This is a genomic window from Pseudomonas chlororaphis, from assembly GCF_001921865.1.
Taxonomy (GTDB): Bacteria; Pseudomonadota; Gammaproteobacteria; order Pseudomonadales; family Pseudomonadaceae; genus Aquipseudomonas; species Aquipseudomonas chlororaphis_D.
In genome coordinates, this window is sequence record NZ_MSCT01000025.1 from 1 (window position 1) to 56,564 (window position 56,564).

A 56,564-nucleotide genomic window follows, 5' to 3' on the forward strand; every position below is an offset into this window, starting at 1 on the left:
TCGTGCATCATGTCGGCTTCCAGGTGGTTGCGCAGCGCACTGGCGTTCAGCTGGCTGTCCGCCAGGGCGTTGGCCAGCTGCGTCTGACCCCACCAGCCGATACCCGCTACGAGGGCGATGGCCAGCACGCTGACTGCTCCAGAGACGATCATTTTCTGACGGATGTTCATGCCTGTTCCCTGCTTGCCTTGATCTGTGGCTAAGCGTAGTCCAGGGTCGCGCAACGTGGCTGGGAGGGAGGCTATCGCTGCTCGCTTTGTGGCGTGACGCGCAATATTTCCTCAAGCGTTGTCAACCCGGCCGCGACTTTCTGCGCGCCCGACAGACGCAAGCTGCGCATGCCTTCCGCAAAGGCCAGGCGGCGTATGGCGAGCAGGTCGGCATCGGCGGTTATCAGGTCTTTCAGGCGATCACTCAATGGCATGATTTCATACACTCCGGCGCGGCCCCGATAACCGGTATCGCGACATTCCGCGCAGCCGGTGGCCTGGTGGGCGTGGCCGGGCAACGGCGCCTGCCAGGGCCGGGTCAGGTTTTGCCAGTCACTTTCCACCAGCGTCATCGGGGTCTTGCAGTGCGAGCATAGGGTGCGCACCAGGCGTTGGGCCATGACCCCCAGCAGCGTGGCCTTGATCAGGTAGGGCGCGATGCCCAGTTCCAGCAGGCGGCTGATGGCGCCGGGCGCGTCGTTGGTGTGCAGGGTCGACAGCACGAGGTGGCCGGTAAGCGCGGCCTGGATCGCCATTTCCGCGGTTTCCAGGTCGCGGATCTCGCCGATCATGATGATGTCCGGGTCCTGGCGCATCAGGGCGCGCACGCCGCTGGCGAAGGTCAGCTCGATGTTGGGCTGGACCTGCATCTGGTTGAACGCCGGCTCGACCATCTCGATCGGGTCTTCGATGGTGCAGAGGTTGACCTGCGGCGTCGCCAGTCGTTTCAGGGTGGTGTACAGGGTGGTGGTCTTGCCCGAGCCGGTGGGGCCGGTGACCAGGATGATGCCGTTGGGCTGGCGGGTCATGTCCTGCCAGCGGCGCAGGTCGTCGCTGGAGAAGCCCAGCTGGTCGAAGTCCTTGAGCAGCACCTCGGGGTCGAAGATCCGCATGACCATTTTCTCGCCGAAGGCGGTGGGCAGGGTCGACAGGCGCAACTCCACTTCGCCGCCCTCGGGGGGCTTGGTCTTGACCCGGCCATCCTGGGGTTTGCGTTTTTCCGCGACGTTCATCCGACCCAGGCTTTTCAGGCGGCTGACGACGGCCATGGTGACCTGGGGCGGGAACTGGTAGACGTTGTGCAGCACCCCGTCGATGCGAAAACGCACGCTGCCGTGCTCGCGGCGCGGTTCGATGTGGATATCGCTGGCGCGCTGCTGGAAGGCGTACTGGAACAGCCAGTCGACGATGTTGACGATGTGTGCGTCGTTGGCGTCCGGCTCCTGGTCGCTGGCACCGAGGTTGAGCAGTTGTTCGAGGTTGCCCGGGGCGTGGCTCTTCTGCTCGGCGCTGGCGCCGGTGACCGATTTGGCCAGGCGGAAGAATTCCACGGTCAGGCGCTGGATCTCCAGCGGGTTGGCCACCACTCGCTTGATCGGCAGTTTCAGCACGTGGGTCAGGTCGGCTTCCCAAGCGCCGACATACGGCTGGGCGCTGGCCACGGTGACGGCCTCGCGATCGATCGATACCGCGAGGATCTTATGGCGCTGGGCGAAGGCGTAGGACATCAGCGGGGTGATGGCGGCGACGTCGATGTGCAGCGGGTCGATGCGCAGGTACGGCTGGCCGGCCTGGTGTGCCAGCCACTGGGTCAGGGTTTCCAGGTCCAGGCGCTTGCCGGGGCGGCTGAGGTCGTTCAGGTGCTGGCTGGCGAGAAATTCCAGCGGGTGCAGTTGGCTGTTGGCGGCGCTGCGACGCGTGCTCAGGGCCTGTTCGGCCGAGTCCTGGCCGATGAAACCCTGGGCGACCAGATCGCGCAGCAGATCGTTGAGATCCAGCCAGCGATCCTGGGTGACGAGGGGAACGGACATGCGGGCTCCTTGTGAACAATCCGGCGGCAGCGGCCTGGGTAGATGCGCCTCTGACCACGGATTGCCAAGAATAGTCCCGGGGCGGCGACCGCCAGTCGCTCAAGCGTTGCCGGATTTTGCCGGGAGCCCTCAGCCGACCGCCTGCAACGCCTCGTGCTCGGCACGTTGCAGTTGCACCGACGACACGCTGATCAGGTTGCGCAGTTTTTCTGCGATGACTTGCGCGCGGTGCCAGCTCAGGCCGTCGAGCACGATGTCCATCAGCAGCGAATCGTCCTGTTGCCGTACCTGGACTTGTTGCGGCAGCAGGGATTGCAGGGCGAAATGGTTGAGCACTCGGCACAACACGTCCGTCTCGGCATCGCTGACCAACTGGTAGTGCACCCGGCAATGGGTGTTGGCGACATTCCACACATCGGCGCGGGAACTGACAGCTTCAAGACGGGGCATGGGATTCTCCTGGGAAGTGGAGAAATTTTTACATTCGGTTTCGGGTATTTCTTATCTAAGATGAAGGAGTTTTCGCAATTTACGAATCATCTGATTCGTCTTGATAAGTTATTGGGGAATTTATATGCATAGCGAGCTGGACGCTTACGACCGGCGCATTCTGGCACTGCTGCAAGAGGACGCTTCGCTGTCCAGCGCGCAGATCGCCGAGCAGGTGGGGTTGTCGCAGTCGCCGTGCTGGCGGCGTATCCAGCGGCTCAAGGAAGAGGGAGTGATCCGCGGTCAGGTGACCTTGCTCGACCGCAAGAAAATCGGCCTCAACACGCAGATCTTCGCCGAGGTCAAACTCAACGCCCACGGCCGTTCCAACTTCACCGAGTTCACCGAGGCGATTCGCGGTTTTCCGGAAGTGCTGGAGTGTTATGTGCTGATGGGGGCGGTGGATTTCTTGCTGCGCATCGTGACGGCGGACATCGAGGCTTACGAGCGTTTCTTCTTCGAGAAACTGTCGATGGTGCCGGGGATCCAGGAGGTGAATTCGATCGTGGCGCTGTCGGAGATCAAGTCCACCACCAGCTTGCCAGTATTGCGCTAAGCGGGATGGTGTTGCGGCTGACGCTATCGCGAGCAAACTCGCTCCTACAGGGACTACGCAGGTCTTGTAGGAGCGAGCCTGCTCGCGATGAAGCCCTTACATGCGCAGCAAGGTTTTCCAGGCGCGGTTCTGGAACACCGTGATCGCCTGCTGCTTGCGGGCGTCCAGGGCTTCGTCGGTGATCGGTTCGTTGGCCAGTTGCGCCAGCTTGTTCAGCTCGCCGTACAGACGGTCCAGCTCGGGGATGTCCAGCGCGTTGCGCGCGTGGTGCAGCCAGGCCTGGATACGTTCGATACGCGGCAGTTGCTCGGCGAGGTCTTCCGGCTGCTGCTGGTAGCGCGGCAGTTGCAGGGAGCTGGCTTCCTCGGCCAGCAGGCGTGGCAACCAGCTGCCCAGTTGCGCCGCACCCTGGCGATTGCCGCGGGTATTGCGCTCGGCGGCCCAGCTGCGGGCCAGCAGCCAGCGCGAGGTGTTCAGCGAGAACAGACCCCAGCGCACGTCTTGCAGCTCTTCGACGAACTGTTCCGGCGCGGCCTTGCGCACGTCTTCGTCGTCCTGGCCGGCTTGGACCAGCGGGCGCCAGTCTTCCAGCAGGCCGTCCAGCGCGGCGCGCAGTTCGGCGGTTGCCTGGCGCGGCGCGGCCTGGCCCAGGCTGCTGGCCAGGGCGCGCAGTTCCGCCAGGTTGTCGACCCAGTCCTGCAGCAGGCGCCAGTGACCGTTGAAGCGATATTGCTCGGCCAGGCGCTGGCTGCTGCCCAGCAGGTGCCAGGCCAGTGCCGCGAAGGCATCGTCCAGCGGCATCTCGGCACTCAGCTCCGGCGCGGGCAGGCTCAGGGAATAGCTGTTGGCATCGAACAGGCGGTAGCCGCGCTCGGCCTTGCTGATGTCGCAGGGCATCAGCGGCAGGCTGGCCGCGAGTTCTGCCGCCAGTTCCAGCAGGGCGGCCGGTTCGCCTTCGCGCAGTTCCAGCTCCAGTTCGCAGATTTCTTCTTTCTGCTTGCCGGCAATGACCTGGCCCAGGTCCAGCGCGGCTTCGATCACTACCTTGGCTTTGCCGCGGCCCCAGGCGATTTCCGCGCGTTCGCGGACGAAATCGGTGGTGAAGATCGGCTTGAGGGTTTTCTTGTCCAGCTCGGCCAGCTGTTCCGGCCAGCATTCGCCGTCGAGTTTCTTCAGGTCGAGCTTGGCTTTGGCCAGGTGCCAGTCGTACTCGTTGCGCTCCGACAGGCCGGCGATGCTCTGGCCGCGGGTCTTGAGGGTCTGGATCACTTCTTCGCCGTCGCGGCGCAGGCGCAGGGCGACCTTGGCGCGGGCCAGGTCGCGCTCGGGCGTGTCGAAGTACTGGTTCATCAGCTCACGGTGTTCCCAGCCACTTTTGTTGCGTTTTTTCAGGAGCGGGTGCTCACGCAGGGCGGCGAGGGTTTCGCGGCTGACGCGGAGTTTGATTTCGGTTTCTTTCTGCATGGCCGGAAAATCCAGGATCGGGGATGCAGCCGGGGGAATGTGTGGCTGCCAAGGCCGTGCAGTGTACAGGACTCGCCGCATCGAGGCGCCGTGACGGTTTATTCCTGTTGCAGGATGGCTCTATGATGGGCCTCGTCTTGCAACCAGGGAGCCAGCGCATGCCATTGCCGTCCATGAAAGAGCAGTTCGCTGCGCTGATTGCCGCACCTTCGGTCAGTTGTACCCAGCCGGCGCTGGACCAATCCAACCGCACGGTCATCGACCTGCTGGCGACCTGGCTCGGCGACCTGGGTTTTGCCTGTGATATCCAGCAAGTCAGCCCCGGCAAATTCAACCTGCTCGCGAGTTTCGGCAGCGGCCCCGGCGGCCTGGTGCTGGCCGGGCACAGCGACACCGTACCCTTCGACGGCGCGCTGTGGCAGACCGATCCGCTGAAACTCACCGAGGTCGACGGGCGTTGGGTCGGCCTGGGCAGCTGCGACATGAAGGGCTTTTTCGCCCTGATCATCGAGGCCGTCCGGCCGTTGCTGGACCAGCCGTTCAAGCAACCGCTGCTGGTGCTTGCCACCTGCGACGAAGAAAGCTCCATGGCCGGCGCCCGGGCCCTGGCCGAAGCCGGCCGGCCCCTGGGACGCGCCGCGGTGATCGGCGAGCCGACCGGGCTCAAGCCGATCCGCATGCACAAAGGCGTGATGATGGAGCGCATCGATATTCTCGGGCGCAGCGGCCATTCCTCCGACCCGAGCCTGGGCCGCAGCGCCCTGGAAGCCATGCACGACGCCATCGGCGAACTGCGGGGCCTGCGCCTGTCGTGGCAGCGCGAGTTCCGCAATCCGCAATTCAGCGTGCCGCAGCCGACCCTGAACCTGGGTTGCATCCACGGCGGCGACAACCCGAACCGCATCTGCGGCCAATGTTCGCTGGAGTTCGACCTGCGGCCTCTGCCGGGCATGGACCCGCAAGCGCTACGGGCGGCGATCCGGCAGAAGCTGGTGTCCGTGGCCGAGCGGCACCAGGTGCAGATCGACTACGCGCCGCTGTTTCCCGAGGCGCCGTCGTTCGAGCAGGTCGAAGATGCCGAACTGGTGCGGATCGCGGAGCGCCTGACCGGCCATCGCGCCGAAGCAGTAGCGTTCGGCACCGAAGCGCCTTATCTTCAGCGCCTTGGCTGCGAGACGCTGGTGCTGGGCCCGGGCGACATCGCCTGCGCGCACCAGCCGGGGGAATACCTCGAAATGTCACGCTTGCAGCCTACCGTGCATCTATTACGTGAACTGATTAACCATTACTGCCTGACGCCGGGCTGATTTTTCGCTAAATCACCGACGATCGAGCCCGTACCTAAAGGAGAGCGAGCGTGTCGCCAAGCCTGTTCCGACGATAACCACCAGCCCGCTGTGCGTTTTTCCGTTTCGTCCTTTTATAGGCTGCTCTTATTTACAGGCTCAGGTTATGCCCGAATACGTCAATTGGCTGCGTCACGCTTCTCCCTATATCAATGCCCACCGCGACTGCACCTTCGTCGTCATGCTGCCCGGCGACGGCGTCGAGCACCCGAACTTCGGCAATATCGTCCACGACCTGGTGCTGCTGCACAGCATGGGTGTACGCCTGGTGCTGGTGCACGGCTCGCGTCCCCAGATCGAAACCCGCCTGGCCGCGCGTGGCCTGACCCCGCACTACCATCACGGCATGCGGATCACCGATGCGGCGACCCTGGAATGCGTGATCGACGCCGTCGGCCAGTTGCGTATCGCCATCGAGGCGCGGCTGTCCATGGACATGGCGTCCTCGCCGATGCAGGGCTCGCGGCTGCGGGTAGCCAGCGGCAACCTGGTCACCGCCCGGCCGATCGGCGTGCTCGAAGGCGTCGACTATCACCACACTGGCGAAGTGCGTCGGGTCGACCGCAAAGGTATCAACCGTCTGCTGGACGAGCGTTCGATCGTCTTGCTGTCGCCGTTGGGCTACTCGCCGACCGGGGAAATCTTCAACCTCGCCTGCGAAGACGTCGCCACCCGCGCCGCCATCGACCTGGGAGCAGACAAGCTGCTGCTGTTCGGCGCCGAGCAAGGCTTGCTGGATGCCAGCGGCCATCTGGTGCGCGAGTTGCGCCCGCAACAGGTACCGGCGCATTTACAGCGCCTGGGCGGCAACTATCAGGCGGAATTGCTCGACGCGGCGGCCGAAGCCTGCCGAGGCGGAGTGGGGCGCAGCCATATTGTCAGTTACGCCGAAGACGGCGCGCTGCTGACCGAACTGTTCACCCGCGACGGTGGCGGTACGTTGGTGGCCCAGGAGCAGTTCGAGCTGGTGCGCGAAGCGGCCATCGAAGACGTCGGCGGTTTGCTGGATCTGATCAGCCCGCTGGAAGAGCAAGGGATCCTGGTGCGGCGCTCGCGCGAGGTGCTCGAGCGTGAAATCGAACAGTTCAGCGTGGTCGAGCGCGAGGGCATGATCATTGCCTGCGCGGCGCTCTACCAGATTGCCGACTCCGATGCCGGCGAGTTGGCCTGTCTGGCGGTGAACCCCGAATACCGCCACGGCGGTCGTGGCGACGAATTGTTGGAAAGGATCGAGACCCGGGCCCGGGCCCAGGGCCTGAAAACCCTGTTTGTCCTCACCACCCGTACCGCCCACTGGTTCCGCGAGCGCGGTTTTGCGCCGAGCAGCGTCGAGCGCCTGCCTTCTGCGCGGGCCTCGCTGTACAACTACCAGCGCAATTCGAAAATCTTCGAAAAAGCCCTCTGAACGATCGTTAGCCCAGAAACCCGCTCTTGACAGGAGCGGGTTTTTTGCTGTGTTTGCCGGGCACGGTTTTTATTTCAGAAAAATAAATGTCGGCGATACAAAAACTGTAACAAATTGACGAGAGCATTCACGTTTAGCCATTATTGCGTCGCCTTTTTGATACTGGTTGACGTATCTGGCTTATGTTGTAACTGATCGATCTAAGGCTTAGCAGGGAAATACCATTCAGGAATCAGATAGGGCGCCGATACCTTGTGCCACGGCTCAAGACGTGCACCTTGGCATATTTCCGAATGGCATGAAAAAGAACGAAATAATTCTTTTTGGGTTTATGAGAAATTCATTACCCTGCAAGGACCCAATCAATGCGATTAGACCTTGGTCGTAGACACAGATAGTTACGATTGACTTATCGGTCACGGTCTGGCGCTAATCGCCCACCGATGGACCCGGGGCATAAGACCCTGGGCCTGAGTACACAAGAATTAGAAACGAGAGGAGCGAAACATGAACAAGTCCACCTTGGCCCTGGCTGTGGCCGTTGGGGTTCTGGCGCAGCAGGCAGGCGCCGCCGGTTTCATCGAAGACAGCAAGGCCACTCTGGGTCTGCGTAACTTCTATATCAACACGGATAACCGCGACAGCGACACCAAAGCGTCCGGTGCGCAGAGCAAGCAAGAAGAGTGGGGCCAAGGCTTCCAGCTCAACTTCACTTCCGGCTACACCGAAGGCACCGTGGGCTTCGGTCTCGACGCCATCGGCCTGCTGGGCATCAAGCTGGATTCGGGCGGCGGCACCAACGGCGCTACCGCTACTTCCTATGGCGGCACCGTATTCCCAAGCAAGTCCAACGGCGAAGCGGTAGACAACTACTCCAGCCTGGGCCTGACTGCCAAGGCCAAGATCTCGCAAACCGAACTGAAGCTGGGCACCCTGCAGCCAAAACTGCCGGTCATCGTGACCAACGACGGTCGTATGCTGCCGCAGACCTTCCAGGGTGGTCAGATCACCTCGAACGACATCAAGGACCTGACACTGGTCGGTGGTCAGATCGAGCACGCCAAGGGCCGTAACTCGAGCAACAACGAAGAACTGTCGATCGCTGGCGCCAACGCGCACACCGCTGCCGGCCGCGATAGCAACAAGTTCATCTACGGTGGTGGCGACTACAAGATCACCAAGGATCTGACGGCTCAGTACTACTACGGCAACCTGCAAGACTTCTACAAGCAGCACTTCGTTGGCCTGCTGCACAACTGGGCGATCGGCCCGGGCGTATTGAAGTCTGACTTGCGCTACTTCAACAGCCGCAACGACGGTGCCAACGGCCACGATCCGGCCTACTACACCACTGGCGACTACGGCACCGGCATCACCAAGGGCAAGGTCGACAACAACCTGATCAGCGGCCTGTTCCTGTACTCGGTCAACGGCCACACCTTCGGTGGCGGTTACCAGGTGAGTAACGGCGACAGCGACTTCCCTTGGCTGAACCAGGGTGACGGCTCGTCGGCGTACCTGACCACCGACATGCAGATCGCCAAGTTCGCCCGTGCCGGCGAACGTACCTGGCAAGCTCGCTACTCCTACGATTTCGCCAAGGTCGGCGTACCTGGCCTGACCGCCGGTGTGATCTACCTGCGTGGCGACAACATCGACACCACCGGCAAAGAAGGCTCGGTCCTGCCTCAGCGTACCGTTTCGGCGACCAACGCCAGCGAATGGGAACGCGACCTGACCGTGGCCTACGTGATTCCGGAAGGCCCGCTGAAAAACCTCGGCCTGACCTGGAAGAACGCCATGTGGCGTAACGACATCCCGGGCCAGCGTTCCCAGGATGAAAACCGTCTGATCGTCAGCTACTCGATTCCGCTGTTGTAATCCGACGTTAAAACCTCGCCCGGCGCAATGCCGGGCGAGGTGTTGTCATCCAGGTCGGACCCACCCCCGCAGGTCCTCCCTGAAACCCCTCTTTACAGCTACTCAAGGCCTTCTCGAACCTTGTCGAAGATGGTGTGCCCTGAGCGCGCGCGAATCCAGTGAAGAGATTTTTAATATTCACTTTCGATCTAGATAAATCGACATTTATTCTTTTTAAATATCCTTCGGCGCAGGCAGAGTAGAGCTCATAACGCACTCACAGGAGCAGCAACATGAGCCTCAGACTGGGCGATATCGCCCCCGACTTCGAACAGGATTCCAGTGCCGGCAAGATTCGTTTCCATGAGTGGCTCGGCGACAGCTGGGGCGTGCTGTTTTCCCATCCGGCGGACTTCACCCCGGTGTGCACCACGGAGTTGGGGTTCACCGCCAAGCTCAAGGAGCAGTTCACCCAGCGCGGGGTGAAAGCCATTGCCCTGTCGGTGGACCCGGTGGACTCGCACCACCGCTGGATCGAGGACATCAACGAAACCCAGGACACCGTCGTCAATTTCCCGATCCTGGCCGACGCCGACCGCAAGGTCTCGGACCTGTACGACCTGATCCACCCGAACGCCAGCGACACCCTGACCGTGCGTTCGCTGTTCGTCATCGACCCGAACAAGAAGGTGCGCCTGACCATTACCTATCCGGCCAGTACCGGGCGCAACTTCCACGAGATCCTGCGGGTGATCGACTCGCTGCAACTGACCGACAACTACAAGGTGGCCACGCCGGCCAACTGGCAGGACGGCGACGAGGTGGTGATCGTGCCGTCGCTCAAGGACGAAGACGAAATCAAGCAGCGTTTCCCCAAGGGCTATCGCGCGGTCAAACCCTACCTGCGCCTGACGCCGCAGCCCAACCGTTAACACCACGGACCGCAGGAGCGAGGCTTGCCCATGGCGCGATATCGCGGATGACGCTGTCGCAGGCCGGCCTCGCCTCTACAGGTCGTGTATCGCATCCACAAAGCAGGGGTTTTAAGGCCGTTTCGACGGCCTATTTTTTTGTCTGGAAAATTTGAATTTTTATATTCATTTGTGGAATAAACAAATGAATAAATAAGATTTATGGATATATAAATAGGCTGTTAAGGTCTGCTCAGCTCAGCGAGATCGCAAACCGCGAATCGCCCATCACCGTAAAGGATATCCCTGCATGCTGGTCGTCTCACTCGGTGGCAGTCCTAGCCAACGCTCCCGTTCCGGGGTGCTGCTGGAACACGCCAAACGCTGGTTGCAGCAACAAGGTGTGGAAGTGGTCGATTACCAGGTACGGGATTTTCCGGCCGAAGACCTGCTCCACGCACGCTTCGACAGCCCGATGGTGATCGACCTGTTGCAACAGATCGAACAGGCCGATGGCCTGCTGATCGCCACTCCGGTCTACAAGGCATCGTTTTCCGGCGCGCTGAAAACCCTGCTCGACCTGCTGCCGGAGCGCGCCCTGAATCACAAGGTAGTGCTGCCGATGGCCACGGGCGGTAGCATCGCCCACATGTTGGCGGTGGACTACGCGCTCAAGCCGGTGCTGTCGGCCTTGAAGGCCCAGGAGATGCTCCAGGGCATCTTCGCCGAGGACAGCCAGATCGCCTACGGCGAAGGCAGCGCCCAGGCACAGTTGGCACCCGCCTTGGAACAGCGTTTGCGCGAGGCGCTGGAGCAGTTCCACAGCGCCATGGCGCGACGTCCCAAGCCGCTGGACCCGAATCTGTTGAACGACCGTTTGTTGAGTGCTCGCTGGAGCATTTGAGCCCTACCCGGAATTTGCATCACTCACCTTACTCAGCCGCTAACGGCTTAGCAGGTGCAGCCAAAACCCAACAGCAAAAAGGAGAGCGCCATGCGCCCTGTGATTTTGCGTCGTGGTCTGGTCGCTCTGCTTGCTGCGGCTGTGTCCTTCGGCGCCATCGTTCAAGCCCACGCGGCCGAGACCCTGCGTATCGGTTATCAGAAGTACGGCACCCTGGTGCTGCTCAAGGCCAAGGGTTCGCTGGAGAAGCGCCTGGCGGAGCAGGGCGTGCAGGTGCAATGGACGGAATTCCCCGGCGGCCCGCAGTTGCTGGAAGGCCTGAACGTCGGCTCGATCGACTTCGGCGTCACCGGCGAAACCCCGCCCGTGTTTGCCCAGGCCGCCGGCGCCGACCTGCTGTACGTGGCCTACGAGCCGCCGGCGCCGACCAGCGAAGCGATCCTGGTGCCCAAGGGCTCGCCGATCGAATCGGTGGCGCAGCTCAAGGGCAAGAAAGTCGTCCTCAACAAAGGCTCCAACGTCCACTACCTGTTGGTCCGCGCCCTTGAAGACGCCGGCCTCAAGTACAGCGACATCCAGACCGTGTTCCTGCCGCCGGCCGATGCCCGCGCCGCTTTCGAGCGTGGCAGCGTCGATGCCTGGGTGATCTGGGACCCTTACCAGGCGGCGGCCGAGCAACAGCTGCAAGCCCGCACCCTGCGCGACGGCAGCGGCATCGTCGACAACCACCAGTTCTACCTGGCGACCAAACCCTATGCGCAGCAGCACCCCGAGGTGATCAAGACCCTGGTGGAAGAAGTGCGCGCGGTGGGTGAATGGTCCAAGGCCAACCCGAATGAGGTGACCCAGCAGGTGGCGCCGCTGCTCGGCCTGCCCGCGGACATCACCCTGACCTCGGTGAAACGCCAGGGTTATGGCGCGCAGTTCCTGACCCCGGAGGTGGTGGCGGCCCAACAGAAAATCGCCGACAGCTTCCACCAGCTCAAGCTGATCCCCAAAGCCCTGAGCATCAAAGACGTGATCTGGACGCCGCCAGCCGCCGTTGCCAAAGCGCCGTAATTCGATTCCCTTAGGAGACAACTCCATGAGCCTCAATATTTTCTGGTTCCTGCCTACCCACGGCGACGGCCATTACCTTGGCACCGCCGAAGGCGCTCGCGCCGTCGACCACGGTTACCTGCAACAGATCGCCCAGGCGGCCGACCGTCTCGGTTTCGGCGGCGTGCTGATCCCCACCGGGCGTTCCTGCGAGGACTCCTGGCTGGTGGCGGCCTCGCTGATTCCGGTGACCCAGCGCCTGAAGTTCCTGGTGGCGCTGCGCCCGGGGATCATTTCCCCGACGGTGGCGGCGCGTCAGGCGGCGACCCTGGATCGCTTGTCCGGCGGCCGGGCGCTGTTCAACCTGGTGACCGGCGGCGATCCGGACGAACTGGCCGGCGACGGCCTGTTCCTCAGTCACGAAGAGCGCTACCAGGCGTCGGTGGAGTTCACCCGCATCTGGCGTCGTGTGCTGGAAGGCGAAACCGTCGACTACGACGGCCAGCACATCAGCGTGAAGGGCGCCAAGCTGCTCTATCCGCCGATCCAGCAACCGCGTCCGCCGCTGTATTTCGGCGGCTCTTCGGAGGCCGCGCAGGACCTGGCCGCCGAGCAGGTGGAGATGGTCCTGACCTGGGGCGAACCGCCGGCCGCGGTGGCCGAGAAGATCGAGCAGGTCCGGGCCAAGGCCGCCAAGCAGGGGCGCAGCGTGCGCTTCGGCATTCGCCTGCACGTGATCGTGCGCGAAACCAACGCCGAAGCCTGGCAAGCGGCCGAACGCCTGATTTCCCATCTGGACGATGACACCATCGCCCGGGCCCAGGCGTCCCTGGCGCGTTTCGACTCGGTCGGCCAGCAACGCATGGCGGCCTTGCATGGCGGGCGCCGCGACAAATTGGAAGTCAGCCCCAACCTCTGGGCCGGCGTCGGCCTGGTACGCGGCGGCGCGGGCACCGCGCTGGTCGGCGATGGTCCGACCGTGGCGGCGCGGATGAAGGAGTACGCGGACCTCGGTATCGACACCTTTATCTTCTCCGGTTATCCGCACCTGGAAGAGTCGTATCGAGTGGCCGAGTTGCTGTTCCCGCACCTGGATATCGAACGTCCCGAGCTGCCCAAGGGGGCCGGGTACGTCAGCCCGTTCGGCGAAATGGTCGCCAACGACATCCTCCCCAAAGCTGCGTCCCAGAGCTGAGGCGTGGCCATGAATAGACAAACCTTGCTGCATCGCCTGGCGCCCTGGGCCCTGCCGCTGCTACTGCTGGCGGTGTGGCAGCTGTCGGTCTCGGCCGGCTGGCTGTCGACGCGCATCCTGCCGGCACCCAGCGCGGTGATCGCCGCTGGGGTCGAACTGGTCCGCAGCGGCGAAATCTGGACTCACCTGGCCATCAGCGGCTGGCGCGCGGCGATCGGTTTCCTGATCGGCGGCGGCATCGGCCTGGCCCTGGGTTTCGTCACCGGCCTGTCGAAGTGGGGCGAACGCCTGCTGGACAGCTCGGTGCAGATGATCCGTAACGTGCCGCACCTGGCGCTGATTCCCCTGGTGATCCTGTGGTTCGGCATCGACGAGTCGGCGAAGATTTTCCTGGTGGCCCTGGGCACGCTGTTCCCGATCTACCTGAACACCTATCACGGCATCCGCAACGTCGATCCGGCGCTGGTGGAGATGGCGCGCAGTTATGGCCTGAGCGGTTTTGCCCTGTTCCGCCAGGTGATCCTGCCCGGCGCCTTGCCGTCGATCCTGGTGGGCGTGCGGTTCGCCCTGGGCTTCATGTGGCTGACGCTGATCGTCGCGGAAACCATTTCGGCCAGCTCCGGCATCGGTTACCTGGCGATGAACGCCCGGGAATTCCTGCAGACCGACGTGGTGGTGCTGGCCATCGTCATGTACGCCGTACTCGGCAAACTGGCTGACCTCGCCGCACGGGGCCTGGAACGCGCCTGGCTGCGCTGGCATCCGGCCTATCAAGTGGCCAAGGGCGGTGCGCAATGACGGCTCAACAACCTCCACGCCTGCTGCGCGGTATTCCGCTGGCGGTGCGCAAACTGCAAAAGACCTTTGGTTCGCGCCAGGTGCTGCGCGAGATCGACCTGCATATCCCGGCCGGGCAATTCGTTGCGGTGGTCGGCCGTAGCGGCTGCGGCAAGAGTACCTTGCTGCGCTTGCTGGCAGGCCTCGACAAGCCCACTGGTGGGGAGCTGCTGGCCGGCGCCGCGCCGCTGAGCGAGGCCATCGAGGACACTCGCCTGATGTTCCAGGAGGCGCGCCTGCTGCCCTGGAAGAAAGTCATCGACAACGTTGGCCTGGGCCTCAAGGGCAACTGGCGCGCGCAGGCCCTGGAAGCCCTGGAAGCGGTCGGCCTGGCCGATCGCGCCAACGAGTGGCCAGCGGCTTTGTCCGGCGGCCAGAAGCAGCGGGTGGCCCTGGCCCGAGCGCTGATTCACCAGCCGCGCCTGTTGCTGCTGGACGAGCCGCTGGGCGCGCTGGATGCCCTGACCCGGATCGAGATGCAGCAGTTGATCGAGCGCCTGTGGCAGCAGCATGGCTTCACCGTCCTGCTGGTCACCCACGATGTCAGCGAAGCGGTGGCGGTGGCCGATCGGGTGATCCTGATCGAAGAAGGCGAGGTCGGTCTCGACTTGCTGGTGGAGCTGCCGCGTCCGCGGGTGCGGGGCTCCCATCGCCTGGCCGCGCTGGAAGCCGAAGTCCTCAACCGCGTGTTGTCGCTGCCCGGGTCGCCACCCGAGCCGGAACCCGTTTCACCCTTGCCCACGCAATTGCGTTGGGCGCAGTAACAACCTCACACCCTCTACCACGACAGGAATCAACACCATGACTATCAAGGCCATCAACGTTCGCAACCAGTTCAAAGGCACCATCAAGGAAATCGTCGAAGGCGACGTGCTGTCGGAAATCGATGTACAGACCGCCTCTGGCATTGTCACGTCGGTGATCACCACCCGTTCGGTCCGCGAGCTGGAGCTGGCGATCGGCAGCGAAGTGATCGCGTTCGTGAAGTCCACCGAGGTGTCGATCGCCAAGTTGTGATCGGTGCGCGACAACCGGCCCCGGACGGCGCGAGCCCTTCGGGGCTTTTTGTTGGGGTGGGATGGCGTTTGGAGTGAGTGGCGTGGAGAGGTCGAGGCCGTTATCGCGAGCAAGCTCGCGATGGGGTATCAGCCCGCCCGCGGCAGCTCGCGCTTGGGCAGGTAGGGCGGCAGGTACAGCCCCAGGTAGGCGTCGAACACGCGCATGCCTTCCTCGGCCATGCGCCCGGTGATCTGCCCGTGCTGCTGCACCGAGCGTGCGTAGACACGGTCGCCCAGCTCCATGGCCAGGGCGAACACATCGACATCCTCGGGCAGCGCCGGCAGTTGGAAGTGCTGGTCGAACAGCTTGTGCATCAGGTCGCCCAGTTCGATGTCGTGCTGGCGGTCGGCCTGGGTGACCTCGGTGAGGCCGTGCTGGGCGAGGATCAGTTGGCGAGCTGCGGCGTCGTCGCTGTAGATCTCCAGCATGCGCTGTTCGACCAGGCGCGACAGGTCGCGCCAGTCGCGCAGCGAGGCGTGCTCGATGGGCTCTTGCAGGCAGGCGCGGAACGCCGCGTGAACGTCGGCGGTCAGGGCCTCGAGCAGGGCAGGAACGCTGGCGAAGAAGTGATAGACCGAGGAGGGCGGGATGTCCGCGCGTTCGGCCACGCTGTAGATCGACAGGCTGGCCACGCCCTCGGCGGCGAGCAGGGTGCGGGCGGCGTCGAGTATCGAGTCGATCCGGGCCTGGCTGCGCGCGCGGGGTTTGCGAAGGGGGGCGGGGCGGGTCATTACGGTCTCCTCACAGGGCAGCGGGCATTGTACGAGGCGTGTTGTGCGTTGTCTGCCAGGACGCCTTCGCGGGCAAGCCTCGCTCCTACAAGGTTTGCGTTGCTTCTGTAGGAGCGAGGCTTGCCCGCGATCCGCCGGAAGGCGGCCATAAAAAAACGCCACAGGCTTGTGCGGCCCGTGGCGTTTTTTTAGTGGCAACCGCTTACACGGTATGCAGGTACCAGTTGTACTCGAGGTCGGAGATGGAGTGTTCGAACTCTTCCAGCTCGCTCTCTTTACAGGCCACGAAGATATCGATGTATTTCGGGTCGATGTACTTGGCCATGACTTCGCTGTCGTCCAGCTCGCGCAACGCGTCGCGCAGGTTGTTCGGCAGGCTTTGCTCGTTCTGCTCGTAGCTGTTGCCTTCGGTCGGGGCCGGTGGCTCGATCTTGTTGGTCAGGCCGTGGTGCACGCCCGCCAGGACCGAAGCCATCAACAGGTACGGGTTGGCGTCGGCGCCGGCCACGCGGTGCTCCAGGCGGACTGCATCGGCCGACCCGGTCGGCACGCGCAGGGCCACGGTGCGGTTGTCCAGGCCCCAGCTCGGCGAGTTCGGTACGTAGAACTGCGCGCCGAAACGACGGTAGGAGTTGACGTTCGGGCAGAGGAAGGCCATCTGCGCCGGTAGGGTCTCGAGCACACCGCCGATCGCGTGACGCAGTGCGGCGTTCTGCTCGGGATCCTCGCTGGCAAAAATATTCTTGCCGTCTTTGTCCAGGACCGAAATATGGACGTGCAGGCCATTGCCCGCCTGGCCTGGGTAAGGCTTGGCCATGAAGGTGGTGTCCATCTCATGGTCGTAGGCGATGTTCTTGATCAGGCGCTTGAGCAGTACCGCGTAGTCGCAGGCTTTGATCGGGTCGGCAACGTGGTGCAGGTTCACTTCGAACTGCGCCGGGGCGCTTTCCTTGACGATGGCGTCGGCGGGGATGCCTTGTTCTTTCGCGCCTTCGAGAATGTCCTGCAGGCAGTCGACGTATTCGTCGAGGTCGTCGATCAGGTAGACCTGGGTCGAATGCGGGCGCTTGCCGGAGATCGGCGAGCGTGGCGGCTGTGGCCGGCCGTTCACGTTCTCCTGGTCGATCAGGTAGAACTCCAGCTCGAACGCGGCGCAGATGGTCAGGCCGAGTTCGTCGAACTTGGTCACGACCTGGCGCAGTACTTCGCGAGGGTCGGCGAAGAAAGGATCGCCTTCGAGTTCGTGCATGGTCATCAGCAGTTGCGCGGTCGGGCGCTTTTGCCAGGGTTCATTGCACAGGGTGTCGGGGATTGGATAGCAGATCCGGTCGGCATCGCCGATGTCCAGACCCAGGCCGGTGCTTTCCACCGTCGAGCCGTTGATATCCAGGGCAAATAAAGAGGCAGGCAGGTTAATGCCCTTCTCGTAAACCTTGTGGAGGCTGGTGCGTTCGATGCGCTTGCCGCGCACCACACCATTCATATCCGCAATTAGAAGGTCTACGTACAGAACCTCAGGATGATCCTTAAGGAACGCGTTCGCTTCGTTAAGCTGAACGGCACGCGGGGGTACCGACATGATGCAACACCTTTGTTATTAAAAATAACCGTTGTTAAAAATATCAATCATTGATCTTTTCAGGTTTCAGTCAACCCGAACGGCATGCCGAAGTCAAGCGAGGCCTTTTTTGCCCTAAAAAAGCGCTCGCAGGGCATTTTTGGGGCGCTTTTAAGGCTGTGCAGGCCTTGGTTGCCGCAGGCTTGAGCGGGCCGTGTTGTATTTTTTACGGGGGTGTTGTGTAAAAAAATGAACAAGGCTAAGCTCGAATCAAACCCATAACAGCAATAATACCGGGGTGTTTCATGTCTCGCCTGCCGTTAATCGGCATCACCGCCTGCTCCAGGCAGATCGGTCTGCATGCTTGTCCCATCGTTGCCGACAAGTCCGCTCGCGCAGTGGCAACAGCAGCCAGGGGCGTGTCCATGATCCACCCGTTCCCGTCCGATATTCTGGACGGTCTGGACGACATCTTCTTTACCGCCTCGCCCTCCAGAACCGCATTTTTGCTCTGCCACGGTCCCGTCGGCGCACGGGGGATTGCCGCCGCTTCTGCGCATGCAGCAGGAATGCGACGGCGCTCGCCAGGGCAGGTAAGCTCTTACGCTCCCGGTCTTGTCGCTTTCCAGGCATCTGGCGATGCTTTTCGCGAGCGGGCACTACCACGCGGCGCCAACGCGTCAAACATCCCTGGCTTATAAGAGCCAGGAAACTCACGCCTAGAGGCATTTATGAGTAACAACCTCGACCAGCTCACCGATTGGTTGAAAGACCACAAGATCACAGAAGTCGAATGCATGATTGGCGACCTGACCGGGATCACCCGGGGCAAGATCTCGCCGACCAACAAGTTCATCGCCGAGAAAGGCATGCGGCTGCCCGAGAGCGTGCTGCTGCAGACGGTTACCGGCGACTATGTCGAAGACGACATCTATTACGAACTGCTGGACCCGGCCGACATCGACATGGTCTGCCGCCCGGACCAGAACGCGGTGTTCATGGTGCCGTGGGCCATCGAGCCGACCGCCCAGGTGATCCACGACACCTACGACAAGCAGGGCAACCCGATCGAGCTGTCGCCGCGCAACGTGCTCAAGAAGGTCCTGAAACTCTACGCCGACCACGGCTGGCAGCCGATCGTGGCGCCGGAAATGGAGTTCTACCTGACCAAGCGCAGCGACGACCCGGACTACCCGCTGCAGCCGCCGGTCGGCCGCTCCGGTCGCCCGGAAACCGGTCGCCAGTCGTTCTCCATCGAAGCCGCCAACGAATTCGACCCGCTGTTCGAGGACGTCTACGACTGGTGCGAGTTGCAGGAGCTGGACCTCGACACGCTGATCCACGAAGACGGCACGGCGCAGATGGAAATCAACTTCCGTCATGGTGACGCACTGTCCCTGGCCGACCAGATCCTGGTGTTCAAGCGCACCATGCGTGAAGCCGCGCTCAAGCACGACGTGGCCGCTACCTTCATGGCCAAGCCGATGACCGGCGAGCCGGGCAGCGCCATGCACCTGCACCAGAGCATCATCGACATCGAGACCGGCAAGAACGTCTTCTCCAATGACGACGGGACCATGAGCCAACTGTTCCTCAACCACATCGGCGGCCTGCAGAAGTTCATCCCCGAGCTGCTGCCGCTGTTCGCGCCGAACGTCAACTCGTTCCGCCGCTTCCTGCCGGACACCTCGGCGCCGGTGAACGTGGAGTGGGGCGAGGAGAACCGTACCGTGGGCCTGCGCGTACCGGATGCCGGGCCGCAGAACCGTCGGGTGGAAAACCGCCTGCCGGGCGCCGACGCCAACCCATACCTGGCCATCGCCGCGAGCCTGCTATGCGGCTTCATCGGCATGGTCGAAGGCCATAACCCGAGTGCTCCGGTGGTTGGTCGTGGTTACGAGCGACGCAACCTGCGCTTGCCGTTGACCATCGAGGACGCCCTGGAGCGCATGGAAAACAGCAAGACCATCGAGAAATACCTGGGCAAGAAATTCATCACTGGCTACGTCGCGGTCAAGCGGGCCGAGCATGAAAACTTCAAGCGCGTCATCAGTTCGTGGGAGCGCGAGTTCCTGCTCTTCGCCGTCTGATGCGCGGGGCGCCGCCCTGACCGGCGGCGCTCTCACCGGAAAACTAGGAGAGTTCCAATGACCAGCAACAACCCGCAAACCCGTGAGTGGCAAACCCTCAGCAACGAGCATCACCTGGCGCCGTTCAGCGACTTCAAGCAATTGAAGGAGAAGGGCCCGCGAATCATCACCAACGCCGAGGGCGTTTATCTCTGGGACAGCGAGGGCAACAAGATCCTCGACGGCATGGCCGGCCTGTGGTGCGTGGCTGTCGGCTACGGTCGCGAGGAGCTGGCCGAGGCCGCCAGCAAGCAGATGCGCGAGCTGCCTTATTACAACCTGTTCTTCCAGACCGCCCACCCGCCGGCGCTGGAGCTGGCCAAGGCGATCGCCGATGTCGCGCCGAAGGGCATGAACCATGTGTTCTTCACCGGTTCCGGTTCCGAAGGTAACGACACCATGCTGCGCATGGTCCGCCACTACTGGGCGGTCAAGGGCCAGCCGAAGAAGAAAACCATCATCAGCCGCGTCAACGGTTACCACGGCTCCACCGTGGCCGGCGCGAGCCTGGGCGGCATGACCTACATGCACGAACAGGGCGACCTGCCGATCCCGGGCATCGTGCATATCCCGCAGCCTTACTGGTTTGGCGAAGGCGGCGACATGACCCCGGAAGAGTTCGGTATCTGGGCGGCCAACCAGCTGGAAGAGAAGATTCTCGAAGTCGGCGTCGATAACGTCGGTGCCTTTATCGCCGAGCCGATCCAGGGCGCGGGCGGGGTGATCGTGCCGCCGCAAAGCTACTGGCCGCGGATCAAGGAGATCCTCGCCAAGTACGACATTCTGTTCGTCGCCGACGAGGTGATCTGCGGTTTCGGGCGCACGGGTGAGTGGTTCGGTAGCGATTTCTACGACCTCAAGCCGGACATGATGACCATCGCCAAGGGCCTGACCTCCGGCTACATCCCCATGGGTGGCCTGGTCGTGCGCGACGAAGTGGTGGCGGTGCTCAACGAGGGCGGCGACTTCAACCACGGTTTCACCTATTCCGGGCATCCGGTGGCCGCCGCCGTGGCCCTGGAAAACATCCGCATCCTGCGCGAAGAGAAAATTATCGAGCGCGTCCAGGCAGAAACGGCACCCTATTTGCAGAAGCGTCTGCGGGAACTGAACGATCACCCGTTGGTGGGCGAGGTTCGCGGAGTCGGCCTGTTGGGCGCCATCGAGCTGGTTCAGGACAAGGCTACCCGGGCGCGTTATGTCGGAAAAGGCGTGGGCATGATCTGCCGGCAGTTCTGCTTCGACAATGGCCTGATCATGCGTGCCGTGGGCGACACCATGATCATCGCGCCGCCGCTGGTCATCAGTAAGGAAGAGATCGACGAGCTGGTGAGCAAGGCGCGCAAGTGCCTGGACCTGACCCTGAGTGCGCTGCAAGGCTAAGTGCTAGGCTCTGAGCGGAGTACCCTGCGGTACTTCGCTCGGGGCGGTCATGAAGGATGGGTCTTTTCTTGAAAGCCTGCCTTGGAACTTGCCAGACTACCGCCTGTTTTTAGTTGCCCGGCAACCGGTCGCTGAACACAAGGTTAAAAAGAATAATTGGAGCATTACGCATGAAGGCATTAGGTATGAAGATAGCTGGCAAGACCCTCCTCGCCATGTCCCTGATGGGCGTGATGGCGGCGGCAGCGCAGGCGGACGATAAGGTGCTGCACGTTTACAACTGGTCCGACTACATTGCGCCGGACACCATCAAGAAGTTTGAAGCGGAGTCGGGCATCAAGGTCGTCTACGACGTGTTCGACAGTAACGAAACGCTTGAAGCCAAGTTGCTGGCGGGCAAGTCCGGTTACGACATCGTCGTACCGTCGAACAACTTCCTGGCCAAACAGATCAAGGCCGGCGTCTATCAGGAGCTGGACAAGTCCAAGCTGCCTAACTGGAAAAACCTCAATGAATCGCTGCTCAAGGCCGTGTCGGTCAGCGACCCGGGTAACCAGCATGCCTTCCCTTATATGTGGGGTTCGATCGGTATCGGCTTCAACGCCGAGAAAGTCAAAGCCGCACTGGGCGCCGATGCGCCGACCAACTCCTGGGACCTGCTGTTCAAGCCGGAGAACGCAGCCAAGTTGAAGTCGTGCGGTATCAGCTTCCTCGATTCGCCAACCGAAATGATTCCGGTGGCCCTGCATTACCTCGGCTACCCGACCGACAGCCAGGATAAGAAGCAACTGGCCGAGGCCGAAGCGCTGTTCCTGAAGATCCGTCCTTCGATCGGCTACTTCCACTCCTCCAAGTACATCTCTGACCTGGCCAACGGCAACATCTGCGTAGCCGTCGGTTACTCGGGCGACGTCTACCAGGCCAAGGCGCGCGCCGCCGAAGCCGGCGACAAGGTCAAGGTCAGCTACAACATTCCGAAAGAAGGCGCCGGCAGCTTCTACGACATGGTCGCGATCCCCAAGGATGCGGAAAACGTCGAAGGCGCCTACAAGTTCATGACCTTCCTGCAGAAGCCGGAAATCATGGCGGAAATCACCAACGCCGTGCGTTTCCCGAACGGTAACGCGGCTGCAACAGCGCTGGTCGATAAAGACATCACCGCCGACCCGGGCATCTACCCACCTGCCGACGTGCAGGCCAAGCTGTACGCCATTGCCGACTTGCCGGCGGCGACCCAGCGGATCCTGACTCGCAGCTGGACCAAGATCAAATCCGGTAAGTAAGGCAAACCTGTAGCCGCTGTTCCTGGCGGCGATGGCCCTGAAAAGGGCCAGGCACTGTTCGAGGCAGCGGTGTCGATTGCAGCCTCACGGCGGCGGCTACAGGTCCTTGCAGCAATTAAATGACAGAAAGTTTTGCCGGATCGGTTTATCGAGGGTAAGTTGCGCGCCGGTTTTGTTGCCGGGCGGCCAGTGGCTGTCATGTAACGCGAGCAACTCAGGCCCAATTATTGAGAGGACCTCCACTTGCCTATTTCTTTATTTCGCAAAGCCATGCTGGTGGGTGCCGGACTGACGCTGGCCGTCAGCGCCTATGCCGCGCCGACCGTGCATATTTATAACTGGTCTGACTACATCGGTCAGAGCACATTGGCCGACTTTGAAAAAGCCACGGGCATCAAGCCGCTGTACGACGTGTTCGACTCCAACGAAACCCTGGAAGGCAAGTTGCTCGCCGGGCGTACCGGTTACGACGTGGTGGTGCCGTCCAACCACTTCCTGGGCAAGCAGATCAAGGCCGGGGCGTTCCAGAAGCTCGACAAGTCTTTGCTGACCAACTATTCAAACCTTGACCCGGCGTTGCTCAAGCGCCTGGAAAAGAACGACCCGGGCAACCAGTACGCCGTGCCGTACCTGTGGGGCACCAACGGCATCGGTTACAACGTCGATAAAGTGAAGGAAGTGCTGGGCGTCGACCATATTGATTCCTGGGCGGTGTTGTTCGAGCCGGAAAACATGAAGAAACTCGCCACCTGCGGCGTGTCGTTCATGGACTCGGCGGACGAAATGCTGCCGGCAGTGCTCAACTACATGGGGCTGAACCCCAATAGTACCGACCCGGCCGACTACAAGAAGGCCGAAGAGAAGCTGCTCAAAGTGCGGCCCTACGTGACCTACTTCCATTCCTCCAAATACATCTCGGACCTGGCCAACGGCAATATCTGCGTGGCCGCCGGCTTCTCCGGCGATGTGTTCCAGGCCAAGGCCCGCGCGGCCGAGGCGGGCAAGGGCGTAAACATCGCCTACGCGATTCCGAAAGAAGGCGGCAACCTGTGGTTTGACGTGCTGGCGATCCCCAAGGATGCCACCAACGTCAAGGAAGCCCATGCCTTCATCAACTATTTGCTGCAACCTGAGGTGATCGCCCAGGTCAGCGATTACGTCGGCTACGCCAACCCTAACCCGGGGTCGGACAAACTGATGGAGCAATCGATACGCACCGACGAAGCGGTTTACCCACCGCAGGCGGTTCTCGACAGGACATTCGTCAACTTCGAGCTACCCCCGAAAGTGCAACGTTTGATGACCCGTAGCTGGACCAAGGTCAAGACGGGCAAGTAAGGCTTAAAGCTCTAGCTATCCTGGGTTCGCCCGCCTCGGGCGAACCGCACTCTTTTTTTCTGGGAGTTTCGTAAATGGCAGTTGCCTCCGGCGCCTACAAGAAAGCCCTCGAGGGCGACCAGACACCGAAGCAGGTGCTGGTCAAAATCGACCGGGTCACGAAGAAGTTCGACGAGACGATTGCCGTGGACGACGTGTCCCTGGAAATCAAGAAAGGCGAGATTTTCGCCCTGCTCGGCGGCTCGGGTTCGGGCAAGTCCACCCTGCTGCGCATGCTCGCAGGCTTCGAGCGGCCCACGGAGGGGCGTATCTACCTGGACGGTGTGGACATCACCGACATGCCGCCCTACGAGCGGCCGATCAACATGATGTTCCAGTCCTATGCGCTGTTCCCGCACATGACCGTGGCGCAGAACATTGCTTTCGGTTTGCAGCAGGACAAGATCCCCAAGGCCGAGATCGATGCCCGGGTGACCGAGATGCTCAAGCTGGTGCAGATGAGCCAGTACGCCAAGCGCAAGCCGCACCAGCTGTCCGGCGGCCAGCGCCAGCGCGTGGCCCTGGCCCGCTCCCTGGCCAAGCGCCCGAAGTTGCTGCTGCTCGACGAACCCATGGGCGCCCTGGATAAAAAGCTGCGCTCGCAGATGCAGTTGGAACTGGTGGAGATCATCGAGCGCGTCGGCGTGACCTGCGTGATGGTGACCCACGACCAGGAAGAGGCCATGACCATGGCCGAACGCATCGCCATCATGCACCTGGGCTGGATCGCCCAGATCGGCAGCCCGATCGACATCTACGAAACCCCGACCAGCCGCCTGGTCTGCGAGTTCATCGGCAACGTCAACATCTTCGAGGGCGAAGTGATCGACGATGCCGAAGGCCACGCGACCATCACCTGCAAGGATCTGGACCGTAATATCTACGTCGGTCACGGCATCAGCACCTCGGTGCAGGACAAGTCGGTGACCTACGCCATCCGCCCGGAAAAACTCCTGGTGACCCCGGACATGCCGACGTGCGAGTACAACTGGTCGAGCGGCAAGGTGCACGACATCGCCTATCTGGGCGGGCATTCGGTGTTCTATGTCGAACTGCCGAGCGGCAAGCTGGTGCAGTCGTTCGTGGCCAACGCCGAGCGTCGCGGCGCGCGTCCGACCTGGGGCGACCAGGTGTACGTGTGGTGGGAAGATGACAGCGGCGTGGTACTGCGCTCATGAACATGCGAAAGCTCAAGCGCCGCCTCAATCGAATAATTCCCGGTGGCCGTCAGTTGGTCATCGGGGTCCCGTTCATCTGGCTGTTCCTGTTCTTCATGCTGCCGTTCTTCATCGTCCTGAAGATCAGCTTCGCCGAAGCCGACGTGGCCATTCCGCCGTACACCGAGATCTACAGCTTCGTCGACCAGAAGCTGCAAGTGCTGCTCAACCTGGGCAACTACGCGATGCTCGGCGACGACGAGCTGTACATCGCCGCCTACCTCGGCTCGCTGAAAATGGCCTTCTTCAGCACGCTGCTGTGCCTGTTGATCGGCTACCCGATGGCCTATGCCATCGCCAGCGCCCGTAAAGAGATGCAGACCGTGCTGGTGCTGCTGATCATGATGCCGACCTGGACCGCGATCCTGATCCGCGTCTACGCCTGGATGGGCATCCTCAGCAACAACGGCCTGCTCAACGGCTTCCTCATGAGCATGGGCTGGATCAGCGAACCGCTGCAGATCCTCAATACCAACCTGGCGGTCTATATCGGCGTGGTCTATTCCTACCTGCCGTTCATGGTCCTGCCGCTCTACGCCAACCTGGTGAAGCACGATACCAGCCTGCTGGAAGCCGCCTCGGACCTGGGTTCGAGCACCTTCAACAGCTTCTGGAAAATCACCGTGCCGCTGTCCAAGAACGGCATCATCGCCGGCTGCATGCTGGTGTTCATCCCGGTGGTGGGCGAGTTCGTGATTCCTGAACTGCTCGGCGGTCCGGAAACCCTGATGATCGGTAAAGTGCTCTGGCAAGAGTTCTTCAACAACCGTGACTGGCCGGTGGCTTCGGCCCTGGCAGTGGTGATGCTGGCGATCCTGATTGTGCCGATCATCCTCTTCAACCGCAGTCAGGCCAAAGAAATGGAGGGCAAGGAATGAAGCGCTTCAGTTTCTCCAACCTGATGCTGGTGCTCGGGCTGACGTTCATCTACCTGCCGATGCTGATCCTGGTGATCTACTCGTTCAACGCCTCCAAGCTGGTGACAGTCTGGGGCGGTTGGTCGGTGAAGTGGTACGTCGGCCTGCTCGACAACTCGCAATTGATGGGCTCGGTGGTGCGTTCCCTGGAGATCGCCTGCTACACGGCGATTGCCGCGGTGGCCCTGGGCACCCTGGCGGCCTTCGTACTGACCCGTATCACCCGTTTCAAGGGTCGCACCCTGTTCGGCGGTTTGGTCACTGCGCCGCTGGTGATGCCTGAGGTGATCACCGGTCTGTCGCTGTTGCTGCTGTTCGTGGCCATGGCGCAGATGATCGGCTGGCCCCAGGAGCGTGGCATCGTCACCATCTGGATCGCCCACACCACGTTCTGCGCGGCCTATGTGGCGGTGGTGGTGTCGGCGCGCCTGCGCGAGCTGGACCTGTCCATCGAAGAGGCGGCCATGGACCTGGGCGCGCGGCCGTGGAAGGTGTTCTTCCTGATCACCATCCCGATGATCGCGCCGTCGCTGGCGGCGGGCGGCATGATGTCGTTCGCCTTGTCGCTGGACGACCTGGTGCTGGCGAGCTTCGTTTCCGGCCCGGGTTCCACCACCTTGCCAATGGAAGTGTTCTCGGCGGTGCGCCTCGGGGTGAAACCCGAGATCAACGCCGTGGCCAGTCTGATTCTGCTGGCGGTGTCGCTGGTGACCTTCCTGGTCTGGTACTTCAGCCGCCAGGCCGAAGAGCGCCGCAGACGTGCGATCCAGCTGGCCATCGAAGAGGCTGCGGCCGATTCCTGGAAACAGCCGGACGTGCGCCGTGCCCAGGCCCCGGAAGCGGCCTGACAGCCGACAGTAACAACGAACATCGCCCCGACTCCGGGGCGATGTCGTTTCTGGGGAGCGCCTCAGCTTTTCAGCGTGTCGTAGGCCTCCAGGGTGCGCAGCGAATAGATATAGGCCGCGCCGGCATTCAGCGAAATGGCGGTGGCCAGGGTCGCCGCCACCTCTTCGCGGGTGGCCCCGGCCTTGATCGCGGCATCGGTGTGCACGCCGATGCAGCCGTCGCAGCGGGTGGTGATGGCCACGGCGATGGAAATCAGCTCGCGGGTCTTGGCATCGAGCACGTCGTTCTCGGCTGCCGCTTCGCCCAGGGCCATATAGGCCTGGACCATTTTCGGGTTGCTCTTGCCCAGGGAGCCGAAGGCTTTCTTGACGGTGGGCAACAGCTCGGACCAATTGTTGAACATGGCATTCACTCCAGAAGGGGATGGGGGTGTACTGTCGCGACACCTACAGTCTTGACCATCCTGGAGCTCCGGGTTTGTCCGATCCGCTCACTTACCGACGCGATGCGCTCAAATGAATTCGATCGATACCCTCATCGCCCTGGCCAATGTCCGCGGCAGCCTCGACCTGCGCTGCCAGTTTCAGGGCGACTGGGCCCTGGAGCATCCTCAGGAGGCGCTGGGCATGGCGCCGTACCACATCGTCCTGGCGGGGCATTGCCGGGTTGCGCTGCCCGACGGCCAGTACCTGCGGCTGCAAGCCGGGGACATCCTGCTGCTGCCGGAGGGTGCGCCCCATGTCTTCCTGAGCCCGGGCCAACGGGTGGCGGCCGGCACGCCGAGGGTGGAGGAGCGCGGGTTGCTGCCGGTGCATCGGCTGGGCGGCCCGCAGGTCGAGCTGGACATGCTCTGCGGGCGTTTTTTCTACAACCGCGCCTCGCTGCTGTTCGGCGCCTTGCCGCCGTACCTGCTGATTCCAGGCTCGGCCCTGCCCGATCAAGGGCCGCTGGCGGCGCTGGTGGGCCTGTTGCGTGGCGAGGCCGATGGCGACCAGGCCGGTGCCCGATTCTTGCTGGATGCGCTGTCGTCGGCGCTCTTCACCCTGATGCTGCGGGCATACCTGGCCAGCGCGGCGCCGGGCAGCGGCGCCTTGGCCTTACTCGGCGACAAACGCCTGGGGCGTGCCTGGCAGGCAATGCTCGCCGACCCCGCCCACGAGTGGACCATCGACAGCCTGGCCCAGGCCGCGGCGATGTCCCGGGCGACCTTCATGCGGGCGTTCGTGCGGGTGGCCGGGGTGTCGCCCTGGGCGCTGCTGACCCAGGTCCGCATGGAGCGGGCATTCGGTTTGCTCAGGCATTCGCACTTGAGTTTGAGCGAGATCGCCGACCAGGTTGGCTACCAGTCCCTGGCGGCCTTCAGCAAGAAGTTCAAGCAGGCCTACGGCGAAGCCCCGGGCAAGCTCAGGCGCCAGCTCTGACGGCATATGCGAGCCCCTGTAGGAGCGAGCTTGCTCGCGATAGCGTTGTACCTGATACAACGCGGTGCCCGCATCGCCAGCAAGCTGGCTCCTACAGATGCGAGGCGTTTATTGCGCCGCCCGCGCCGGCAGCAGCTTCAGGGTGCTGTGGGTATTGGCCGTGACTTCTTCCTCGCTGAAGTGCGCCTGCTGGTACACCCCTTCGATGTAGGCCTCGGCCTGGTCCTGGTAATGCTTGTCGAACGGTACGCCGCTTTGCCCGACCGGGTTGATGGTCAGGCTGTGGGCCGGGTCGGCGAAGTCGATCAGGCGCCGGGTCGAAGGGCCGTAGGTCACCGGCCAGGGCGCTGGGCCGATCTTCGCCGACTGGTTGTTCGGTACTTCGTGGGTACCCGGCGCGGCGAACGGGCCGACGTTGAACACCCGGTCCAGGGGCTTTTGCAGGCCCAGCGGGTGGCCGTGGGTCAGGGTATGCGCCTGGCCCCAGAGCCATCTTGTCGAATCGTCGCCGAAGGTCGCCTTGAGGTGGGCGAGGCTGGCGCACCAGGCGGCCTTGACCGTGTCGGCGCGGGTTTCCTTGCCCAGGGTGTTGCGGTTGTCCCACCACGGCGAGTCGGCGGAAGCGGCCAGCCGCGGCAGGGCGGCGTCGATCACCCGGGTGGTCAGCAGGGTGTCGAAGAAGGCGTCGCCCAGCTCGTCGTGGAAAGCCGCGTCGGTGAGGTCGAAGAGGAACTGGTTGAACAGGGTGGCGCTGGTCGAATCCAGCGGATAGTCGCCTTTCCACTGCGCCAGTTGTTCCACCAGCTTGAGCTCCTGCGGGTCGCTGACCACCTCGCGCAGCACCGGCAGCAAGGGTGCCAGCAGGCGCGGGCCGTAGGCGGTGACGGTGCCCAGCTGGAGTTTCTGGCTGGTTTCGAGATCCCATTTCACGCTCTTGTCGCTGAGCTGGCGGTCCAGTTGCTGGCCGCGGTCGGCGAGGTTGTAGTAGCCGGGGATCTCCATGCCGGTGGGCGAGAGCGGCTGGAAGTTGGCCGAGACGATATAGCCGCGCGCCGGGTTTTCTTCCTGCGGGTTGGCGCTGAACGGGTAGAAGCCGTCCTTGTCCGCCAGCGAGGTGCTGCCGTCGAGGATGAACGCGGCCTTGGCTCCGGTCGGGCGTTTGGGCAGCAGCGCCGCGGCCCACCAGCCGATGTCGCCCTTGGCGTTGGCCCAGACGATGTTCAAGCCCGGCGCCTGGACCTTGGCCGCGGCGCTGCGGGCCTTGGCCAGGGTGTCGGCGCGGTTGAGCTGGTAGAAGCCGTCGAGGATCGGGTTCGGCGTCTCCAGGAACGCCCACCACATGGCGATCGGCGTCTTGCCGGCGTTGGCCCCGAGCACGTCGTTGACGATCGGCCCGTGGGGCGACTGGCGCAGGATCTGGGTGACCGGCGGCTGGCCCTTGACCGCGATCTGCTGCTCGCTGGTGACCAGGTCGACCCACTTGCCGCGGTACCAGACCTGGTTGGAGTTGTTCGGGTTGACCTTCTCGGCGATCAGGTCGAGGTCGTCGTTCTGGAACATCGTCAGGCTCCAGCCGAAGTCCAGGTTGTGACCGAGAAAGGCGAAGGGCACCAGCGCCTGGTGATGGCCGTAGAGTTCGAAGCCCGGCGCCGACAGTTGCGCCTCGTACCAGACCGACGGCACCGCGAAGCGGATGTGCGGGTCGCCGGCCAGCAGCGGCTTGCCGCTCTTGGTGCGGCTGCCGGAGACCGCCCAGGCGTTGCTGCCCTCGAATTGCGGCAGGCCGGCGTCGGCCAGGGCCTCTTCGCTCAGCCGGGCGATGGCACCCAGGTCCTGCCAGTCGCTGGCAGCAAGGCTGGGTGCCTGCGGGGTGCGGCCCTTGGCCAGGACGCCCTTGGGTTGCCAGTCGAGGTCGAAGACTTTCAGGTAGTCGCTGCCGAGCTGGTCGCGCACATAGGTCAGCAGCGGCTCGGTACGGAAGGCCGCGGCGAAGCTGTAGGCCATGTAGCCGGCGACGCTGATGCTGTCTTCGGCGGTGAAGGAGCGCTTGGGAATGCCCAGGACGTCGAATTCGATCGGTTGCGGGTGCGTGTTCTGATATTGGTTGATCCCGTCCAGATAGGCTTGCAGGCCCTTCCAGGCCGGGGACTGGCGGTCGAGCCCGGCGACGTAGCTTTCGGCGCGCTCGCGGATGCGCAGGCTACGGAACAGTTTGTCGGTATCGAGCAGCTTCGGCCCCAGCACTTCGGCCAGCTCGCCGCGGGCCAGGCGCCGCATGATCTCCATCTGGAACAGCCGGTCCTGGGCATGGACGTAGCCCAGCGCGCGGTACAGGTCGGCTTCGTTTTCCGCGCGGATATGCGGCACGCCGCGTTCGTCGTACCGCACCGTGACCGAGCCCTGCAGGCGCTCCAGCTCGACCTGGCCCTGGCGCGACGGCTGCTTGCTGTACAGGTACCAGCCCCCTCCCGCGGCAAGGGCGAGGATCAGGACGGCGAGTACGGTCAGGGCGCGTTTCATGGTGACTCCTTGTTCTTTTTGCGATTGCCTACCGCGGGGAAGGCAAACATTTAGCACAGGCCTTCTGTGCCGGGCATCCATCGTCTTGGAAAAGTCAGGAATGCCTCAATCCGTCGAGTTCGGCCATGGACAATAACAGCCCACCGCCAGGGTGTGGGTGGCGTCGACCGTGCGGCCTTCGTGCAGGGCCTGGAGAATCGGTTCGATGAAGCTGTTGCTGGAGTTGCAGGTCAGGCCCTCGCTGTAGGGGCCGAAGTAGGCCAGCTTGCCGCTGCGGTCCCAGATCGCCACGGCCGGGCTGGCGGGGATCTGTTCCGAGCCGGGCAGGCCGTCGAGGATGTTCAGGCGGCTCAGGGTGGCGGGCAACTGACCATGGCTGCCGGCCTTTTGCACCGAGTAGAACTCCACGCCCTGTGGGCCATAGTGTTCGATCAGTTCGGCCAGGTGCTGCTGGTTGCCGACGTTGCACGGGCAAGCCGGGTCCCAGAAGTGCACCAGGCGGATGGCGCCTTCGCCGGCCAGCTCCGCCGGCAATTGCAGCGGGTCGCCGGAGAACACCGCGGTGTGCTCGCTGAAGGCCCGCAGAAAACGTCCCTGGAACCAGTCGTAGGCACTCCACAGCACCCCGGCGCACAGGAGGGCGAGCAGGCTGGCAAGCAGGGTCGTGCGGTAGGGCAGACGCATACGGATCATTCCTCGAAGGTCGCGTAGCTTGCCATGCTTGCCCCGACAGATGAATATCGCAGGCCGATAAAGCCTGTTTCGCGTTCCGCGCCACCCTTGGAAAATCCTTATGTCCGCGACCTTCGACCCCGATCTTCTGCGTGCCAGCCTGCGGCCCTTGGCCGAGGCGCAGCCGCTCTCGGCACAGGCGCAGGCCTATCAGCGCTTCTACGGGCTGGATTTGCCGGCCAGGCGCGGGCTCGGGCGTTTCACGGTCGGCGGCTACGAGGTGGTCGGCCAGGTCTGGTGGCCCGAACAACCGGTGGCCACGCTGTTTCTGTTGCACGGTTTCTACGACCATATGGGCCTGTACCGGCATGTGATCGAGTGGGCGCTGCGGCGGCAGTGGGTGGTGATCGCCTGCGACTTGCCGGGCCACGGCCTGTCCAGCGGCGAGCGCGCCAGCATCGATGACTTCGCGGTCTACCAGGCGGTGCTGCAAGGCTTGTTCGACGAGGCCCGCGCCCTCGATCTGCCCCAGCCCTGGCACCTGTGTGGGCAAAGCACGGGCGGCGCGATCGTCATCGACCATCTGCTCAACCAGGGCGCGCAGAGCCCGGCCCAGGGCCAGGTGATTCTGCTCTCGCCCCTGGTGCGGCCGCGTGCCTGGGGTTGGTCGAAGCTCAGCTATTACCTGCTGCGGCCCTTCGTCAACGGCATTGCCCGACGCTTCAGCGAGAACTCCACCGACCCCGGTTTCCTGCCGTTCCTGCAGAGCGACCCGTTGCAGCCCCTGCGCCTGCCGACCGCCTGGGTCGGAGCGCTGGCGCGGTGGATCAAGCGCATCGAGTTGGCCCCGCGCAGCAACCGGCAGTTGCTGATCGTGCAGGGGCAGGCGGACATGACGGTGGATTGGCAGCACAACCTGCAAGTGATCCGGGAGAAATTCCAGCAGCCCCAGGTGCTGATGCTGCCCGAGGCGCGGCATCACCTGGCGAATGAGGCGGCAAGCATTCGCCAGGAGTACTTCGCGTTCCTCGATCAGCGCCTCTGAGCGGCCCCGAGCAGCCTCAAGAGCGCGACCGCTGCGCGCTCGATCGCAGGCTTCGCCAGCGGCTACAAAGGCATGCAGAGGCTGCGGTAGGTCCGCAGGACCTCGGCGGTGGCAGGTTTTAAGGGGCGAGGCTGGAAGCGCTCTGGCCGACGGCCAGCCCGGCGCGGATCGCGGCGAGGGCGGCCTGGTAGTAGGCCTTGCCTTCGGCGGATTCGGCGAAGTTGGCGAACTCTTCCAGCTCAGGGTCGGACAGGTCGCGATAGACGTACAGCAGGGTGTTGTTCAGGTCGTTGCCGATCTGCGCCATCAGCCGCTGGCGCTGGCCGTTGAGCATGTTCTGCGCCTGGCCCGCGCCCAGCAGGCCGGGAATCATCTGGCTCAGGCTGTCGGCCGCGACCCCGGCGATCGCCAGGCTGACCTCGGCGCCGGCTTCGCGTGCCGGCAGCGCCTGGGCCAGGTGGCCGATGATCAGTTGGCGGGTATCGCTGGCCTGCATCTTCGGCAAGCCCTGGGCATTTTTCGCCAGCTGGTCGCGGCGGGTCGCCAACAGTTCGGCGGCGATGATCTTGCGCCCCAGCGGCGACTGGAAAAACGCCAGCGCCGGCTTCGGGTCGGCGAGGTTCTGCCGCAGTTGCGTCTGGGCGCGTTGGTCCATGGCCTGCGGGGCGAAGCGCTGGTTGCTGTTGTTGACCAGCGCCTGATAGACCGCTGGTGGCAGGCTATTCTGGTAACGCTGTTGGGCGGCGGTGAGGGCATCGTTGAAATGCGCGCGTTGTTCCGGCCAGCCGGCGACCTTGTACAACTGGTCGTGGCCGTCTGCCCAGGCGGGCAACACACAGAACATCAACAGTGAAAAAAGCAAACGGCGCATAAGGACTCCTGTCGGCAGCCCACTATTCTCCGGGGCCAGGCGATGGTTGTCGAGAATTCGTATCAGGTTCAGTACGCAAACTGTCCGATCAAACGATGAGTGTCGCGGTCATCGAGGTGTTGGTCAGAATTTTCTTTGGCATCTGTTGGATTTATCTAGCTGTGGATACTATGCGCGCCATGCAAATACCCTCTGATCACCCACTGCTGTTACGCATCGTCGATGACCTGGCCGCCAGTGGCTGGTCGCAGCAGAATATCTTCCTGCCAGAAGCTCTGACCCTGGAGCTGGCGGCCGAGTGCCGTAAACGCGCGGCTGAAGGCGAACTGGCGCCGGCGGCGGTGGGCCGGGGTTTGGCGCAGGAGATTCGCGAGGGTATCCGCGGCGATCATATCCAGTGGCTCGAGCCCGGCCAGGCCGACTGTTGCGACGTCTACATGGGCTTGATGGACAGCCTGCGCGAAGCGCTGAACCGGGGCCTGTTCCTCGGCCTGGAGGACTTCGAAAGCCACTTCGCCCTGTACCCGCCGGGGGCGTTCTACCTCAAGCATGTCGACCGCTTCCGCGATGACGACCGGCGCATGGTCTCGGCGGTGATCTACCTCAACCAGGACTGGTTGCCCGAGCAGGGCGGGCAGTTGCGCATGTACCTGGGCGACGGGGCCGAGCACGATGTGGATCCCGCCGCCGGCCGGCTGGTGGTGTTCCTGTCCGGCGAAGTGCCCCATGAAGTCCTGCCCGCGACCCGCGAACGCCTGTCCCTGACAGGCTGGTTCCGCCGGCGCGGCAACGAGCCGTTCTGAACATGCACAAGATCCTTGTCAGCCGTTGCTTGCTGGGCCACCGCGTGCGCTACGACGGTGGGGCCAGCGGGCCGTTTGACGTATTGGCGCGTTGGCAGGCCGAGGGGCGGGTGGTCGCGTTGTGCCCGGAGGTCGCCGGCGGCTTGCCGACGCCGCGGGCCGCCGCGGAAATTCCCGGTGGGCAGGGCGGCGAAGTGCTCGATGGCCTGGCGCAGGTCATCACCACCGAGGGTGAGGATGTCAGCGCCGAGTTTCTCAGCGGTGCGCGGCAGGCGCTGGAGTTGGTGCGCGCGAACGGCATCCGCGTCGCGGTGCTCAAGGCCAACAGCCCGTCCTGCGGCAACCTGCTGACCTACGACGGTACCTTCAGCGGGACCAAGGTCAGCGGCGAGGGCGTGACGGCGGCGTTATTGAAACGCGCCGGAGTGCTGGTGTTCAGCGAGCTGGAACTGGCCGAAGCGGCCGCCGCCCTGGCGGCTCTCTAAACCCTGCGAACTCAAGGCTTGGGCGGCTTGCTCGCATCCATGCCGAACCATTTTTCCGACAATGCCATCAGCCGGCCATCGGCCTTGATGCGCTGCAACGCGCCGTCGAGGCTGGCCTGGAACGCCGGGTTTCCTTTCTGGAACGGGATCGCCAGGCTCAGCGTCGGCCCGACCTTGGCGCCTTCTTTTACCGGCAGGCGGCTGTCGCGGATGGCGTAGGGGATCAGCAGGCGGTCGCTGATGGCGGCGTCGAGCTGCTTGTCCGCCACATCCTTGATCGGCTGCTGGGCGTTCGGGTAACTGCGCAGGTCGATACCTTCCACGGTACGCGCCTGCTCGACGAACTGGCTGCCCTGGGCTACGCCCAGCGCCTGGCCCTGGAGCGCTTGCAGGCTGCCGAGCGGGCGCTGTTCTTCCTTGCGCACGATCAATTGCGCGCTGGAATAGCTATAAGGTTCGCTGAAGTCGAAACGATCCTTGAGTTCCGGGGTCATTGCTATGTGATTGATGGCGACGTCGTAGCGGCCGCTTTCGACGCCGGGCAGCAAGTCGGCGGCGTCGGTGACCACGAAGTCCGCGCGTACATCCAGCTCGCGGGCCAGCAGTTGGCCCAACTCGACCTCGAAGCCGGCGAGCTTGCCGTCGTCCTTGAAGTTGAAAGGCGGGGTATTGGCTTCCAGGGCGATCCGCAGCTCCCCGCGGTCATTCACGTCGTCGATCAGTTCGGCTTGAGCGTAAGTGCTCACAAGAGGCAGCAAAAGTATCAGGCCAGGCAGAAAACGCATGGTCACTCCTTGAATTTATATGGGCGATGCGCTGTTCAGGCTCGCTTTGCTATGGTGTTGATTGCCCTTCGACAACGATATGCCACGAAGTTGTCATAACCGTACCGATTTTGCGGAAAAACTGGAGAAGAGAATGAAAACCTTTATGTCTCGTGCTGCATTGGCCGGCCTGCTGCTGGGGGCTTCGATGCTGGCTTCTGCGGCGGATATTCCTCGTACCAAGGCGCCGGAAGGGGCGTCTGTATTCATCGTCACCCCGGTCAATGGCGACACCGTGGCCAAGACCTTCAAGGTCAAGTTCGGCGTCAGCGACATCGCCCTGGCGCCCGCCGGCGACCAGACTCCGCACACCGGGCACCACCACTTGCTGATCGACGTCGACAAGCTACCGGCCGAGAACCTGCCGATCCCGGCCGACGCCCAGCACATCCACTTTGGCAAGGCGCAGACCGAGACCGAAGTGACCCTGGCCCCGGGCAAGCACACCCTGCAACTGGAGCTGGGCGACAAGAACCACATGCCGTTCGACCCGCCGATCGTTTCGGAAAAGATCACCATCACCGTCAAGTAAAGGCGGGCGGCAGAAGAATCCGCGCAATAAAAAAAGGGAGGCCCGAAGGCCTCCCTTTTTTATCGCAGGCGACTGCTTAGAACAGTACGCGGCTGCGGATGGTGCCGTTGACGTGTTGCAGCTTCTCTTGCGCCAGCTCCGAGTATTCGGCGTCGACGTCGATCACCACGTAGCCGACTTTCTCGTTGGTCTGCAGGAACTGACCGGAGATGTTGATGCCGTTTTCGGCGAAGACCTTGTTGATCTCGCTCATCACGCCCGGGATGTTCTCGTGGATGTGCAGCAGGCGGTGTTTGCCAGGGTGCGCCGGCAGGGCCACTTCCGGGAAGTTCACCGACGATACCGACGTACCGTTGTCGCTGTACTTGACCAGTTTCTCCGCCACTTCCAGGCCGATGTTGGCCTGGGCTTCGGCGGTCGAGCCGCCGATGTGCGGGGTCAGGATCACGTTGTCCAGGCCGCGCAGTGGGCTGGCGAACTCTTCGTCGTTGGAGCGTGGCTCCACCGGGAACACGTCGATGGCCGCGCCGATCAGGTGCTTGTCCTTGATCGCTGCAGCCAGATGGTCCAGCTCGACCACGGTGCCGCGCGCGGCGTTGATCAGGATGCCGCCTTTCTTGATGGCGCGGATTTCCTTCTCGCCGATCATCCACTGGGTGGCAGCGGTTTCCGGAACGTGCAGGGTGACGATGTCGGACATGCCCAGCAGCTCGTGCAGGTTGCCGACCTGGGTGGCGTTGCCCAGCGGCAACTTGGTCACGGTGTCGTAGAAGAACACCTGCATCCCCAAGCCTTCGGCCAGGACCGACAGTTGGGTGCCGATCGAGCCGTAGCCGACGATGCCCAGCTTCTTGCCGCGGATCTCGAAGGAGTTGGCCGCGCTCTTGATCCAGCCGCCACGGTGGCAGGAGGCATTCTTCTCAGGGATACCGCGCAGCAACAGGATCGCTTCGGCCAGCACCAGTTCGGCTACGGAACGGGTGTTGGAGTACGGGGCGTTGAACACGGCGATGCCGCGCTCGCGAGCCGCGTCGAGGTCGACCTGGTTGGTGCCGATGCAGAAACAGCCAACAGCCACGAGCTTCTTCGCGTGATCGAAGATCTCTTCAGTCAGCTGGGTGCGGGAGCGAATGCCGATGAAGTGCGCGTCGGCGATCTTTTCCTTCAGTTGGGCTTCCGGCAGAGAACCGGTGAGGTACTCGATACTGGTGTAGCCCGCGGCCTTGAGGACGTCGACAGCCGATTGGTGGACGCCTTCGAGAAGAAGGAACTTGATCTTGCTCTTATCGAGAGAAGTCTTGCTCATCTGCGTAAACCTGTGTCCCGGAGAAAAATGGCAGGAAATGGTCAACAGATGCTGACCCGGACGGCAGGAAAGCCGTCGCCGCAGAACGCCCTTCGGCACTATTCTGCGGGGGGTCGTATGCTAGCATACGGGCCCCGCTAAACACTCATTCCTGCGACGTGAAGCGTTCTCAGGATGACCATGAATTGTTCGAGAGTTCTGTCGATGACCAATCCCGCGCTGATTGATGAGCTGAAGACCCTGGTTGAGGCTGGCAAGGTCCTGACCGATGCCGACTCCCTCACTGCTTACGGCAAGGATTGGACCAAACATTTCGCCCCGGCGCCGAGCGCCATTGTCTTTCCCAAGACCATCGAGCAGGTCCAGGCCATCGTGCGCTGGGCCAACCGGCATCGGGTCGCGCTGGTGCCGTCCGGCGGCCGTACCGGCCTGTCGGCCGCGGCGGTCGCGGCCAATGGCGAGGTGGTGGTGTCCTTCGACTACATGAACCAGGTCCTCGACCTGAACCTGACCGACCGCACCGCGGTTTGCCAGCCGGGCGTGGTGACCCAGCAATTGCAGAACCTCGCCGAAGAAAACGGCCTGTATTACCCGGTGGATTTTGCTTCCGCCGGTTCCAGCCAGATTGGCGGCAATATCGGCACCAATGCCGGCGGGATCAAGGTGATTCGCTACGGCATGACCCGCAACTGGGTGGCCGGCATGAAAGTGGTCACCGGCAAGGGCGACCTGCTGGAATTGAACAAGGACCTGATCAAGAACGCCACCGGCTACGACCTGCGCCAACTGTTCATCGGCGCCGAGGGCACCCTGGGCTTTGTGGTCGAGGCCACCATGCGTCTGGACCGGGCGCCGAAGAACCTCACGGCGATGGTGCTTGGCACCGCCGATTTCGACTCGATCATGCCGGTGCTGCATGCCTTCCAGGGCAAGCTCGACCTGACCGCCTTCGAATTCTTCTCCGACAAGGCCCTGGCCAAAGTCCTGGGCCGTGGCGACGTGCCGGCGCCGTTCGAGTCCGAGTGCCCCTTCTACGCGCTGCTGGAGTTCGAGGCGACCACCGAAGAAGTGGCCAACCAGGCCCTGGAGACCTTCGAGCATTGCGTGGAGCAGGGCTGGGTCCTGGACGGCGTGATGAGCCAGAGCGAAACCCAACTGCACAACCTGTGGAAGTTGCGCGAGTACATCTCCGAAACCATCTCCCACTGGACGCCGTACAAGAACGACATTTCGGTGACGGTGTCGAAAGTCCCGGCTTTCCTGCGGGAAATCGACGAGATCGTCGGCAAGCACTACCCGGACTTCGAGATCGTCTGGTTCGGCCACATCGGCGACGGCAACCTGCACCTGAATATTCTCAAGCCGGATAACCTCGACAAGGACCAGTTCTTCGCCAAGTGCGCCACCGTGAACAAGTGGGTGTTCGAAACCGTCGAGAAGTACAACGGTTCGATTTCCGCCGAGCACGGCGTGGGCATGACCAAGCGCGATTACCTGACTTACAGCCGGTCGCCGGTGGAAATCGAATACATGAAGGCGGTCAAGGCCGCGTTCGACCCGAACGGCATCATGAATCCGGGCAAGATCTTCGCTGTCTGACCCACGGGGTGTTCCAGCAGCGGTACCTGATGAACCAAACGAGCAGGAGTCGGTAATGAGCTATCAGCACCAGTATGTCGACGGTACCCGTATTCATTTCCCGGTCGGCAAGATCGTGTGCATCGGTCGCAACTACGCCGAGCACGCCAAGGAACTGGACAACCCAGTGCCGACCGAGCCGCTGCTATTCATCAAGCCAGGCAGTTGCGTGGTGCCGCTGGAAGGCGGCTTTGCCATCCCCACTGAACGTGGCTCCGTGCATTACGAGGCGGAAATCGCGGTCTTGATCGGCAAGCCGTTGTCGACCAAGCCAAGCCGCGAAGAAGTGCTGGATGCCATCTCCGGCTTCGCCCCGGCCCTGGACCTGACCCTGCGCGACAAGCAGGCCGAGCTCAAGGCCAAGGGCCTGCCCTGGGAAATTTCCAAGTGCTTCGACGGCGCCTGCGTGCTGGCGCCCTTTGTCGTTGGCAGCACTTTTCCTGACCTTACCGACATCAACATTCGCCTGACGATCAACGGCGAGGTCCGCCAGGACGGCAACAGCAGCATCATGCTCAACCCGATCGTGCCGATGATCCAGTACATGGCCGGCTGCTTCTCCCTGCAGGCGGGCGACGTGATCATGACCGGTACGCCAGTGGGCGTCGGCCCGTTGAACGTGGGCGACGAACTGGTGCTGGAATTGCCGGGCGTGAGCCGCTTCGACAGCCGCGTGCGCTGATCTCCTGCAGGCGTTCGACACGAGGCTCGCCCGCAATGGGCGGGCCTCGCTTGCGAAAGAGCCGATGATTTTTAAGGTATTTCTGCCCATTTTTCGTTTTTTTCACATCCTGTCTGGATAATTTTCCGGTTCCAGGCGTCTGAGCCTGCCCCGATGTGCTATTACCCTTAGCCGACTATCTGGAATACGTTCCCATGGCCACGTCCCACACCCCCGAGCTTCATACCGTTCGCCGTCGCGGTTTGCGTGCCATGCGCTGGTACTCCTGGCTGCTGCTAGTGGGCGTGGTGACGTATGGCATTGCGATTGCCATGCACTGGGACGACCGGGGCCTGCTCTGGGTGCTGGAGCGTTTCGAAACGCCGGCCGAGCGTCAGGAAAGCGTCTGGCTGCCGGACTACCGCGCGGTCATCGACGCCAAGGCGCTGCCAGGCATGGAGAAGGACGAGGCCTCCGACCTGAGCTACAACCCGCAGACCAAGACCCTGTTTTCGGTGATGGGCAAGAACCCGTTCCTGGCCGAGCTGACCTTGCAGGGCGACGTGCTGCGCAAGATCCCGCTGGTGGGCTGGAGCAACCCGGAAGGGGTGGCGGTGATGGAAAACGGCCTGCTGGGGATTGTCGACGAACGCAATCACCTGCTGACCATCGTCAAGGTGGATGCCACGACTCGCGAGTTGAATGTGGCCGACTTCCCGCAGTACGACCTGGGGCCGTCGAAAGATCAGAACAAGGCCTTCGAAGCCATCGCCTGGGACCCGCGCAAGCAGCAGCTGTTGCTCGGCGAGGAGCGTCCTCCGGCGCTGTTCACCTGGAGCAGCGACGGTAGCCAGGTGCTCAAGGGCGACAAGCGGAAGCTGGACAGCGATGAGTTGGACTTGCGCAACCTGTCTGCCCTGGGCATCGACCCGCGCACTGGCCACACCCTGGTGCTGTCCGCCGATTCGCACATGCTGCTGGAGCTGGACGAAACCGGCGAGCAGGTCAGCTTCATGACCTTGCTGGGCGGTTTCAACGGCTTGAAGAAAACCATCCCGCGGGCCGAGGGCGTGGCCATGGACGACCAGGGCGTGCTGTACATCGTCAGCGAGCCCAACCTGTTCTATCGCTTTGAAAGGGATTCAGACGTTTCCGCACAGAAAAAGCCGTAATCCGGCATACGCCTGCTGCGATTAAGCTTAAATTCATCCGGCCGTGATATTTCATCCGCCTGATTTGTATTTGAGCTTGCCAGCATGCGTCGACTTGCCTACCCCAAACCGCTTTTCCTCCTCCTGTGTTTTATCGCGCTGGTGTTGCTCGGCATTGCCGGCCAGCACCATCGTTTCTTCGAGCGTCTTTGGTTCAACTGGCGGGTTATGTCGCAGCCGGCGAACGCCGACGCCATTGGTCTGGACGGGTATCGAGTGACGCTCGAAGCGCAGAAGATCGAAGGCCTGGACGATGTTTCGGCGCTGACCTTCGATCCGGTGCGCAAAAGCCTGTTCACCGTGACCAACAAGAATTCCGAACTGATCGAGCTGTCGCTCGACGGGCGCATTCTGCGGCGTATCGCCCTGACCGGTTTTGGCGATCCGGAAGCGGTCGAGTTCATCAGTGCCGACACCTACGTGATCACTGACGAGCGCCAGCAGCGGCTGATCAAGATTCACTTGCAGGAGGACACGGCATTCCTCGACGCCGCGGACGCCGAGCAGATGACCCTGGGTGTGCATATGAGCAGCAACAAGGGCTTCGAGGGGCTGGCCTACGACTCGGTGGGCAAGCGCCTGTTCGTCGCCAAGGAGCGCGACCCGATGCTGATCTACGAGGTCAAGGGCTTCCCGCATTACGATCCGGAGAAGTCCTACGCGGTGCATGTGGTCAACAACCCCAAGCGCGATGCCGGGTTGTTCGTGCGCGACCTGTCCAGCCTGCAGTACGACGAGCGTACCGGGCACCTGCTGGCGTTGTCGGACGAGTCCTGGCTGGTGCTGGAGCTGGACGTGGATGGCCGGCCCCTGAGCACCATGTCGCTACGCAAGGGGCAGCAAGGCTTGCAGGCAACGGTGCCGCAGGCCGAAGGCATCGCCATGGACGACGAAGGCACCCTGTTCCTGGTCAGCGAGCCGAACCTGTTCTACGCCTTCAAGAAGCCCGCCGCCACCCCGTAGCCCTGTAGCTAGGCAGCGGCGACAGGGTCCCTCCTAGAACTGCCACTGCACGCCGAGGGAATAGCCGGTCTGGCTGCCTTCGGCGTGACCGATCCGGCTATTGACCTCGGCGTACAGCCCCAACTGCGGGGTGATCGCCAGCTGGCTGCCAAGCTGGGCGCGGCCGAAGCTCTTGTCCACGCCGCCGAGGCGGGCCACGCGAACCTGGCCGTCGGCGAGGCTGGTCAGGTCCAGGTCATCCAGGCGGCCGTCCGCCAACTCCTTGACCCAGGCCAGGTCGCCATAAGGCAGCAGGCTCATGCCATAGGGCAGGGCGACAGTGCCGCGCACGCGCCAGCCAAGGCTGGCTTCCAGCGACTCGAACGCTTGCTCCTCATAACCGAGCGCGGTCCGCAGGTTCTGTTTCTCGTGGAACGAGTCGATGCGGTAGTGGCTGTAGTCGAGACCCGCGAAAGGGCCGCTCTTGAGCGCGCCGAAATCCAGGTCGTAGCCGCCGAGTACCCGGGCGCCGAGGGTCAGGGCGTCGGTGTCGCCGGTCAGTCGCTGGTTCAGCAGCACCGGGCCGCCGTTGGCCTGGATGAGCAGATTGCGCTTGGATTCGAAGCGGGTGCGGCCGACGCTCAGGTCGCCCGCCAGCCATTGCGGGCCGCCGTCGTTAAGCAGGGCATAGATCGCGGCCTGCCAGGTGTCGCTGTCGAGCTTGCCGCGGTGTTCCAGCTTGTCGCGGCCGTTCTGGTAACTGAGGCTGGCGCCGATATTCAGGCTTCCATTGAGCTGGTAATCGCCAAGGGCATGCACGCCCAGGCGGCGGGCCTCGGGGTTCGGTGCGCTGTCGAAGCCGCTGTCGGGGCTGTATTCGCCGTCGATGCCGATTTCGCCGTCGAAACTGCCGACCTCCCGGCCCATCGCCTGCAAGCTCAGCCAGCGTCGGTCGTGCAGGCGAACCATGGCCTGATGCAGGCGTTGCAAGTGATCCTGCTGGTTGCGCGCTACGGCGCCGCCGGACGCGGTGGACGCCAGCAGGTCGGCATTGGTCAGCTCCAGAACCAGGCGGCTGAGCAGCCGCGAATAGTCGCGCAGGCGCTGGTCGATGCGTTCCTGGCCGAACGCGTTGGTCAGCACCGCCTTGTTGTCCTCGGCCGGGTCGTGCCAGGTCGAGCCGCCGGGGATGGCCGGGTTGGTGGTCTGGGTGTAGCCGTCCAGATCGCCGATTTCCCAATTGGTGGCCTCGATATACAGGATCGGGATATTCAGCCCCTCGAAGGCTTCGCCGTCGCTGCAACAGCCGGTGCCCGCGGGGTATGCGGGGTCGAGGCCGGGGTTGGTGAACAGATTGATCTGCAGTTCCCTGGCGATTTGCAGGGTGTGTTCGCGCAACGAGGCCAGGGCCGGGTTGGTGCTGCTGTTCTGCCCGGCATGGGCGTACATCATGTCGCCAGTGATCAGGCTGTCGAGGTTGATCATGGCCAGCATGTTGGCGCGCTGGCTGGCGCTGAGGGAGTCGACGAACGCCTTGGAGCCGCGCAGGCCTTCCTCTTCGGCGCCGAAGCCGACCACCTGCAAACCGTTTTCCAACGGCAAGCCGCCGAGGTTGCGGGCGATCTCGGTCAGCACGCTGGCGCCCGAGCCGTTGTCGTCCAGGCCTTGCAGGGTCGGGCGGCCGAAATAGGTATCGAAATGCGCGCCGAGCACCACGTATTGCGGCTTGGTCCCGGCGGCGTAGGCCACCACGTTTTGCGAGCTGCGGCGGCTACCGCCGGCGGTCCAGGAAAAGTCCTGGCGGCTGATGTCGTAGGCGCTGCCCATCTGGCTTTGCATCCAGTCGGCGGCGCCGGCGAAGTTGGCGGTGCCGCGATAGCGGCCGGGGTAGTCGTTGATCAGCTTGTCCAGGGTAGTGGCGGCATGTTCGCCGTACTCGTAGGCGAGGGCCTGGGTGGACAGCAGGGCGCTGGCGAGACTGACGGCGAACGCGAGGGGTTTGAGCACTGTGATCTTCCTTGAGGGGAGGGGAGCGGGGGGTATTGCACGATGCGCGCCTCATTCCTTGGGCGACCCGGTAGTGGCGCATTGCTAAAACCGGGCGTCGCCTGGCTGTAATTTGTAACGGATTTGATACTGGAAGTCGTCCGCGGTACTGAGAACAGGTGCGCGAATCTGAAGATTCATGCGGCTAAATGCGGCGAAAAGTAGCAGTACGGGCGAATTTGGTGCGGGGGGAAGGAGGAAGGTATCGAGTCTGGTACGAATCGAGGGCATTCGCCCCCGCCATGGCGGCAGGGGCAAAGCAGGCAGTATCAGGCGGTGAGGGTCTTCACGCCTTCGCTGGTGCCGAGCAACAGCACGTCGGCCGGGCGGGCGGCGAACAGGCCGTTGGTGACCACGCCGACAATCGCATTGATCTGCGCTTCCAGCTCCACCGGGTTGGTGATCTGCATGTTGTGCACATCGAGGATGATGTTGCCGTTGTCGGTGAGCACGCCTTCGCGGTAGACCGGGTCGCCGCCCAGCTTCACCAACTCGCGGGCCACGTGGCTGCGGGCCATCGGGATCACTTCTACCGGCAGCGGGAAAGTACCCAGCACAGGGACCAGTTTGCTGGCATCGGCGATGCAGATGAAGGTCTTGGCCACCGCCGCGACGATCTTCTCGCGGGTCAGGGCCGCGCCGCCGCCCTTGATCAGGTTCAGGTGCTCGTCGCTTTCGTCGGCGCCGTCGATGTAGAACTCCAGGTCGCTGACGGTGTTCAGTTCGTACACCGGGATACCGTGGCCCTTGAGGCGCGCCGCAGTGGCTTCGGAGCTGGCGACCGCGCCGTCGAAGGCGCCTTTGTGCTGGGCCAGGGCATCGATGAAACAGTTGGCGGTGGAGCCAGTGCCGACCCCGACGATGCTCTTGTCATCGAGTTTCGGGAGGATGAGGTCGACGGCAGCCTGGGCCACGGCCTGTTTGAGTTGATCCTGGGTCATGCGGGCTCCGGAAGCGGGCAAGGGGGAACGGAAAGGCCGGCATTATAGGCGCCGCCGCGAGCAAGGTCATTGCCCGATTGGCGGGTCAAAAGCGCGCGGTGCGCCGTAGGGCCGGGGCCGGACGCTCTAAAACCTCTGTATTCGTGTGGTCGCCCGGGCAAACGCTGGGTTAGACTCGCTGGCCCTGCCCAACCCGCCCAGTGATGCTTTCCGATGCTCGAACAGTACGTCAAGAAGATCCTCACCTCGCGCGTTTACGACGTTGCCGTAGAAACCCCGTTGCAGACTGCCCGCCAGCTCTCCGAGCGGCTGGGCAATCAGGTCTGGCTCAAGCGCGAAGACTTGCAGCCGGTGTTCTCGTTCAAGATTCGCGGCGCCTACAACAAGCTGACCCAGCTCAGCGATGCGGAACGCGCCCGCGGCGTAGTTACCGCGTCGGCCGGCAACCATGCCCAGGGCCTGGCCCTGGCGGCCAAGGTGCTGGGGGTGAAGGCGACCATCGTGATGCCCAAGACCACCCCGGAGATCAAGGTCGAAGGCGTGCGCTCGCGCGGCGGCAAGGTGGTGCTGCACGGCGATTCCTTTCCGGAGGCCCTGGCTTACTCGCTGAAGCTGGTGGACGAGAAAGGCTACGTCTATATCCACCCGTACGACGATCCGCACACCATTGCCGGGCAGGGCACCGTGGCGATGGAGATCCTGCGCCAGCACCCGGGTCCTCTGGACGCGATTTTCGTTCCGGTCGGCGGCGGCGGGCTGATCGCCGGGATTGCCGCCTACGTGAAATACCTGCGCCCGGAAATCAAGGTCATCGGCGTCGAGCCGGACGATTCCAACTGCCTGCAAATGGCCATGGCCGCTGGCGAGCGCGTGGTGCTGCCGACGGTGGGGCTCTTCGCCGACGGCGTCGCGGTGGCGCAGATCGGCCAGCACACCTTCGACATCTGCAAGGACTACGTGGATGAAGTGATCACCGTCAGCACCGACGAAATCTGCGCGGCGATCAAGGACATCTACGACGACACCCGCTCCATCACCGAGCCGGCCGGCGCCCTGGGCGTGGCCGGGATCAAGAAATACGTCGAGCAGCGCGGCGTCAGCGGGCAGACCCTGGTGGCCATCGACTCCGGCGCCAACGTCAACTTCGACCGCCTACGTCATGTCGCCGAGCGCGCCGAGCTGGGCGAAGGCCGCGAAGCCATCATCGCTGTGACCATTCCCGAGAAACCGGGCAGCTTCAAGGCGTTCTGCGAGGCGGTGGGCAAGCGCCAGATCACCGAATTCAACTACCGCTATAACACCGGCAGCGAAGCGCACATCTTCGTCGGCGTGCAGACCCACCCGGAAAACGACCCGCGCAGCGCGCTGATCGCCAGCCTGTCGGAACAGGGCTTCCCGGTGATCGACCTGACCGACAATGAACTGGCCAAGCTGCACATCCGTCATATGGTCGGTGGGCACGCGGCGCATGTGGTCGATGAAGTGGTCCTGCGCTTCGAGTTCCCGGAGCGTCCGGGCGCGCTGTTCAACTTCCTCAACAAACTGGGTGGGCGCTGGAACATCTCGATGTTCCATTACCGCAACCATGGCGCGGCCGATGGCCGGGTGGTTGCGGGGCTGCAAGTGCCGGCAGACGAGCGGCATCTGGTGCCGGCGGCGCTGGAGCAGATCGGCTACCCCTATTGGGACGAGAGTGATAACCCGGCGTACCAGCTGTTCCTCGGCTGAACGGCTACGCTGGTGGGCAAGGCCTAAGGAGTCATTACATGGAAACGCTGACCGTCCTCAAAATCGTACATATCCTGGCCACTGTGCTGTTGCTGGGCAGCGCGCTGGGGCTGGCCATCTGGACCTGGCGCGCTCGGAGCAAGGGCGATGCGGGCATCTACGGCCGGTTGCTGCGCCGGCCCCTGGTGTTCGTCTGGCTATTGTTGGTGATGTGCCTGGCCAGCCTGCCGTTCAGCGGCTGGTGGCTGGTGCACCTGATGGGCTGGCCGCTGGGGCAAACCTGGATCCTGGCGTCCAGCGTGATCTACACCGTGGGTGCCTTGAGCTGTTTCTGGTTGCTGGCGCGGCTCAACCGCGTGCGGATCGCCTCCGGGGTCGGCAGCCCGAAGTTCACCCTGGCATTGGCGGTGTTCAGCTTTGTGTGTTTCTTCGCCATTGCCGGGCTGATGGGCGCCAAACCGGTCTGATGGCCTGATCGCTCGCTCCTACAAGGTTTTCAGTAATTCCTGTAGGAGCGAGCTTGTTCGCGATGGCGTCTTCAGTCGCGCAGGCTGATCACCGGCCAGCCACGTTGCTCGGCGTGGGCCCGCAGGTTCGGGTCCGGGTCCACGGCGATCGGGTTCGCGACTTGTTCCAGCAGCGGCAAGTCGTTCATCGAGTCGCTATAGAAGTAGCTGTCTTCCAGGCTGTGGCCGGTTTCTTCGAGCCAACGCGCCAGGCGAGTGACCTTGCCTTCGCGAAAGCACGGGATGTCGGTGCTGCGGCCGGTGTAGCGGCCGTCCTGCATCTCGCACTCGGTGGCGATCAGGGTTTCCACGCCCAGGCGTTCGGCGATCGGTGCGGTGACGAAGCGGTTGGTGGCGGTGATGATCACCAGCTTGTCGCCGGCGGCCCGGTGCTTGGCCAGCAATTGCGCGGCCTTGGGCAGCATCAGCGGTTCGATGCAGTCGCGCATGTAGTCGCGGTGCCACTGGTCGAGCACATCCATCTCGGTGCGGCCGAGAATCTCCAGGCAGAAATTCAGGTACGCGGCATTGTCGAGCGTGCCGGCCAGGTAGTCCTGGTAGAACTCGTCGTTGCGGGTCTTGTACGCAACGGCGTCGAGGAAGCCCCGTTCGCACAGGTAATCGCCCCAGGCGTGGTCACTGTCGCCGCCCAGAAGGGTGTTGTCCAAGTCGAATAAAGCCAGGCGCATCGCGGTTACTCGCTGATAAGTCTGAAAAAAGGCCATCAGAATACGGTCTTTTCACAAGAGTGCACATAAGGTAGGAAGCCTCGTTGCTGCTTTCACAACCTTTGTGGAACAATGCGGCGACATGCGTTTGCGAGGTTGTTGCCGTGATCGACCCCGATGGTTTCCGCCCCAATGTCGGGATCATTCTGACGAATGATGCCGGCCAGGTGCTATGGGCTCGCCGTATCAATCAAGATGCCTGGCAGTTTCCGCAAGGGGGGATCAACCCCGAAGAGACGCCGGAAGACGCTCTGTACCGCGAGTTGAACGAAGAAGTCGGCCTGGAGCGCGAGGATGTGCAAATTCTCGCCTGTACCCGAGGCTGGTTGCGCTATCGTTTGCCGCAGCGTCTGGTCCGGACCCACAGCCAACCGCTGTGCATCGGCCAGAAACAGAAATGGTTTCTTTTGCGCCTGATCTCCAACGAGCAGCGGGTGCGGATGGATTTGACCGGTAAACCGGAGTTCGATGGCTGGCGCTGGGTCAGTTATTGGTATCCGTTGGGCCAGGTGGTGACATTCAAGCGCGAGGTTTACCGCCGCGCTCTCAAAGAGCTTGCCCCGCGCCTTCTTGCGCGCGACTGACGACGGAGTTCGACCCCGAGCCATGCTCAATACGCTGCGCAAGATCGTCCAGGAAGTTAACTCCGCCAAGGATCTCAAGGCGGCGTTGGGGATTATTGTGTTGCGCGTCAAAGAGGCCATGGGCAGCCAGGTCTGCTCGGTCTATCTGCTGGATCCCGAGACCAACCGTTTTGTCCTGATGGCCACCGAGGGCTTGAACAAGCGCTCGATCGGCAAGGTCAGCATGGCACCCAACGAAGGTCTGGTCGGCCTGGTCGGTACGCGCGAAGAACCGCTCAACCTCGAAAACGCCGCCGACCACCCGCGTTATCGCTACTTCGCCGAAACCGGTGAGGAGCGTTATGCCTCCTTCCTCGGCGCGCCGATCATTCACCACCGCCGGGTCGTCGGCGTCCTGGTCATCCAGCAAAAGGAGCGCCGTCAGTTCGACGAGGGCGAAGAGGCCTTCCTGGTGACCATGAGCGCCCAGCTGGCGGGGGTTATCGCCCATGCCGAGGCCACTGGTTCGATCCGTGGCCTGGGCCGCCAGGGCAAGGGTATCCAGGAAGCCAAGTTCGTCGGTGTGCCCGGGTCGCCAGGCGCGGCCGTAGGGACCGCGGTGGTGATGCTGCCGCCGGCCGACCTGGACGTGGTGCCTGACAAGAGCATCAGCGACATCGACGCCGAGCTGGCGCTGTTCAAGACCGCCATCGAAGGCGTGCGCGCCGACATGCGTACGCTTTCCGAAAAACTCGCCACCCAGCTGCGTCCCGAAGAGCGGGCGCTGTTCGACGTCTACCTGATGATGCTCGACGACGCTTCCCTGGGCAGCGAAGTGACCACCGTGATCAAGACCGGGCAATGGGCCCAGGGCGCGTTGCGCCAGGTGGTCACCGATCACGTCAACCGTTTCGAGCTGATGGACGACGCCTACCTGCGCGAGCGCGCGTCGGACGTCAAGGACCTGGGCCGTCGCCTGCTGGCCTACTTGCAGGAAGAGCGCCAGCAGACCCTGGTCTACCCCGACAACACCATCCTGATCAGCGAAGAACTGACGCCGGCCATGCTCGGCGAGGTGCCGGAAGGCAAGCTGGTCGGCCTGGTGTCGGTACTGGGTTCGGGCAACTCCCACGTGGCGATCCTGGCGCGTGCCATGGGCATCCCGACGGTGATGGGCCTGGTCGACCTGCCGTACTCCAAGGTCGACGGCATCGACATGATCGTCGACGGCTACCACGGCGAGGTCTACACCAACCCCAGCGACGTGCTGCGCAAGCAGTTCGCCGATGTGGTCGAGGAAGAGAAGCAGCTGGCCCTGGGCCTGGATGCGTTGCGCGACCAGCCGTGCGTGACCCTCGATGGCCACCGCATGCCGCTGTGGGTCAACACCGGCCTGCTGGCGGACGTGGCGCGGGCGCAGAAGCGCGGCGCCGAAGGCGTGGGCCTGTACCGCACCGAAGTGCCGTTCATGATCAACCAGCGCTTCCCGAGCGAAAAGGAGCAGCTGGCGATCTATCGCGAGCAACTGTCCGCCTTCCATCCGCAACCGGTGACCATGCGCAGCCTGGACATCGGCGGCGACAAGTCACTGTCGTATTTCCCGATCAAGGAAGACAACCCCTTCCTCGGCTGGCGCGGCATTCGCGTCACCCTCGACCATCCCGAGATTTTCCTGGTCCAGACCCGCGCCATGCTCAAGGCCAGCGAAGGCCTGAACAACCTGCGCATTCTCCTGCCGATGATCTCCGGCATCCACGAGCTGGAAGAAGCGCTGCACCTGATCCACCGCGCCTGGGGCGAAGTGCGCGATGAGGGCACCGACGTGCCGATGCCGCCGGTTGGGGTGATGATCGAGATCCCGGCCGCGGTCTACCAGACCAAGGAGCTGGCGCGTCAGGTCGACTTCCTGTCGGTCGGTTCCAACGACCTGACCCAGTACCTGCTGGCCGTGGATCGCAACAACCCACGGGTCGCGGACCTCTACGACTACCTGCACCCGGCGGTGCTGCAAGCCTTGCAGACCGTGGTGCGCGATGCCCATGCCGAAGGCAAGCCGGTGAGTATCTGCGGCGAGATGGCCGGCGATCCGGCGGCGGCGGTGCTGCTGATGGCGATGGGTTTCGACAGCTTGTCGATGAACGCCACCAACCTGCCGAAGGTGAAATGGATGCTGCGCCAGATCAATCTCAGCAAGGCCAAGGAGTTGCTGGCCGAGTTGATGACCATCGACAACCCGCAAGTTATCCACAGCTCGCTGCAACTGGCACTGAAGAACCTGGGCCTGGCGCGAATGATCAATCCGGCGTCGGTCAAGACGCTTTAATCCCATTACCGCGTCGTTTCAATCGCGAGCAAGTTCGCTCCTACAGGTGTTTCATCGATCCCTGTAGGAGCGAGCTTGCTCGCGATGGCGTCCTCCCGGACCTCGCTAAACCCGCAACTCCACCTCGCCCAAATGCCCGCCATAGGGCCCGAAACTGCGCTCGACCATATGCCGCGAACCGTCGGCCCCGACGATCAGCGCCGTGCTGGCTCGTGTGCCATAACTGGGGCTGGCGATAAACACGCTCGACAGCAGGCTCTCGGTGGCCAGGCCGACTCCGGTATCGGGCAGGTCGGCGAACGGCGCGGTCTGCGCATCGCTCAGCAGGGCCAGCAAGGCCTGGGGTTGCGGGTCGTCCAATACTTCGTGCAGCGCGGCCCTGGCCTTGAGCAGCTTGGGCCAGGGCGTATCGAGCCCGGCGTTCGACAGGCCGTACACTCCGCTGTCGAGTCGCTGCGGTTCATGGCTGTGAGCGTTGTAGTGCCAGAGTTGGTCGGGGGTGCCCACCAGCAGGTTGAAGCCGGCATATTCCAGCGATCGGCCGACAACGTCGGTCAAGTAGTCGTCTATCGACAGGTTCGCGCTGAGAAATCGCGCCACCAGTTCGCCCCGTGAGCGGCGTGCCGGGGGCTGGTGCGGATTGCGGATATTGGTCAGGGCGGCGAAGCGCCCTCCAGCGCCTACGCCGAGCCAGGTGCCGCCGGCTTCCAGGTCGCGCCCGGCATAGATATCGGGGGTTTCGGGCCATTGTGCCAGCGGCAGGCTGGGGCGGGCGTAGAACTCGTCGCGGTTGGCCGCAACGATCAGGGGCAGGGCGTGGCCCGGCCGCCAGGCGAATACGATCAAGCACATCAGGTCGTCCCTTTTGTGTTTTTGCCCACTTTACGCACAGATCGGCTGGGTATCCATCGCCATCCAGTGGAGCCAGGGGCCATGCATCCGTTACCATGCCGCTCTCTTTTCGGGATGCCTCCATGGAATTTCTGCTCTATCTGCTGCTGGGTGCCTGCGCAGGCATATTGGCCGGTCTGTTTGGCGTGGGCGGCGGCATCATCATCGTTCCCGTGCTGGTGTTCAGCTTCACCCTGCAAGGTTTCGATCCGTCGATCCTGACCCACTTGGCGGTCGGCACGTCGTTGGCGACCATCATCTTCACCTCGGTCAACGCGGTACGCGAACACCAGCGCAAGGGCGCGGTGCGCTGGCCGATCTTTGCCTGGATGACCGTCGGCATCCTGCTCGGCGCCGGAGTCGGGGCCCTGACGGCCGAAGCGATCTCCGGGCCGAACCTGCAGAAAATCATCGGTGTCTTCGCTCTGGTGGTCGCCCTACAGATGACCCTGGACCTCAAGCCCAAGGCCAGCCGCGACGTTCCCGGCAAGCTCGGGTTGACCCTGGCGGGTAGCGTGATCGGCTGGGCCTCGGCGATTTTCGGCATCGGCGGCGGCTCGCTGACCGTGCCGTTCCTGACCTGGCGCAGCGTGCCCATGCAGCAGGCGGTGGCCACGTCTTCGGCCTGCGGTTTGCCGATTGCCGTGGCCAGTGCCATAAGTTTCATGATTCTGGGCTGGCATGATCCGCTGTTGCCGGCTCATAGTCTGGGTTTTGTGTATTTGCCGGCGCTGTTGGGCATCGCCCTGACCAGCATGGTCTTTGCCCGCTTCGGCGCGCGGCTGGCCCATCGGCTGTCGCCGCGCCTGTTGAAGCGTTTGTTCGCCGCCCTGCTGTTTGTGGTCGGCCTGACGTTCCTGGTCTGACTGGTTTCGCAATCCTGGCTTAATCCGCGCGTGGCATGGTCCGGCGCACATCGAGTTTCACGCTAACGAGGAGTCGCAATGCTGCCTTACCCGCAGATCGACCCGGTGGCCTTGGCCATCGGTCCGCTGAAAATTCACTGGTACGGCCTGATGTACCTGATCGGCATCGGTGGCGCCTGGCTGCTGGCGTCGCGCCGGTTGAACCGCTTCGACCCGACCTGGACCAAGGAAAAACTTTCCGACATGGTGTTCTGGATGTCGATGGGGGTCATTGTCGGCGGGCGCCTGGGGTATGTGCTGTTCTACGACCTGAGTGCCTACCTGGCCAACCCGACGCTGATCTTCGAGGTCTGGAAAGGCGGTATGTCGTTCCACGGCGGCTTCATCGGGGTGATGCTGGCAGCCCTGTGGTTCGGCAAGAAGAACGGCAAGTCGTTCTTCCAGCTGATGGACTTCGTCGCGCCAATGGTGCCGATCGGCCTGGGCGCCGGGCGCATCGGCAACTTCATCAACGCCGAGTTGTGGGGCAAGCCGACCGACCTGCCGTGGGCGATGATCTTCCCGCCGTTCAGCGATCCGGCGCAGTTGCCGCGTCATCCGTCGCAGCTGTACCAGTTCGCCCTGGAAGGCGTGGCGCTGTTCCTCATTCTCTGGCTGTTCTCGCGCAAACCTCGCCCAACCATGGCAGTTTCCGGGATGTTCGCCCTGTTTTACGGTATTTTCCGCTTTGTCGTCGAGTTCGTCCGGGTCCCGGATGCGCAGCTGGGTTACCTGGCGTGGAACTGGCTGACCATGGGCCAGGTGCTGTGCCTGCCGATGATCGTCGGCGGCCTGTTCCTGATCTGGCTGGCCTACCATCGCGCTCCAGCGGCACCGGTGGCGAAAGACGCCGCGCTCTAAATTCGGATCGCAGGGCGCAAGCCCTGCCTTCAAGGACACAGGTAATACATGAAGCAATATCTCGATCTGGTCGCCCACGTCATCAAGAACGGCACCAAGCAGGCCAACCGCACCGGCGTGAACACCATCAGCTTTCCCGGCGCGATGTTGCGCTACGACCTGAAGGAAGGTTTTCCGGCGATCACCACCCGCAAGATGGCCTTCAAGTCGGCCATCGGCGAGATGTGCGGTTTCCTTCGTGGGGTGAACAACGCCGCCGAATTCCGCGCCCTGGGCTGCAAGGTCTGGGACCAGAACGCCAACGAAAACGCCCAATGGCTGGCCAACCCGTTCCGTCAGGGCGAAGACGATCTGGGCGAGATCTATGGTGTGCAATGGCGCAAGTGGCCGGCGTACAAGCAGATCCCCCTGAGCAATCCGGCCGCCATCGAGCAGACCCTGGGCCAGGGCTACCGGCAGATCGCCGAAGGCGAGGAAAACGGCCAGGCCTACGTGGTCCTGTACAAGGCTATCGACCAGGTGCGCCAGTGCGTGGACACCATCATCAAGGACCCGGGCAGCCGCCGCATCCTGTTCCACGGCTGGAACTGCGCCCAGCTGGATGAAATGGCCCTGCCGCCGTGCCACCTGCTGTATCAGTTCCACCCGAATGTCGAGACCCGGGAAATCTCCCTGACCCTCTACATCCGTTCCAACGACCTGGGCCTGGGCACGCCGTTCAACCTCACCGAGGGAGCCGCGCTGCTGAGCCTGATCGGGCGCCTGACCGGCTACACCCCGCGCTGGTTCACCTATTTCATCGGCGATGCCCACGTCTACGAAAACCACCTGGACATGCTCAACGAGCAGCTCACACGCGAGCCGTTCCCGATGCCGAAACTGGTGATTTCCGAGCGCGTGCCGGAGTTCGCCAAGACGGGCGTGTACCAGCCGGAATGGCTGGAAAAGGTCGAGCCGAGCGACTTCTCCCTGGACGGCTACCAGCACCACGCGCCGATGACCGCGCCGATGGCGGTCTGAGACACACCCTTTGTAGGAGCGAGCTTGCTCGCGATCAGCCGTCAGGCTGAATATTGCGGCGTTTTCACCGTCGCTATCGCGAGCAAGCTCGCTCCTACAGGGCTTGTTTAATGGCCGTGGCTGCGGCCTACGTGAGAGTTCTCGGCCTCGCTGGGCGCCACCGAGCCGCTGACTTCCAGGCGCTGCAAAATCCCGCATTGATCCAGGTCCGGCCCTTCGCTGCAGCGTTGGCGCAGGTCGATCAGCTGTGTCTGCAAGGCCAGCAGGCCGTCGATCCGCGCCTTGACGTGGTGGATATGCTCGTCGATCAGCGCGTTCACGCTCTGGCACTGGTCTTGCGGGCTGTCGCGCAGGTTCAGCAGGCTGCGGATTTCCTCGAGGGTCATGTCCAGGCTGCGGCAGTTGCGGATAAAGGTCAGGCGTTCGGTATGGGCCTGGGTGTAGAGGCGGTAATTGCCGTCGCTGCGGGCCGGTTCTGGCAGCAGGCCTTCGCGTTCGTAGTACCGGATGGTTTCGACCTGACAATCGGTCAGTTTCCCCAGCTCGCCAATTTTCATCGCGACAATCTCCGAAAGGGTGCTTGACCCTATAGTGGCTACAGGGTGTTCACTTGGCAACAGGCACCTTTTCGGACGCGACCTCATGAGCGATTCCCTGCACACCCACGGCAAGCCCGGCGCTGATTCCAAGCATGCTGGCCACGACCACGACCACGACCACGACCATAGCCATGGCGCCAAGTTGCAGCCGGTCAAGCCCCATGACCACGCGGGCCACGGCGGCTCCTGCTGCTCGTCGCCGTCGCTGGTCCAGTTGAGCGAGCCGCAAGCCGCCGGCCATGGCGATTCGTGCTGTTCGTCGGCCGCCGCGCCGTCGCTGATCAAGCTCAGCGCCGCGCCGAGCGCCAATGCGCGCCTGAGCAGTTTCCGCATCGACGCCATGGATTGCCCGACCGAGCAGACGCTGATCCAGAACAAGCTGGGCAAGCTGGCTGGCGTGCAGCAGCTGGAGTTCAACCTGATCAACCGGGTGCTGGGCGTGACCCATGACCTGGAGGACGTCGCGCCGATCGTCGCCGCCATCAAGTCCCTGGGCATGGAGGCTGAGCCCATCGGCCTGGGAGGCGAGTCGGATGAGCCGGCCCCGGTGCCGGTGAAAAAGCCCTGGTGGCCGCTGGCGCTTTCCGGCGTCGGCGCGCTGGCCGCGGAAGTGATCCATTTCACCAGTGCCGCGCCGACCTGGGTGGTGGCGGTGGTCGCCCTGGTGTCGATCCTCAGCGGCGGCCTGGGCACCTACAAGAAAGGCTGGATCGCCCTGAAGAACCGCAACCTCAACATCAACGCCTTGATGAGCATCGCCGTCACCGGCGCCGTGCTGATCGGCCAGTGGCCGGAAGCGGCGATGGTGATGTTCCTGTTCACCGTGGCCGAGTTGATCGAAGCCAAGTCCCTGGACCGCGCCCGCAACGCCATCAGCGGCCTGATGCAGATGACCCCGGAACAGGTCACGGTGCAGGCCGCGGACGGCAGCTGGTTTGAGCAGGATGCCAAAAGCGTCGAGCTGGGCGCGTTGGTGCGGGTGCGTCCGGGTGAGCGTATCGGCCTGGACGGCGAGGTGATGGCCGGCAGTTCGACCATCGACCAGGCGCCGATCACCGGCGAAAGCCTGCCGGTGGAAAAGACCGTGGGCGACAAGGTCTTCGCCGGCACCATCAACCAGGCCGGTTCCCTGGAATACAGGGTGACCGCGGCGGCGAACAACTCCACCCTGGCGCGGATCATCCATGCCGTGGAGCAGGCCCAGGGCGCCCGCGCGCCGACCCAGCGCTTCGTCGACAGCTTCTCGAAAATCTACACCCCCGCCGTGTTCGCCTTCGCATTGGCGGTGGCGGTGATTCCGCCGCTGTTCATGGGCGCCGCCTGGTTCGACTGGATCTACCGCGCCCTGGTGCTGCTGGTGGTGGCGTGCCCTTGCGCCCTGGTGATTTCCACCCCGGTGACCATCGTCAGCGGCCTGGCCGCGGCGGCGCGCAAAGGCATCCTGATCAAGGGCGGCGTGTACCTGGAGGGCGGCTACAAGCTCGACTACCTGGCGCTGGACAAGACCGGCACCATCACTCACGGCAAGCCGGTACAGACCGATTTCCTGGCCCTCGACCCGCTGGCGCAAGACAGCGCCCCGGCCATCGCCGCGAGCCTGGCATCCCGTTCCGACCACCCGGTGTCTTTGGCCATCGCCAACGCGGCTGTGGATAAACAACTGGGCCTGCACCTTGTGGATAACTTCGAGGCCCTGGCCGGGCGCGGGGTGCGTGGCGAAATCAACGGCCAGCTCTACCACCTGGGCAACCACCGTCTGGTGGAGGAACTGGGGCTGTGCTCGCCGGCGTTGGAAGAGAAGCTGTTCGCCCTGGAGAAACAGGGCAAGACCGTGGTCTTGCTGCTCGACAGCGCAGGCCCCCTGGCGCTGTTCGCCGTGGCGGATACGGTCAAGGAGTCCAGCCGCGAGGCCATCGCGCAGTTGCACGAGCTGGGCATCAAGACCCTGATGCTCACCGGCGACAACCCGCACACCGCCCAGGCCATCGCGGCCC

51 protein-coding genes (1 of these 51 running past the window's edge) are annotated in these 56,564 nt (G+C 63.1%); 35 read left to right on the top strand and 16 right to left on the bottom strand.

Translation table 11 applies throughout. The annotated features are described in order from the left end of the window. Window positions 1–241: 241 nt before the first annotated feature. The gene (locus BTN82_RS29470; protein ID WP_075122520.1) at window positions 242–2,020 is read right to left on the bottom strand and encodes a GspE/PulE family protein; all 1,779 of its coding nucleotides are present in this window, start codon (window positions 2,018–2,020) and stop codon (window positions 242–244) included. A 129-nt stretch (window positions 2,021–2,149) separates the two neighbouring features. Beyond that, entirely contained in the window at window positions 2,150–2,470 is a 321-nt protein-coding gene (locus tag BTN82_RS29475) for a hypothetical protein (protein WP_075122521.1), read from the bottom strand. A gap of 124 nt (window positions 2,471–2,594) precedes the next feature. On the opposite strand from BTN82_RS29475, the gene BTN82_RS29480 reads away from it, so the two are divergent. After that, complete coding sequence (locus BTN82_RS29480) at window positions 2,595–3,065, top strand: Lrp/AsnC family transcriptional regulator (RefSeq protein ID WP_007928270.1); 471 nt, start codon at window positions 2,595–2,597, stop codon at window positions 3,063–3,065. A 96-nt stretch (window positions 3,066–3,161) separates the two neighbouring features. On the opposite strand, the gene BTN82_RS29485 is transcribed toward BTN82_RS29480, so the two are convergent. Beyond that, window positions 3,162–4,529 (bottom strand): inorganic triphosphatase, encoded by a 1,368-nt coding sequence (locus BTN82_RS29485; protein WP_075122522.1) that lies wholly within the window; start codon window positions 4,527–4,529, stop codon window positions 3,162–3,164. Between the two features lie 158 nt (window positions 4,530–4,687). Here BTN82_RS29485 and argE point away from each other — a divergent pair, with 158 nt between their 5' ends. The 10 genes from argE (at window position 4,688) to BTN82_RS29535 (ending at window position 15,042) form a co-directional block, all read left to right on the top strand. Further along, window positions 4,688–5,836 (top strand): acetylornithine deacetylase, encoded by a 1,149-nt coding sequence (gene argE, locus BTN82_RS29490; protein ID WP_075122716.1) that lies wholly within the window; start codon window positions 4,688–4,690, stop codon window positions 5,834–5,836. 145 nt (window positions 5,837–5,981) lie between these two features. After that, the gene (gene argA, locus BTN82_RS29495) at window positions 5,982–7,280 is read left to right on the top strand and encodes an amino-acid N-acetyltransferase (RefSeq protein WP_075122523.1); all 1,299 of its coding nucleotides are present in this window, start codon (window positions 5,982–5,984) and stop codon (window positions 7,278–7,280) included. A gap of 507 nt (window positions 7,281–7,787) precedes the next feature. After that, on the top strand, window positions 7,788–9,161 hold the full coding sequence (locus tag BTN82_RS29500) for an OprD family porin (protein ID WP_075122524.1): 1,374 nt from the start codon (window positions 7,788–7,790) through the stop codon (window positions 9,159–9,161). Between the two features lie 272 nt (window positions 9,162–9,433). After that, window positions 9,434–10,072, top strand: coding sequence for a peroxiredoxin (locus BTN82_RS29505; RefSeq protein ID WP_075122525.1), 639 nt, complete (start codon window positions 9,434–9,436; stop codon window positions 10,070–10,072). 289 nt (window positions 10,073–10,361) lie between these two features. Next, the gene (gene ssuE / locus BTN82_RS29510) at window positions 10,362–10,955 is read left to right on the top strand and encodes an NADPH-dependent FMN reductase (protein WP_038574950.1); all 594 of its coding nucleotides are present in this window, start codon (window positions 10,362–10,364) and stop codon (window positions 10,953–10,955) included. 90 nt (window positions 10,956–11,045) lie between these two features. Next, complete coding sequence (locus tag BTN82_RS29515) at window positions 11,046–12,014, top strand: sulfonate ABC transporter substrate-binding protein (protein ID WP_075122526.1); 969 nt, start codon at window positions 11,046–11,048, stop codon at window positions 12,012–12,014. Window positions 12,015–12,039: 25 nt separating this feature from the next. Further along, window positions 12,040–13,188, top strand: a complete 1,149-nt coding sequence (ssuD, locus tag BTN82_RS29520; protein ID WP_075122527.1) for an FMNH2-dependent alkanesulfonate monooxygenase — start codon at window positions 12,040–12,042, stop codon at window positions 13,186–13,188. 9 nt (window positions 13,189–13,197) lie between these two features. Beyond that, window positions 13,198–13,986: an aliphatic sulfonate ABC transporter permease SsuC gene (gene ssuC / locus BTN82_RS29525; protein WP_075122528.1), complete on the top strand. Its 789-nt coding sequence runs from the start codon at window positions 13,198–13,200 to the stop codon at window positions 13,984–13,986. Further along, window positions 13,983–14,789: an aliphatic sulfonates ABC transporter ATP-binding protein gene (ssuB, locus tag BTN82_RS29530; RefSeq protein ID WP_075122529.1), complete on the top strand. Its 807-nt coding sequence runs from the start codon at window positions 13,983–13,985 to the stop codon at window positions 14,787–14,789. Before ssuC ends, ssuB begins: the two co-directional genes overlap by 4 nt. A 37-nt stretch (window positions 14,790–14,826) precedes the next feature. Then, a complete protein-coding gene (locus tag BTN82_RS29535; RefSeq protein ID WP_007928303.1) occupies window positions 14,827–15,042 on the top strand; it encodes a molybdopterin-binding protein in 216 nt (71 codons plus the stop codon). Between the two features lie 128 nt (window positions 15,043–15,170). On the opposite strand, the gene BTN82_RS29540 is transcribed toward BTN82_RS29535, so the two are convergent. Then, window positions 15,171–15,815: a TetR/AcrR family transcriptional regulator gene (locus BTN82_RS29540; RefSeq protein ID WP_075122530.1), complete on the bottom strand. Its 645-nt coding sequence runs from the start codon at window positions 15,813–15,815 to the stop codon at window positions 15,171–15,173. Between the two features lie 202 nt (window positions 15,816–16,017). Beyond that, window positions 16,018–17,394 carry a glutamine synthetase family protein gene (locus BTN82_RS29545; protein WP_075122531.1) on the bottom strand — a complete coding sequence of 459 codons (1,377 nt, stop codon included), beginning with the start codon at window positions 17,392–17,394 and terminating at the stop codon, window positions 16,018–16,020. Between the two features lie 710 nt (window positions 17,395–18,104). Here BTN82_RS29545 and BTN82_RS29550 point away from each other — a divergent pair. The 7 genes from BTN82_RS29550 to BTN82_RS29580 all read left to right on the top strand — a co-directional run bounded on the left by BTN82_RS29550 (window position 18,105) and on the right by BTN82_RS29580 (window position 26,527). After that, complete coding sequence (locus BTN82_RS29550) at window positions 18,105–19,463, top strand: glutamine synthetase family protein (RefSeq protein WP_075122532.1); 1,359 nt, start codon at window positions 18,105–18,107, stop codon at window positions 19,461–19,463. Between the two features lie 57 nt (window positions 19,464–19,520). After that, window positions 19,521–20,885: an aspartate aminotransferase family protein gene (locus BTN82_RS29555; RefSeq protein ID WP_075122533.1), complete on the top strand. Its 1,365-nt coding sequence runs from the start codon at window positions 19,521–19,523 to the stop codon at window positions 20,883–20,885. Between the two features lie 185 nt (window positions 20,886–21,070). Then, complete coding sequence (locus BTN82_RS29560; RefSeq protein WP_075122534.1) at window positions 21,071–22,168, top strand: polyamine ABC transporter substrate-binding protein; 1,098 nt, start codon at window positions 21,071–21,073, stop codon at window positions 22,166–22,168. 243 nt (window positions 22,169–22,411) lie between these two features. Next, window positions 22,412–23,506: a polyamine ABC transporter substrate-binding protein gene (locus BTN82_RS29565; protein WP_075122535.1), complete on the top strand. Its 1,095-nt coding sequence runs from the start codon at window positions 22,412–22,414 to the stop codon at window positions 23,504–23,506. Window positions 23,507–23,580: 74 nt separating this feature from the next. After that, complete coding sequence (locus tag BTN82_RS29570) at window positions 23,581–24,723, top strand: ABC transporter ATP-binding protein (protein ID WP_075122536.1); 1,143 nt, start codon at window positions 23,581–23,583, stop codon at window positions 24,721–24,723. Window positions 24,724–24,758: 35 nt separating this feature from the next. After that, complete coding sequence (locus BTN82_RS29575) at window positions 24,759–25,640, top strand: ABC transporter permease subunit (protein ID WP_410002851.1); 882 nt, start codon at window positions 24,759–24,761, stop codon at window positions 25,638–25,640. Continuing rightward, window positions 25,637–26,527, top strand: coding sequence for an ABC transporter permease subunit (locus tag BTN82_RS29580; RefSeq protein ID WP_075122538.1), 891 nt, complete (start codon window positions 25,637–25,639; stop codon window positions 26,525–26,527). Before BTN82_RS29575 ends, BTN82_RS29580 begins: the two co-directional genes overlap by 4 nt. A gap of 62 nt (window positions 26,528–26,589) precedes the next feature. On the opposite strand, the gene BTN82_RS29585 is transcribed toward BTN82_RS29580, so the two are convergent. After that, window positions 26,590–26,931, bottom strand: a complete 342-nt coding sequence (locus tag BTN82_RS29585) for a carboxymuconolactone decarboxylase family protein (RefSeq protein WP_075122539.1) — start codon at window positions 26,929–26,931, stop codon at window positions 26,590–26,592. A gap of 112 nt (window positions 26,932–27,043) precedes the next feature. Between BTN82_RS29585 and BTN82_RS29590 the strand changes: the two genes are divergently transcribed. Beyond that, complete coding sequence (locus BTN82_RS29590; RefSeq protein ID WP_075122540.1) at window positions 27,044–27,949, top strand: AraC family transcriptional regulator; 906 nt, start codon at window positions 27,044–27,046, stop codon at window positions 27,947–27,949. Window positions 27,950–28,057: 108 nt separating this feature from the next. Here BTN82_RS29590 and BTN82_RS29595 read toward each other — a convergent pair whose 3' ends face one another. Continuing rightward, window positions 28,058–30,469 carry a penicillin acylase family protein gene (locus BTN82_RS29595; RefSeq protein WP_075122541.1) on the bottom strand — a complete coding sequence of 804 codons (2,412 nt, stop codon included), beginning with the start codon at window positions 30,467–30,469 and terminating at the stop codon, window positions 28,058–28,060. Between the two features lie 105 nt (window positions 30,470–30,574). Then, window positions 30,575–31,153 carry a DUF6436 domain-containing protein gene (locus BTN82_RS29600; RefSeq protein WP_075122542.1) on the bottom strand — a complete coding sequence of 193 codons (579 nt, stop codon included), beginning with the start codon at window positions 31,151–31,153 and terminating at the stop codon, window positions 30,575–30,577. Window positions 31,154–31,262: 109 nt separating this feature from the next. Between BTN82_RS29600 and BTN82_RS29605 the strand changes: the two genes are divergently transcribed. After that, window positions 31,263–32,186 (top strand): alpha/beta hydrolase, encoded by a 924-nt coding sequence (locus BTN82_RS29605; protein ID WP_075122543.1) that lies wholly within the window; start codon window positions 31,263–31,265, stop codon window positions 32,184–32,186. A gap of 118 nt (window positions 32,187–32,304) precedes the next feature. On the opposite strand, the gene BTN82_RS29610 is transcribed toward BTN82_RS29605, so the two are convergent. Beyond that, window positions 32,305–33,057: a DUF2059 domain-containing protein gene (locus BTN82_RS29610; RefSeq protein WP_075122544.1), complete on the bottom strand. Its 753-nt coding sequence runs from the start codon at window positions 33,055–33,057 to the stop codon at window positions 32,305–32,307. Window positions 33,058–33,227: 170 nt separating this feature from the next. On the opposite strand from BTN82_RS29610, the gene BTN82_RS29615 reads away from it, so the two are divergent. Together BTN82_RS29615 and BTN82_RS29620 are read left to right on the top strand one after the other, a co-directional pair. Further along, window positions 33,228–33,860 carry a 2OG-Fe(II) oxygenase gene (locus BTN82_RS29615; RefSeq protein ID WP_075122545.1) on the top strand — a complete coding sequence of 211 codons (633 nt, stop codon included), beginning with the start codon at window positions 33,228–33,230 and terminating at the stop codon, window positions 33,858–33,860. Window positions 33,861–33,862: 2 nt separating this feature from the next. Further along, a complete protein-coding gene (locus tag BTN82_RS29620; RefSeq protein ID WP_075122546.1) occupies window positions 33,863–34,345 on the top strand; it encodes a DUF523 domain-containing protein in 483 nt (160 codons plus the stop codon). Between the two features lie 11 nt (window positions 34,346–34,356). Here BTN82_RS29620 and BTN82_RS29625 read toward each other — a convergent pair whose 3' ends face one another. Further along, window positions 34,357–35,130, bottom strand: a complete 774-nt coding sequence (locus BTN82_RS29625) for a transporter substrate-binding domain-containing protein (RefSeq protein ID WP_075122547.1) — start codon at window positions 35,128–35,130, stop codon at window positions 34,357–34,359. Between the two features lie 133 nt (window positions 35,131–35,263). Here BTN82_RS29625 and BTN82_RS29630 point away from each other — a divergent pair, with 133 nt between their 5' ends. Continuing rightward, window positions 35,264–35,701, top strand: coding sequence for a DUF4399 domain-containing protein (locus BTN82_RS29630; protein WP_075122548.1), 438 nt, complete (start codon window positions 35,264–35,266; stop codon window positions 35,699–35,701). Between the two features lie 76 nt (window positions 35,702–35,777). Here BTN82_RS29630 and serA read toward each other — a convergent pair whose 3' ends face one another. Further along, window positions 35,778–37,007 (bottom strand): phosphoglycerate dehydrogenase, encoded by a 1,230-nt coding sequence (gene serA / locus BTN82_RS29635; RefSeq protein ID WP_075122549.1) that lies wholly within the window; start codon window positions 37,005–37,007, stop codon window positions 35,778–35,780. 204 nt (window positions 37,008–37,211) lie between these two features. Between serA and BTN82_RS29645 the strand changes: the two genes are divergently transcribed. From BTN82_RS29645 to BTN82_RS29660, 4 genes are all read left to right on the top strand, one after another. Then, the gene (locus tag BTN82_RS29645) at window positions 37,212–38,606 is read left to right on the top strand and encodes an FAD-binding oxidoreductase (RefSeq protein WP_075122550.1); all 1,395 of its coding nucleotides are present in this window, start codon (window positions 37,212–37,214) and stop codon (window positions 38,604–38,606) included. A gap of 55 nt (window positions 38,607–38,661) precedes the next feature. Continuing rightward, the gene (locus tag BTN82_RS29650) at window positions 38,662–39,327 is read left to right on the top strand and encodes a fumarylacetoacetate hydrolase family protein (RefSeq protein WP_075122551.1); all 666 of its coding nucleotides are present in this window, start codon (window positions 38,662–38,664) and stop codon (window positions 39,325–39,327) included. Window positions 39,328–39,521: 194 nt separating this feature from the next. After that, on the top strand, window positions 39,522–40,478 hold the full coding sequence (locus tag BTN82_RS29655; RefSeq protein WP_075122552.1) for an SdiA-regulated domain-containing protein: 957 nt from the start codon (window positions 39,522–39,524) through the stop codon (window positions 40,476–40,478). 84 nt (window positions 40,479–40,562) lie between these two features. Further along, a complete protein-coding gene (locus BTN82_RS29660) occupies window positions 40,563–41,480 on the top strand; it encodes an SdiA-regulated domain-containing protein (protein ID WP_075122553.1) in 918 nt (305 codons plus the stop codon). Between the two features lie 33 nt (window positions 41,481–41,513). Here the strand turns inward: BTN82_RS29660 and BTN82_RS29665 are convergent, their stop codons facing one another. Beyond that, window positions 41,514–43,466 (bottom strand): autotransporter domain-containing protein, encoded by a 1,953-nt coding sequence (locus tag BTN82_RS29665; protein WP_075122554.1) that lies wholly within the window; start codon window positions 43,464–43,466, stop codon window positions 41,514–41,516. Window positions 43,467–43,774: 308 nt separating this feature from the next. Then, window positions 43,775–44,446, bottom strand: coding sequence for a ribose-5-phosphate isomerase RpiA (rpiA, locus tag BTN82_RS29670; protein WP_075122555.1), 672 nt, complete (start codon window positions 44,444–44,446; stop codon window positions 43,775–43,777). Window positions 44,447–44,659: 213 nt separating this feature from the next. Between rpiA and ilvA the strand changes: the two genes are divergently transcribed. Both ilvA and BTN82_RS29680 read left to right on the top strand, forming a co-directional pair. Further along, window positions 44,660–46,174: a threonine ammonia-lyase, biosynthetic gene (gene ilvA, locus BTN82_RS29675; protein WP_075122556.1), complete on the top strand. Its 1,515-nt coding sequence runs from the start codon at window positions 44,660–44,662 to the stop codon at window positions 46,172–46,174. Between the two features lie 38 nt (window positions 46,175–46,212). Then, on the top strand, window positions 46,213–46,641 hold the full coding sequence (locus BTN82_RS29680; RefSeq protein WP_075122557.1) for a DUF2269 family protein: 429 nt from the start codon (window positions 46,213–46,215) through the stop codon (window positions 46,639–46,641). A gap of 71 nt (window positions 46,642–46,712) precedes the next feature. On the opposite strand, the gene BTN82_RS29685 is transcribed toward BTN82_RS29680, so the two are convergent. After that, on the bottom strand, window positions 46,713–47,369 hold the full coding sequence (locus BTN82_RS29685; RefSeq protein ID WP_075122558.1) for an HAD family hydrolase: 657 nt from the start codon (window positions 47,367–47,369) through the stop codon (window positions 46,713–46,715). Between the two features lie 143 nt (window positions 47,370–47,512). Between BTN82_RS29685 and BTN82_RS29690 the strand changes: the two genes are divergently transcribed. Together BTN82_RS29690 and ptsP are read left to right on the top strand one after the other, a co-directional pair. Next, window positions 47,513–47,992, top strand: coding sequence for an RNA pyrophosphohydrolase (locus BTN82_RS29690; protein ID WP_007927344.1), 480 nt, complete (start codon window positions 47,513–47,515; stop codon window positions 47,990–47,992). Between the two features lie 22 nt (window positions 47,993–48,014). Then, window positions 48,015–50,294, top strand: a complete 2,280-nt coding sequence (gene ptsP / locus BTN82_RS29695) for a phosphoenolpyruvate--protein phosphotransferase (RefSeq protein ID WP_075122559.1) — start codon at window positions 48,015–48,017, stop codon at window positions 50,292–50,294. A 105-nt stretch (window positions 50,295–50,399) separates the two neighbouring features. Here the strand turns inward: ptsP and BTN82_RS29700 are convergent, their stop codons facing one another. Beyond that, the gene (locus BTN82_RS29700; protein ID WP_075122560.1) at window positions 50,400–51,146 is read right to left on the bottom strand and encodes an NRDE family protein; all 747 of its coding nucleotides are present in this window, start codon (window positions 51,144–51,146) and stop codon (window positions 50,400–50,402) included. Window positions 51,147–51,268: 122 nt separating this feature from the next. Here BTN82_RS29700 and BTN82_RS29705 point away from each other — a divergent pair, with 122 nt between their 5' ends. The 3 genes from BTN82_RS29705 (at window position 51,269) to BTN82_RS29715 (ending at window position 53,971) form a co-directional block, all read left to right on the top strand. Beyond that, window positions 51,269–52,051, top strand: a complete 783-nt coding sequence (locus BTN82_RS29705; protein ID WP_075122561.1) for a sulfite exporter TauE/SafE family protein — start codon at window positions 51,269–51,271, stop codon at window positions 52,049–52,051. Window positions 52,052–52,129: 78 nt separating this feature from the next. Beyond that, on the top strand, window positions 52,130–52,951 hold the full coding sequence (gene lgt, locus BTN82_RS29710) for a prolipoprotein diacylglyceryl transferase (protein ID WP_075122562.1): 822 nt from the start codon (window positions 52,130–52,132) through the stop codon (window positions 52,949–52,951). A 48-nt stretch (window positions 52,952–52,999) separates the two neighbouring features. Then, entirely contained in the window at window positions 53,000–53,971 is a 972-nt protein-coding gene (locus BTN82_RS29715; RefSeq protein ID WP_075122563.1) for a thymidylate synthase, read from the top strand. A 107-nt stretch (window positions 53,972–54,078) separates the two neighbouring features. On the opposite strand, the gene cadR is transcribed toward BTN82_RS29715, so the two are convergent. Next, on the bottom strand, window positions 54,079–54,528 hold the full coding sequence (cadR, locus tag BTN82_RS29720) for a Cd(II)/Pb(II)-responsive transcriptional regulator (protein WP_075122564.1): 450 nt from the start codon (window positions 54,526–54,528) through the stop codon (window positions 54,079–54,081). Window positions 54,529–54,613: 85 nt separating this feature from the next. On the opposite strand from cadR, the gene BTN82_RS29725 reads away from it, so the two are divergent. Beyond that, window positions 54,614–56,564, top strand: the 5' portion of a protein-coding gene (locus tag BTN82_RS29725; protein ID WP_075122565.1) for a heavy metal translocating P-type ATPase. It continues 419 nt past the right edge of the window; the window shows 1,951 of its 2,370 coding nt (coding positions 1–1,951); it begins with the start codon at window positions 54,614–54,616; its stop codon lies off the right edge, out of view.

Bases quoted from the DNA above. Each gene is read 5' to 3' on its own strand.
- BTN82_RS29705 (WP_075122561.1), top strand. From the start codon at position 51,269: ATGGAATTTCTGCTCTATCTGCTGCTGGGTGCCTGCGCAGGCATATTG.
- BTN82_RS29550 (WP_075122532.1), top strand. From the start codon at position 18,105: ATGAGTAACAACCTCGACCAGCTCACCGATTGGTTGAAAGACCACAAG.
- BTN82_RS29615 (WP_075122545.1), top strand. From the start codon at position 33,228: ATGCGCGCCATGCAAATACCCTCTGATCACCCACTGCTGTTACGCATC.
- BTN82_RS29540 (WP_075122530.1), bottom strand. From the start codon at position 15,815: ATGACCCGCCCCGCCCCCCTTCGCAAACCCCGCGCGCGCAGCCAGGCC.
- BTN82_RS29605 (WP_075122543.1), top strand. From the start codon at position 31,263: ATGTCCGCGACCTTCGACCCCGATCTTCTGCGTGCCAGCCTGCGGCCC.
- BTN82_RS29630 (WP_075122548.1), top strand. From the start codon at position 35,264: ATGAAAACCTTTATGTCTCGTGCTGCATTGGCCGGCCTGCTGCTGGGG.
- BTN82_RS29545 (WP_075122531.1), bottom strand. From the start codon at position 17,394: ATGTCGGTACCCCCGCGTGCCGTTCAGCTTAACGAAGCGAACGCGTTC.
- BTN82_RS29485 (WP_075122522.1), bottom strand. From the start codon at position 4,529: ATGCAGAAAGAAACCGAAATCAAACTCCGCGTCAGCCGCGAAACCCTC.
- argA (WP_075122523.1), top strand. From the start codon at position 5,982: ATGCCCGAATACGTCAATTGGCTGCGTCACGCTTCTCCCTATATCAAT.
- argE (WP_075122716.1), top strand. From the start codon at position 4,688: ATGCCATTGCCGTCCATGAAAGAGCAGTTCGCTGCGCTGATTGCCGCA.
- BTN82_RS29470 (WP_075122520.1), bottom strand. From the start codon at position 2,020: ATGTCCGTTCCCCTCGTCACCCAGGATCGCTGGCTGGATCTCAACGAT.
- BTN82_RS29555 (WP_075122533.1), top strand. From the start codon at position 19,521: ATGACCAGCAACAACCCGCAAACCCGTGAGTGGCAAACCCTCAGCAAC.
- ptsP (WP_075122559.1), top strand. From the start codon at position 48,015: ATGCTCAATACGCTGCGCAAGATCGTCCAGGAAGTTAACTCCGCCAAG.
- BTN82_RS29570 (WP_075122536.1), top strand. From the start codon at position 23,581: ATGGCAGTTGCCTCCGGCGCCTACAAGAAAGCCCTCGAGGGCGACCAG.
- BTN82_RS29680 (WP_075122557.1), top strand. From the start codon at position 46,213: ATGGAAACGCTGACCGTCCTCAAAATCGTACATATCCTGGCCACTGTG.
- BTN82_RS29580 (WP_075122538.1), top strand. From the start codon at position 25,637: ATGAAGCGCTTCAGTTTCTCCAACCTGATGCTGGTGCTCGGGCTGACG.
- ssuE (WP_038574950.1), top strand. From the start codon at position 10,362: ATGCTGGTCGTCTCACTCGGTGGCAGTCCTAGCCAACGCTCCCGTTCC.
- BTN82_RS29645 (WP_075122550.1), top strand. From the start codon at position 37,212: ATGACCAATCCCGCGCTGATTGATGAGCTGAAGACCCTGGTTGAGGCT.
- cadR (WP_075122564.1), bottom strand. From the start codon at position 54,528: ATGAAAATTGGCGAGCTGGGGAAACTGACCGATTGTCAGGTCGAAACC.
- ssuD (WP_075122527.1), top strand. From the start codon at position 12,040: ATGAGCCTCAATATTTTCTGGTTCCTGCCTACCCACGGCGACGGCCAT.
- BTN82_RS29590 (WP_075122540.1), top strand. From the start codon at position 27,044: ATGAATTCGATCGATACCCTCATCGCCCTGGCCAATGTCCGCGGCAGC.
- BTN82_RS29535 (WP_007928303.1), top strand. From the start codon at position 14,827: ATGACTATCAAGGCCATCAACGTTCGCAACCAGTTCAAAGGCACCATC.
- BTN82_RS29505 (WP_075122525.1), top strand. From the start codon at position 9,434: ATGAGCCTCAGACTGGGCGATATCGCCCCCGACTTCGAACAGGATTCC.
- BTN82_RS29515 (WP_075122526.1), top strand. From the start codon at position 11,046: ATGCGCCCTGTGATTTTGCGTCGTGGTCTGGTCGCTCTGCTTGCTGCG.
- BTN82_RS29500 (WP_075122524.1), top strand. From the start codon at position 7,788: ATGAACAAGTCCACCTTGGCCCTGGCTGTGGCCGTTGGGGTTCTGGCG.
- BTN82_RS29625 (WP_075122547.1), bottom strand. From the start codon at position 35,130: ATGCGTTTTCTGCCTGGCCTGATACTTTTGCTGCCTCTTGTGAGCACT.
- lgt (WP_075122562.1), top strand. From the start codon at position 52,130: ATGCTGCCTTACCCGCAGATCGACCCGGTGGCCTTGGCCATCGGTCCG.
- BTN82_RS29585 (WP_075122539.1), bottom strand. From the start codon at position 26,931: ATGTTCAACAATTGGTCCGAGCTGTTGCCCACCGTCAAGAAAGCCTTC.
- BTN82_RS29475 (WP_075122521.1), bottom strand. From the start codon at position 2,470: ATGCCCCGTCTTGAAGCTGTCAGTTCCCGCGCCGATGTGTGGAATGTC.
- ssuB (WP_075122529.1), top strand. From the start codon at position 13,983: ATGACGGCTCAACAACCTCCACGCCTGCTGCGCGGTATTCCGCTGGCG.
- BTN82_RS29650 (WP_075122551.1), top strand. From the start codon at position 38,662: ATGAGCTATCAGCACCAGTATGTCGACGGTACCCGTATTCATTTCCCG.
- BTN82_RS29610 (WP_075122544.1), bottom strand. From the start codon at position 33,057: ATGCGCCGTTTGCTTTTTTCACTGTTGATGTTCTGTGTGTTGCCCGCC.
- BTN82_RS29560 (WP_075122534.1), top strand. From the start codon at position 21,071: ATGAAGATAGCTGGCAAGACCCTCCTCGCCATGTCCCTGATGGGCGTG.
- BTN82_RS29480 (WP_007928270.1), top strand. From the start codon at position 2,595: ATGCATAGCGAGCTGGACGCTTACGACCGGCGCATTCTGGCACTGCTG.
- BTN82_RS29655 (WP_075122552.1), top strand. From the start codon at position 39,522: ATGGCCACGTCCCACACCCCCGAGCTTCATACCGTTCGCCGTCGCGGT.
- BTN82_RS29620 (WP_075122546.1), top strand. From the start codon at position 33,863: ATGCACAAGATCCTTGTCAGCCGTTGCTTGCTGGGCCACCGCGTGCGC.
- BTN82_RS29595 (WP_075122541.1), bottom strand. From the start codon at position 30,469: ATGAAACGCGCCCTGACCGTACTCGCCGTCCTGATCCTCGCCCTTGCC.
- serA (WP_075122549.1), bottom strand. From the start codon at position 37,007: ATGAGCAAGACTTCTCTCGATAAGAGCAAGATCAAGTTCCTTCTTCTC.
- ilvA (WP_075122556.1), top strand. From the start codon at position 44,660: ATGCTCGAACAGTACGTCAAGAAGATCCTCACCTCGCGCGTTTACGAC.
- BTN82_RS29700 (WP_075122560.1), bottom strand. From the start codon at position 51,146: ATGTGCTTGATCGTATTCGCCTGGCGGCCGGGCCACGCCCTGCCCCTG.
- rpiA (WP_075122555.1), bottom strand. From the start codon at position 44,446: ATGACCCAGGATCAACTCAAACAGGCCGTGGCCCAGGCTGCCGTCGAC.
- BTN82_RS29660 (WP_075122553.1), top strand. From the start codon at position 40,563: ATGCGTCGACTTGCCTACCCCAAACCGCTTTTCCTCCTCCTGTGTTTT.
- BTN82_RS29685 (WP_075122558.1), bottom strand. From the start codon at position 47,369: ATGCGCCTGGCTTTATTCGACTTGGACAACACCCTTCTGGGCGGCGAC.
- BTN82_RS29600 (WP_075122542.1), bottom strand. From the start codon at position 31,153: ATGCGTCTGCCCTACCGCACGACCCTGCTTGCCAGCCTGCTCGCCCTC.
- BTN82_RS29715 (WP_075122563.1), top strand. From the start codon at position 53,000: ATGAAGCAATATCTCGATCTGGTCGCCCACGTCATCAAGAACGGCACC.
- ssuC (WP_075122528.1), top strand. From the start codon at position 13,198: ATGAATAGACAAACCTTGCTGCATCGCCTGGCGCCCTGGGCCCTGCCG.